We start from the raw sequence: 57296 nt of genomic DNA on the forward strand, positions 1-57296 counted from the left end.
GGCAACAACCACCAGGTCGGATGTCTGGAGTCCGAAAAGGCCACCGGTTCCGTTGCCGCCGGCGGTCAGGTCGGCGACAACTCCGGGCAGCGCGAGCACGAGAGCGATCCACGCGGCGTAACCGACGGCGCAGGCGCAGAAGGTGAGGGCGGGCGTGCCCCGGTCACTCGGTGACCGTGCCAGGTACAGTGCCAGCGCGGCAAGAAGGACCGCGGCGTGAGCCAGGACCCAGAACGACGCGTCGAGCCCATCGCCGACCAGAGCCAACGCCGCGACCCCCAGGGTCGCGCACGACCCCACCGCGCACGTTACTGCCTGCCAACGAGCAGTCGTGCGAAGCGCGAGTGCTGACGACAGCGCACGGGCCGGCCAGCCGTCGGGCGCGTGTTCTCTGGCAGCCGCGCTCGGTGTCGAATCCTCTAGCTGTGCAGCATCCGCGTTCTCTATGGCGCCGATGAGGCGTCGCCAGCGGTGGACGGCGACGCCGAGCCCGACCACTAGTCCAACGAAAACTGCCGCGAGGATGACCGCTCCTACGAGAACCGTCCCGGCACCGGGCGGCGCTGCGACCGGGGATGACGCTGACAGCACGATGGTTGCGTTGAGAACCAGCACGGCGATTCCTGCCCGGACCGGTGTGGCAAGGAGCGGGACAAAAACGAAGAGTGGGCGAAGGAGTGCGAGGATCAGGCGCCAGGGCGTCGATGTCGAGCCCGAGATTGCCCGGGACGTCACGCGGATGCTGCGCGACAGCACGGAGAGAAGGTACGCCGGCGAAAGATCCCCGAGCGTGTTTCCGCCACGGGTGAATGAGGAACGGAGCTGTCGGGATGGCGCTGTTTCGCCCGGGTCCGCTGAAAAAGGTCGGTCAGGACTCGCTGCCGCATCCGCCAGCACGCTGGACTGCACGGCATCGATCAGAGAGGGGTCGGTTTTCCTTCTGCCCGCCGGTTGGATCGGCGGATAGGAGTCGACGAAGCGGGTCATGCCTGCAGCGGCATCCAGTCGTCCCCACCACCAGTCGTTGGCGCGCCATCCTCTCGCGAGGAACCCGCCGAAGTTGACAGCGGTTGTGCCGGCGAGCTTGTCTCGCGAGGTGAGGGGTGTGCCGAACAGGCGGCCAAGAACGTCCCGGTCGATGTCACCGGCCGGGAGTGAGAGCGCTGCGCGTGTTGCCCTTCGCGTCTTGCGCTCGAGCAAGGCTGTGTAGTCGCCAGGCCTCGCGGCTGGTTCATCACCGGTGATCCGCCAGAACGCCAGCGCGGAGATGGGTTCGGGAATCCCCATCGCCGCGAGAAACGGGGCAAGGTCGACTGCCTCGAAGTCCTGTCGGCGCATCGGGATTCCGCTCCATGGCACGTGTTCCCACGCTCGGGCGGTGTTCGTATTCGTGTCGGAATCGGCGTTGGTGTCCCGCGCGGCCTTACCGTTGCCGGGCGAGGCGGCGCGGAGTGCGTCGAGGCACTCATCGAGAACGGCCCAATGGCGCGCAGCGGCGTCGACGGCGGCCGAATTCTCCCGAATCCACGTCGCAAGAACGGTGTCGGCCAGTCGGGCGGGCGACGATGCCGCGTCGAGCCGTTCGGCGTCGTCGAGTACGGCTCGAAGGCACAGGTCTCGCGCGTCGGTTGCCCGCGCGAGGACCTCGTAGACCCTCAGCCGGATGTCGGCGACCGAGATGTCGGTCGCCATGACGCTTTCGAGCGCACGCACCCAGTTGAGCAGCGACAGCGACGCATCGAGCAGCGCCTGTGGTCCGTCGACGACAGCGCGGAAGAACTCACCGGTCTCAGAATCGCCCGACAGGTCGGTGAAGACGCGGTCGAAGAGGTGATCCAGACCATGGCGTTCCTCGGCCGATCGCGCACGCCAGTCGGATCGCGTCGGCAGGTTGGTACCGAGCTGCCACCGCGAGGGATCGGCGAGCACAAGCGTGATCAGCTGCAGATCCGCCGCCGACCGGTACCGGATGTAGGCGCGTTGCGCCTCCACCCTGTCGTAGTCGTCGACGGCCGCCGTCGAGAAGACGGCGAAGGACTCGCTTCGTCCCTCCGACTGTTTCAGGGCGAGGCGAAACCGCTCGACCTCGTCTTCCTCGTCCGGCCCTGACTCCCTCATCACCTGCCGCCTCAACGCAGCGACAATGACGGGGAGAAACTCGGACTGCCGGTCGGAAAGTCGCTTGCGCACACGGTGGGGCCCGGCCGACGACGAGCCGGCATCCGCCCTCCCGTAGTGGGTCGGACGCACGGAGGCGAGCGACTCGGCCGGGGGACTCGGGTCGAGGTAGAGCAGCGCCCGGGTGGCGTTGACCGTCGAGGCCATTCCGCGAACCGCCCGGAAGGCCCGATCAATCGGAATGTTGTCGAGCACACCACCGTCGACGACGTGAAACGGATGTGACCAGTCGTTCCGGTGGGCGTGGAACGCGAAGGTCATATCGACGCTCTCCGCATCCGGGAGCCAGGGGCCGTTGAGGGGTACGCGCGTCGACTTCGAGAAGATGAGGGCAGGCTCGAATGCGCCCGGAAACGATGACGTCGTGCGCGCGGCGTACGCAAGTCGAGCCAGGTCGGCCGCCGGAACCGGCCCGTCGCCGGAGGGAATCGCGCGGCCGTACTCGGACGCCGAACCGTCATCACTGCCGACGAAGTGGAAATGACCGTTGCCGTCCTCAGCGTGCCGGTCGGTGGCATCCGCGGTGTCGATGAGCGTTGCCGAGAGATCAACGGCGATGCGGGAGGCGCGGTGGAACGGATGGTTTCCGGGGCCGGCATAGAGACGCCGGAGGACGTCCTTCAGCTCGGGCCAGAAGTATCCGTCACCGCGCAGGATGGAATCGACGCGCTCAAACCCGGGCGGACGCAGGAGCCGCCACACACTTCCGATGTCGCGCCAGACCGGCAGTAGCGCATCGACGTCGGCACCGGCGCGCTGCGCTGTGGCGTACATCACCGCGTTGAGGCCGCCGGCACTCGCACCGGCCAGGACGTCGAACTCGACAGCGTCGAACCCGCGAGAGTCCAGGAGTCGTGCGTACGTCACCGCGCGGTCGAGCCACACGGCGTCCGGCGCGACGCCGGACGGCGACCCCGCTCCGGATAGCGACGCGATCCCGGACAGTGACGGTGGCACGATCACTGCGTGTGTCGATCCGCCGGCATCAGTGCGAATGCGGATGCGACGCCACAGGTCCATTTCGGCTGTCGCGCCGCCGATCCAGACCGCGAGGCTCACGCCGCCGCGCATGGCCAGGGCGGCGCGGAGGATTCGGGAGTGACGGGGCTGGAGCGACTCGAACTCACTGACGCCGATCGGGCGGGGAGTCGGGCGCTCGCCGGGTTCGAGCGCGACGGCGATGAGCGTCGCCGGTTCCGCGCTGGTGCCCATCTGCCGTCCTCGTTGCGAGAGTGATGCGGGTCACCGCACCGTACTCCGGCGTCGCTGCAGTTCGGTAGTGGCTGGAGGGATGGCTCATCGCGCGTGGGGAGGCATCCGTCGTGCCGCAGCGTCGTGCGGCGTTCACCCAATGGACACGCGGCATGAGCAACTTCCCAGCGCAGAAATGGGGGCCTCTGCTAGGCTGAACACGGCTCGATAGCAATATCGGGTCCACATCAACGGAGCAGGCCGGCAGGAAGCTGGTCCTCGGTGGTGAATTTCTCTCGCGTCGGTCATCCCGACGCTCCTCCCTTCGGTGTATCGGCGGTAGAGCGAGAGCGGTTTTCTACTGGAGATCAGCCAGACCACACGGTCTGAGAATTTACTGCCTGTTCCTGCTCCTCGCAGAGCGTGCGCCCACACGGGGCAGCGCTAAACGTAAGGAGAGACCTATGGAAGGTCCAGAAATCAAGTTCGCCGAGGCAGTCCTCGACAACGGCAAGTTCGGAAAGCGCACAGTCCGCTTCGAAGCAGGACGCCTTGCACAGCAGGCACAGGGTGCCATCGCTGCATACCTCGATGAAGAAACCATGCTTCTCTCGGCCACCAGCGCCGGAAAGCACCCCAAAGACCAGTTCGACTTCTTCCCCCTCACGGTGGACGTTGAAGAGCGCAGCTACGCTGCAGGCAAGATCCCCGGTTCGTTCTTCCGCCGCGAAGGCCGTCCGTCCACCGAGGCCATCCTCGTTTGCCGCCTGATCGACCGTCCGCTCCGTCCGTCATTCGTGACCGGCCTGCGCAACGAAGTCCAGATCGTCATCACCGTCCTGAGCATCGCTCCCGACGAGTTCTACGACGCACTGGCGATCAACGCAGCATCGATGTCAACGCAGATCTCGGGACTTCCGTTCTCGGGCCCGATCGCCGGCATCCGTCTCGCCCTCATCAACGGCCAGTGGGTCGCATTCCCGAAGGCATCGCAGCTCGCTGACGCCGTCTTCGACCTCACTGTCGCCGGCCGCCTCGTCACAGACGAGAACGGCAACGAAGACATCGCCATCATGATGGTTGAAGCAGAAGCCACCGAAGGTGCATGGGGCCTCATCCAGGCCGGCGCCCGCAAGCCGAACGAAGAGGTCGTCGCAGAGGGCCTCGACGCCGCGAAGCCGTTCCTCCTCCAGCTGGTCAAGGCTCAGTCCGAGCTCGCCGCACAGGCTGCCAAGGAAGTTCGCGAATACCCGGTCTTCCTCCCGTACACCGACGAGACCCTCGCCGCTGTCTCCGAACTGGCCAGGACCGAGCTCGCCTCGATCTACCAGATCGCCGACAAGCAGGAGCGTCAGAACGCTGACGACGAGCTCAAGGACCGCGTCAAGGCTGCCATCGCCGCCAAGGTCGAAGCTGGCGAGCTGCCCGCAGACGCCAACAACCAGGTGTCGGCCGCGTACAAGTCCGTCACCAAGGACATCGTCCGCAGCCGCATCCTCACCGAGGGCGTCCGTATGGACGGCCGTGGTCTTGCAGACATCCGTCCGCTCGACGCCGAGGTTCAGGTCATTCCTCGCGTTCACGGTTCGGCGATCTTCCAGCGCGGAGAGACCCAGATCCTGGGTGTCACCACGCTGAACATGCTCAAGATGGAGCAGCAGATCGACTCACTGAGCCCGATCACGAAGAAGCGCTACCTGCACCACTACAACTTCCCGCCGTACTCCACCGGTGAGACCGGCCGCGTCGGTTCCCCGAAGCGTCGCGAGATCGGGCACGGCTTCCTCGCCGAGCGCGCACTCGTTCCGGTTCTGCCGAGCCGCGAGGAATTCCCCTACGCCATCCGTCAGGTGTCTGAGGCTCTCAGCTCCAACGGTTCGACGTCGATGGGTTCCGTTTGCGCCTCGACCCTGTCGCTGCTCAACGCCGGTGTGCCGCTGCGCGCCCCGGTTGCTGGCATCGCCATGGGCCTCGTCTCCGACGAGGTTGACGGCCAGACCCGCTACGCGGCTCTCACCGACATCCTCGGTGCAGAAGACGCACTCGGCGACATGGACTTCAAGGTTGCCGGTACTTCTGAGTTCGTCACGGCGATCCAGCTCGACACCAAGCTCGACGGCATCCCCGCCTCCGTGCTCAAGGCCGCGCTGACCCAGGCCAAGGAGGCTCGCACCACGATCCTCTCCGTCCTGAACGCCGCGATCGACGCTCCGGATGAAATGGCACCGACCGCGCCTCGCGTGATCAGCGTCAACATCCCCGTCGACAAGATCGGTGAGCTGATCGGCCCCAAGGGCAAGACGATCAACGCCATCCAGGACGAGACCGGCGCAGACATCTCGATCGAAGAAGACGGCACCGTGTACATCGGCGCTGTCGACGGACCGTCGGCTGAGGCAGCTCGTGCCCAGGTCAACGCCATCGCAAACCCGACCAACCCTGAGGTTGGCGAGCAGTTCCTCGGAACCGTCGTGAAGATCGCCACATTCGGCGCCTTCGTCTCGCTGCTCCCGGGCAAGGACGGCCTGCTGCACATCTCTGAGGTGCGCAAGCTCGCCGGTGGCAAGCGTGTTGAGAACGTCGAAGACGTCCTCGGCGTCGGCCAGAAGATCCTCGTTCAGATCACGAAGATCGACGACCGCGGCAAGCTCTCGCTTGAGCCGGTTGTCGCTGAAGAGTCTGAGCGTGTTCACTCCGAAGAGCCCGCCGAAGGTGGAGACACCACGCAGGCTCCTCGCGTTCACGCCGAGCAGCCCGCTGAAGGCTAAGCCGCTCTCTTCTGAATAACGGATGCCCCGCCTCGAGAAATCGAGGCGGGGCATCCGTTCGTTAACGTGGCATTGCTCGGCCACAAAAGGCCGTTCCGTCGCCGTGCTCGGCCACAAACGGCTGTTCGCCGCGGTGCTCGGCCAGAAAGGGTTGTGTTTGGGGCTCGGGAGCAGCCGAATGTGTCCGAGCAGCGATCGGACGGGCTGCGATCGGCAGCGACTGGGCGACGCGGCCGCCCGCGGTGACGTCTTAGCCGCGCAGTGTGCGCTCGAGCAGGGGAGCGGCCCGGAACGGGATCAGCTCGCCCATCGCAAGCGAGGTCTCGGCGCGATCGACCCCGTCGCACGCGAGGATGAGGCTCGACACCCGGAACAGGTCGTCGGCATCGGTGGCAACAACCCGCACGAGGAGGTCACTTGACCCACTCAGCCCGTGCGCCTGGATGATCTCCGGGATCTTCGAGAGCTGCTCGACGATCGGGCCAAGCTTCTGCTGCTGCAGATGGACCGAGATGAAGGCAGACAACGGGTAACCCAGCGCGGCCGGGTTGATCCGTCGCTCGAATGAACCGAGCACATCGGTTGAGTCGATGGCGCTCAACCGCGCCTGCACCGTGTTGCGCGACAACCCGAGTTTCTCGGCGAGGGCAACGATCGACGATCGCGGATCTTCAGCGAGCGCCAGGAGAAGGCGGGTGTCTGTGCGATCGAGCTTGTGCATAGTGCCAGAGACTAGCAGCCCCTGTTCCGATCCCACCGGGCAGAATGCGCAATCGGAACGATGACGGTTGTGCCCATTGACGGCCGGGCGTACCGTCGCACCTACATCTGGCAACGGCGCCGGATGCTGAATTGCTGCGATCCAGCGGTTCAGTACACGAAAGAAAGCGGCGTGTAACTGTGTCCACCACCCATGAAGGCACACGAATTCACAAGGCGCACGACGAGTACGGTGTGCACCTCGGTTCCCTCGAAGATGTTGTCCAGCTCGTTCGGTCCGACGGCACCCGCGTCAATAATCCCGGTTTCGATCCGTGGGTCGACGACGTCTCCACAGAACAGCTCATCGGCCTGTACGAAGACATGGTCGTCGTCCGGCGCATCGACACCGAAGCCACTGCCCTGCAGCGGCAGGGTGAGATCGGGCTCTGGCCACCGTTGCTCGGGCAGGAAGCCGCTCAAATTGGCTCGGCCCGTGCGCTGCGACGCGACGACTTCGTGTTCTCGAGCTATCGCGAGAACGGCGTCGCCTACTGCCGGGGCATCGACTTCACCGACCTGATGCGCGTCTGGCGCGGCAGCGCGGCATCCGGTTGGAATCCGTACGAGGTCGGCATGGCCACACCGGCCGTCATCATCGGCGCGCAGACCCTCCACGCCACCGGGTACGCGCTCGGCTGCAAACACGACGGCGTCGACTCGGCCACGATCGCCTACTTCGGCGACGGCGCGACGAGCCAGGGTGACGTCAACGAGGCTCTCGTCTTCGCGGCAAGTTTCTCGGCACCCGTCGTTTTCTTCTGTCAGAACAACCAGTGGGCGATCTCCGAACCCGTTGGGCTGCAGTCGCAGCGCCACATCTCGGACCGGGCACCGGGCTTCGGCATCCCGAGCATGCGTATTGACGGCAACGACGTGCTCGCGGTGATGGCAGCGACGCGCATCGCTCTCGACCGGGCGCGCTCCGGCGGGGGGCCGACCTTCATCGAGGCGGTCACCTACCGGATGGGTCCGCACACGACGAGCGACGACCCCACCCGCTACCGCCCTGCGGGCGAACTCGACGAGTGGCGCGCAAAAGATCCGATCGCCCGCATCGCCTCCCTGCTCGACGCGCGCGGAGCGTTCACAGAAGAGCTGCGGTCGAGAGTTGATGAGAAAGCGGATGCCGTGGCCAGCGAACTGCGGGCGGCGTGCCTCTCGATCCCCAAACCAGACCCGCTCACCGTTTTCGATCACGTCTTCGCGGAGCCGCACTCCGGGCTCGAGCGGCAGAAGAGCCAGTACGCCGCGTACCTCGCGTCGTTCGGAGATAACGACGCCGACGGGACCGCGGACAGCGACGCCGACAGCGACACTGACGGGAGTGAGTCATGAGCCAGATGACGATGGCCGGTGCGCTCAACGACGGACTCCGTCGCTCACTCGCCCGCGACGACAAGGTTGTGCTGATGGGGGAAGACATCGGCAAGCTCGGCGGAGTCTTCCGCATCACAGACAAGCTCCAGGCCGAGTTCGGTCCTCGTCGCGTGATCGACACTCCGCTCGCCGAGGCCGGCATCATCGGTACGGCGGTCGGCCTCGCCATCCGCGGGTATCGCCCGGTCTGTGAGATCCAGTTCGACGGCTTCATCTACCCAGGCTTCGACCAGATCGTCGCCCAGGTTGCCAAGCTGCACTACCGAACCAGGGGCAACGTGAGAATGCCCATCACGATCCGTGTGCCGTTCGGTGGCGGCATCGGCGCTGTCGAACACCACTCGGAGTCTCCCGAGGCGTACTTCGCCCACACAGCGGGGCTCCGGGTGGTGTCATGCTCCAACCCGCAGGACGCCCACACGATGATCCAGCAGGCCATCGCGAGCGACGACCCCGTGCTGTTCTTCGAACCCAAACGCCGGTACTGGCAGAAGGGCGACGTCGACACCGAACTCGGAGCAGAGGCAGCGCCGCTGGGCCAGGCCCGCGTCGTCCAGCCGGGCACCGACGTCACGGTGGTGGCCTATGGCCCGCTCGTCCGGACGGCGCTGGATGTCGCTGCTGCGGCGGCAGACGACGGTGTGGCTGTTGAAGTCATCGATCTTCGCTCGCTCTCGCCGGTGGACTTCGCGACGGTTGAGGCATCCGTTCGCAAAACCGGCCGGCTGGTGATCACGCACGAGGCCGCCCAGTCGGGCGGGATGGGCGCGGAGATCGCTGCGTCGATCACCGAGCGCTGCTTTGACTGGCTCGAGGCTGCGCCGGCGAGGGTCACCGGTTTCGATACGCCGTACCCGCCGGCCTCGCTCGAGGAGGCGTTTCTGCCCGACCTCGACCGGATCCTCGACGCCGTTGACCGTGTCCTGGGCCGTCGAAATTCCCTGACGGGCTGGAAGGCAACAGCATGAGCATCGTGAACTTCGCCCTGCCCGATCTGGGTGAGGGACTCACCGAGAGTGAGATCGTCTCGTGGCGGGTTGCCGTCGGTGACACGGTGACGCTCAACCAGGTCATCGCTGAGGTCGAGACAGCCAAGGCTCTCGTCGAGTTGCCGTCTCCCTTCGCGGGCACGGTGTCGCAACTGTTCGCTGACGAGGGCACGACGGTCAACGTCGGTGAGCCGATCGTGGCGTTCGAGGTCACGGTTGTTCTGGGGGCCGACGCGCCAACGGATGTGCCCACTGACGGAGCACCGAATGACATCGACGCCGAGACGGGAGCGCGCGAACCGGATGCCGGCAGCCAGCGGGTGCGGACGCCCGTTGGCGCTGTAACTGCCGGGAGTGCCGCACCTGCGGAAAGCTCGCGGGGGAGCGGAGAGCGGGAACCGGTGCTGGTCGGGTACGGGCCGCGGGTCGACCGGGGTGACCGCCCGCGGCGGCGTTCACGCGCGTGGGCAGCGGACGACGGCGGTGCCGGTGGAAGCGCCGTCGCCGACGACGTGGGCAGCGCGCTGGCGCCTGAGGAGGTAACAAATGCGGGGGCCAGGCGTCCCCGCTCGACACCGCCCGTGCGGAAGCTCGCTCGAGACCTCGGCATCGACCTCCGGGCGGTCACGGGCACGGGGGAGACTGGGCTCATCACGCGGGAGGACATTGAGCGGGCCGCCGGCCACGTGACGGCATCCGTTACGGCGCCGCACGAAAACACCCGCGAGGACGTCGCAGAGGGCGCTGACGTCGACGGCGGGGATCTCGCGCTGAGCGCGGCGCGTGGGCGTCGAGCGGATGTCAGGGTTCCGATTCGAGGCGTTCGAAAGGCGACGGCCCAGGCGATGGTGCGGTCCGCGTTTACGGCGCCGCACGTCACGGAGTTCCTCACGATCGACGTGACCGCCGGTATGGACCTCGTGCGGTCGCTCGCGGACACCCCGGAGTTTAGGGGCAAGCGCCTGTCGATCCTCACCCTCGCGGCAAAGGCGGTCATTCTGGCGGCAGCTCGGACTCCCGAAGTGAATTCGCGGTGGGACGAGAATGCGCAGGAGATCGTGCAGCTCGGCGCTGTGCATCTCGGTATCGCTGCCGCGACCGGGCGCGGGCTCATCGTGCCGAACATCAAGGACGCGGACACCCTGAGTCTCGCCGGGCTGCGTGACGCGCTCGACGCGCTCATCGAGAACGCTCGGGCCGGGTCGACCAGCCCGCAGAGCCTCGCCGGCGGAACCATCACCATCACCAATGTCGGCGTGTTCGGTGTCGACGCCGGCACGCCGATCCTCAACCCGGGTGAGGCGGCGATCCTCGCCATCGGGGCGGTGCGACGGATGCCATGGGAACACCGGGGCGAGATTGCGCTGCGCGAGGTCATGACGTTGAGCCTGTCGTTCGACCATCGCCTTGTGGATGGGGAGCAGGGGTCGAGGTTCCTCGTCGATGTCGGCAACATCCTCAGCAACCCGGGGCTGGTTCTGACGATGGTGTGAGGCGCCGTGAGAAACGCCTCAACCGCTATGCTCGGCGACGTGACCGATGCTGACGACGACCGTGACGAACTCGATCTCTGGACACCGGAGGCGCGCGAGCAGGTGCGGCGCACCGGTGAAGCGCTGCTGGATGCTGTTCGGGAGCAACTCGCCGCGCTCGACGCCATAGGTCCTGAATCTGATCTGGAGGAGCTTCACCGGATGGGCAACCGGGTTGATGACGCTGCGGTTGCGTTCTGTGATTCCCAGTACGCGCTGAGCGGGGAGTACTTTTCGTTCGCCGAGGTCACCGAATCGCACGACGAAGACGACGAGGACGTCGAGGATGATGACGAGGACGAGGGCGAACCGGAGGAGATCCCGGTGATCAGCGTCCTGCAGCGTGCAGAGTACAACGTCGTGGACTCCGCGGCCGTCCTCGCGGCGGGCCGCGAGGCGTACCTGCGGATGTGGCCATCCGACAGCGACGAGGAAGCCCGGTCACGGGTGGACTGGTTGGGAGCCGCACTCTACGAAATCGCGCACGCCGACGGCTGGCAGCACCTGGGGAAAACGCCCGGGCTGCAGCCCACCGGCGTCATCACCGACGTCATCGCTCCGACGGAGCTGATCGACCTTCATGCGGACGTCGAGGACGGTCCGGATCCAGCGTTTTCGGTGCAGGGGAACGTGCTGCACAGGACCGTCGACCAGTGGGGCCCGCCGCCGAAGTCGATCAGTTAGGCAGCAGGCCGGCTAGATGTACAAAGGCGATGACGCCAGCGCCGGTGCACAGCAGTCCGACCACGCCTACGATCGGTGCCCACCATGCCCGGGCCGAAAGAGCGTAGATACTCGTTGAGAGACCCGCGAGTACGACGGTCGGACAGCCAATGAGCCGCGCGACCCCCGCTGGGTCACCGAGCTCGGCCGTGACCAACACCGTCACTGCAATCGATCCGATGAGGAATGCGATTGTCGACACTGACCAGCCAATTGCGGCAATGCCGAAGAGCGTCTCGCGCCACCGGCCAGACGATGGCTCCATGTACTTTTTCACCGGGCCGGCCAGAAGGTCATGCAGGTCGGGGAACGTATGGGGCCCCGAAGGAAGGTTGAGGAACTTCACCAGATCATCCTCGCCTCGGTAAGCGATGTCCTTGACGAGTTCCTCTTTTTCCTTCGCTGTTGTCCAGCCATCGAGAACGATGCCCCACCGACCTGCCTGATCGGGGTAGCCCATCTCTCGGTACATCTCGGCCAGCGCACGACGAACGCGGAGGTCTCCCGGGTCCGCCCAGGCAGCGTTCTTCAGAACGTTGAGGGCAAGCCGTACGTTGCCATCTCGTCGGAGTTGCTGCGACAGGGTCAGTGGGTCGAGCATGCCGACTACCCCCCAGCCATGGCGTCGAAGCCCACGATGGTGCCGACCGTCACGAGGAGACCACAGAGGCAGAGCGACGCGGTCCGTCTCGTCCATCGGCGTTGAGCGACAGCCGCTGCCGTAAGCATCAGCGACGCGAACCCGGCCAGGGCAACACTCGCGAGCAGGACATAGCGGGCAATTTGTGGCGAGCCGGTGAATCCGAGAGCAGCCGCGACGAAGACGGCAAGGATGCCCAACAGCAAAGTCCCAATTGCTAAACCGAATCCGACGGACGCGGCGGTCGTGAACCCAGCGCCGCGGTTGTCCGTCGAAGCACTCACATCGCGATCGAACCGCTCAAGGTAGCGAGCAGCGAACCGCTCACGGTAACGAGCGGCCGGACCGTCGAGGAGCGCGACGATATCGGGTCGTGCCGCCACCATCCCGGGCGGCAGCACCAGAAACTCCTCGATGTCCTGAGCGGTGACGCCCGACGATGCGAGCAAACGCGCCAGCCGGTCCCGCTCGATCGATGTGGTCCAGCCCTCGACGGCAATTCCCCACCGGCCAGCCTGGTCGGAGTGCCCCATGCCTCGGTACAGCTCGGCGAGAGCTATCCGGAGTTCCATCGACTTCGGATTTTTGCGCACTTCAGTTTTGAGCAGCTGGAGCGATCCGCGCCGGTTCCCGGCAGTATGCAGCTGGCGCGAGCGGTTGATGCGGCGCGCGACGTAAAGTGCATGGGGCCCGGGCATTGTCTTATCAAATCAGCCGGGGAACTGTTTTGTCGCTACCCCATTCGGGCCGCGTTTCGTGCGCGGGCGGGCGGGCGGGTCTCGAGCTGAGTAATAACGTGAACTAGCCGGGGAACAAGTCCGCGACACGGGCGATGGCTGAGCCCGTGATGAGTAGCGAGACAACGCCGAGCGTCGCGGCCCACCGCAGTTCTCGCTGGGCCGCAGCTGCCGCAGCATGCATGAGGACTGCGAATCCGAGAAGCACTCCACCGGAGTTGGCGAGCATTCGTGTAAGACCGAGCAGTTCGTCGCGCCCCGGAAACCACTCGATTGCGGAGGTGATCAGGTGGATGCCGATGGCCACGAACGCGGCCACCCAGACGACTTTGGCGACGACGGTGAAGAAACGGCTTGGCGGGTTCGGCCGCTTGACGATCTTGTCGTCATAGCGTGGGCGGTAGCGGGCGACCGGGCCATCGAGCAAAGCCTCGATAGTGGCGTACTCACCGAGATTGCGGCTGGGAAGCGCGAGAAAAACGGGCACATCCTGTCGCGCAACGCCGGATGATGCGAGCAAGCGCGCGAGCCGGTCCTGCTCACGCGGTGTTGTCCAGCCATCGACAAGGATGCCCCAGCGGCCGGCCTGGTCTGGGCAGTCGATGTCCCGATACAGCTCGGCGAGGAGGATGCGGAGTGGACGGGAGTCCGGCTGTGCGCGGACCGCGGCCTTCAGCGCCTGTCGAGCCGCAGCCGACTTTCCGACGCGGATGAGCTGACGAGCGCGATTGATCTCATTCGCCTCCTCCTGCTGTTGCGATACGGGCATGTGATCATCGAACCGGTTAGTGCGCTCCGCGGCGAGACCCCAGATCGGGCATGCGCGACTGATTCCGCATCGCTTGCCATCCAAGCGATCCCGTGCGAAGATTTCTACTTCTGTTCCCTCACGATAGGTATTTGCTGTGGACATCTTCGGTTCCGCGCCGCTTCCCGCGCGCTGACGACCGTCGATTCGCCACATCAGGCTCCGGTATTCAGCGCGACCGCTGACTACCCCGGAGTCCCATGTTTTCGCACAGCAACGCAACAGTTACACTCACCGATCTCGGCTTTTCCTGGCCCAACGGTGACATCGCTCTCGCCCACATCTCAGGCACCTTCGGATCGGGACGCACCGGTCTCGTCGGCGCCAATGGATCGGGCAAATCCACACTCCTCCGCCTCGTGGCTGGAGAACTCACCCCGACCTCCGGCCGCATCGCCGTCGCCGGTGAGGTGGGCTACCTCCCCCAAAACCTGACCCTCCGCGTCGATGCGACGATTGCCGATCTCCTGGGCATCAGCGGAAAGCTCGCTGCACTCACAGCGATCGAGTCCGGTGACGTGTCGGCGCACCACTTCGACGTGCTCGGTGACGACTGGGACATCGAAGCGCGGGCACACGAAGCGCTCGCCGAAATTGGCCTGGCAGGCGCCGGCCTCGGCCGGAGGGTGGATCGGATCTCCGGCGGTGAGGCAATGCTCGTCGCGACCACGGGACTCAGACTTCGCCGGACCGCGATCACGCTGCTCGACGAGCCGACGAACAACCTCGATCGGGATGCCCGCAAACGCCTGGCCGGCCTGGTCGCGTCATGGCCCGGCGCCCTCATCGTCGTGAGTCACGATGTGTCGCTCCTCGAGGGCATGGACGAGACCGCCGAACTCTATGGCGGAAAGCTCTCGGTGTTCGGCGGGCCATACAGCGAGTGGCGCGCACATCGCGAACAGGAACAGTCCGCCGCCGTCCAGGCGGTGCGCTCAGCGGGACAGGCGGTGAAGGTCGAGAAGAAACAGCGCATCGAAGCCGAAACGAAGCTCGCGCGACGCGCGCAGATGGGCCAGAAGGCGTTCGAGAACAAGCGGATGCCGAAAATTGTCATGCACGGGCTGCGGTCTCAGGCCCAGGTTTCCGCCGCAAAGCTCCGTGCGGGAATGGACCGGGACATCAGGTCTGCACAGTCGGCGTTGGATGCCGCGGAGGCGCGTGTCCGCGAGGACGAACCCATCCTGCTCGACCTCCCGGATCCGGATGTGCCGGCGGCCCGGAAGATCGCCGAACTGCGCGCCGCGAACCGCACGGTCATCATCCAGGGTCCCGAGAGAATAGCGATTACCGGTCCGAACGGCGTGGGGAAGACCACGCTGCTCGACAGCCTGGTTTTCGGCAGTGTCGGCGCGGATGAACGGGAGGTGACCGGCGCGATCAGCGCGCGTCGACTCACCGACCGGGTGGGATACCTGCCGCAGCGACTCGATGGGCTCGACGAGAACGCCAGCATGCTCGACAACGTGCAGGCTGCCGCACCCGCTGTTGCCCCCGGCATCCTGCGCAATCGGCTCGCCCGGTTCCTGCTCCGGGGCGACAGTGTGCACCGCGAGGTGCGCACGCTCTCGGGTGGTGAACGGTTCCGGGTCTCACTCGCGCGACTGTTGTTTGCGGATCCGCCCGCGCAGCTCCTCGTGCTCGACGAGCCGACCAACAACCTGGACCTGCAGAGCATCGATCAGCTCGTCGACGCGCTGAGGACGTACCGCGGTGCGGTAGTCGTTGTGAGCCACGATGAGGCGTTCCTCGAAAGGCTCGACCTCGACGCGACCTGGGAACTCGGCGCCGATGGATCACTCACGGCGGGGGACTGATCGTCAGTGTTCGTCTGTGATCGTGGTGGTCGTGGAGCTTGTCGGGTTCGCCGGCCTGCCTCGTCTCGCCCGTCGAGCCCGCTGTTCATCCCGGCGAATGAGCACGAGGCCGACAACCCCGACCACGAGAGCCGCGACGAATGCGCCCACGAGCACGGTGTCCGGATTTGCAAAGACCAGGTCCCCGAAGATCACGAGCATGGTCGCCAGTGCTGCAATAGCAAGCAGCATTCCGAGAGCGATGTTCACTCGCCGCCGGCTGATCGACCCGCGTCGAAAAGTGGCAGACGAGACCCTGTTCAGGTTGGGCAGCAGGACCTGAATGGCCGGATAGACCGGTTCTGGCGACGGCGGGTTCGCCGGGAGTGCCGTCGGTGGGGGCTCATCGTCGTTGCTGGCCATGGGCCCATGGTAGGTCAGGTTGTCGTAAAGGTGGCTACTGCGAGCGTTGCGGCGATAATCCCGACGATCGTCAGGACGCCGGCACCCAGCCAGCGCTTCTCGACCGCACAAACCCCGGCCGATACCCAGGAGGAAACCGCCGCTGCAGCCAGGAAGCATCCGCCGCCGATGCGTGCGGCGGTGCGGGCATCCGCCAGATCGAAGAAGGCGACGATGAAGACGGCCATCACCGCGAGGATCCCGCCAACCACGGTGGTGACCCAGCAGATCACGGCGAGGGTGAAGAGCCGCTCGCCCCAGGGCGACTCGTCGGTTGCGGCGGCCGCTTTGCGTTGCGCCACGTGTGCGGCGAGCGGCCCGTCCACCACCTCCTCGAGATCCGGGTAACTCTCGACGGGCCCAGTGAGCGCGAGGAAGTCGACCAGGTCGTCGCGGGGGGTGCCGACCGGTGCCAGCATCCGCGCCAGCCGATCGCGTTCGACCGGGGTCGTCCATCCCTCGATGACGATGCCCCATCGGCCAGCCTGATCCGGGGAGTTCATCTCGCGGTAAAACTCCGCGAGTGCGAGGCGCAGCGGGAGGTCGTCAGGGTGCGCCCGAACCGCGGCCTTCAGCAGGGCGAGGGCGTCACGTCGTTTGCCGACGCTCCAGAGTCGACTGGCGTGGTCGAGGGTCTTCCGGTCGCCAGCGTGACTTGTGTGTGCGGGCTGCGCGTCGGGGGCAGACGTCTCGCGGAGGTTCGGTGCGCCGCCGAAGTAGAGGTGCGGGTTCCGAGAGGCGGGAACGGAGGCGTCGGGTCTCTCGGGCATGGCCCCATCAAAACAGAGAGGAGCGCGCGCGGTCGCTACCCCGTTCGGGATGCTGCTGGGTGTGGGCGAGCGCGTGGGTGTGGGTTGTGGCCGCGACCTGCTTCGGTGCGGGGACAGAAACGGCTGCGAATTTCGAGGAAGTGCGGCCGTTTCTGGCCGAGCAGCGGATGCGAACAGCCGTTTCTGGCCGAGCAAGCGGTGCCGAGCAGCCGACTCTGGCCGGGCAGCGGTGCCGAGCAGCCGGTTCTGCCGAGCAAGCGCGCACTCGGCATCACACGAGTGTCGGTGCGCGGCGACGGCTCAGCAGAGCGCGGCGAACGCCATCCGCTCGAGGATGTCACGGAGATCGTTCTGGGGGAGCTGGTCACCGCTGTACGGGGTCGAGTTCATCAGCCCGAACGCGGCGTGCGCCCTGATCCTCAGGGCCGCCGCGTTTGTCGTGGGCTGCATCCGCTGCAGGATTGCCACCCACAGCTCGACGTACCGGCGCTGGAGGGTTCTCACCGCGCGGCGGTCCTCCTCGGAGAGGCTGTCGAGATCGCGATCCTGGACCCGGATGACATCAGGATTGGAGAGCGCAAATCGCACGTGGAACTCCACGAGAGCGCGAAGCGCCAGTTCTCCGTCCGGGGCCCTCGCCACAACATCCGTACCACCGGACAGCAGCTCACGGCTCACATCGATGAGGAGCGCGGCGAGAAGAGCCTGCTTACTCTCGAAGTGCCGGTAGACCGCCGGGCCGCTCATGCCGACAGCGGCGCCCAGGTCTTCGATCGAGACCCCGTTGAAGCCGCGTTCGGCGAATCGTGAGGCAGCCGCGGCGAGCAGGGCCTGGCGTCGTTGTGCCTTTGCCGCGGTGCGGCCCAGCCTGATGGATCCAGACTCCGTCGTGACTGGATCATCACCGATGATGATGTCGTCGGCCATTGCGCCCTCCGTTGGAAGCGATGCTGGACATTTGAGTTAATCCATACTAACGTCGGGGTCAGTTAACGGGGACTAACCGAATAGCGGCGTCCTCTCCGGTACACATTCACTCCGGTACAAGGGAACTGTCAATGCAGACACTGATTTCCGCGGTTTCACCGTCGAGCGACTCCTTCCTCCGGAACGACGCCGAGCAGCGAACCTTGGTTTCCGACCTGAGGCAGAGGCTCGCCACCGCCGCTCTCGGAGGCACCGAAAAGTCCCGCGCACGACACGTCGGCCGGGGCAAACTGTTGCCGCGCGAACGCATCGACGAACTGCTTGACGACGGCAGTCCGTTCCTCGAGATCGCACCGCTCGCCGCAACCGGGATGTACGACGACCAGAGCCCGGGGGCCGGTGTCATCGCCGGCATCGGTCTGGTTCAGGGCCGCCACGTGCTGGTCATCTCCAACGACGCCACCGTGAAGGGTGGCACCTACTATCCGATGACCGTGAAGAAGCACCTCCGGGCGCAGGAGATCGCGCTCGAGAACCGGCTGCCCTGCGTCTACCTCGTCGACTCGGGCGGCGCGTTCCTGCCGATGCAGGACGAGGTCTTCCCCGACCGCGATCACTTCGGACGGATCTTTTACAACCAGGCCAGGCTATCCGCGTCGAAGATCGCGCAGATTTCCGCCGTACTCGGATCGTGCACCGCCGGTGGCGCCTATGTGCCAGCCATGAGCGACGAGACGGTCATCGTCCGGAACCAAGGGACCATCTTCCTCGGCGGTCCACCCCTCGTGAAGGCTGCCATCGGTGAGATCGTCACCGCCGAAGAACTCGGCGGGGGAGACCTCCACGCGAAAACCTCCGGCGTTGTCGACCACCTCGCCGAGGACGATTCCCACGCCCTCGAGATCGTGCGGGGTATCGTCTCAACGCTGCCGACGGCATCCGTGTCGCCCTCAGGGCCTCCGACGATAGAAAGCCGCGACCCGCTCTACCCGGTCGAGGAGTTGTACGGAGTCGTTCCCGCCGACGTCCAGGCGCCCTATGACGTGCGGGAGGTCATCGCCCGGCTGGTCGATGCCAGTGAATTCGCGGAGTTCAAGAAGGAGTTCGGCACGACGCTCGTCACCGGGTTCGCGCGACTGCACGGGCACTCGGTGGGCATCATCGCCAATAACGGTGTGCTGTTCTCGGAGAGCGCGCAGAAGGGTGCCCACTTCATCGAGCTGTGTGATCAGCGCGGCATCCCGCTGATCTTCCTGCAGAACATCTCAGGGTTCATGGTCGGCCGCGATTACGAGGCGGGTGGCATCGCCAAGCACGGCGCCAAGATGGTGACGGCCGTCGCGACCACGAGGGTGCCCAAACTCACGGTGATCATCGGCGGCTCATTCGGGGCCGGCAATTACTCGATGTGCGGCCGCGCGTACTCGCCGCGCTTCCTCTGGACCTGGCCGGCGAGCCGGATCTCGGTGATGGGCGGTGCCCAGGCCGCCGGTGTGCTCGCAACGGTCAAGCGCGACCAGCACGACGCGGCGGGCACCGAGTGGTCTGCCGATGACGAAGAGCTGTTCAAAGCCCCCATTCGTTCCCAGTTCGAGGAGCAGGGCAACCCCTATTACTCCACGGCCCGCCTGTGGGACGACGGGGTCATCGACCCCGCCGACACCCGCAGGGTTCTCGGCCTCGCGCTCGACGTGTGCGCCCTCGCACCGTTGCCAGACTCCGCCTTCGGGCTGTTCCGGATGTGACGCCGTGACCGCACTGTTCGACACAGTCCTCGTCGCCAACCGCGGCGAAATCGCCTGCCGCGTGATCCGCTCGCTCCGGCGCCTCGGCATCCGTTCTGTCGCCGTCTACAGTGACGCCGACCGGAGTGCGAAGCACGTGACGGATGCCGACACCGCCGTGCGCATCGGCCCGGCCCCGGCGAGGGAGAGCTACCTCAACATCGAGGCGGTGATCGCCGCGGCGATCGAGACGGGTGCGAATGCAATCCACCCGGGCTACGGCTTCCTCTCCGAGAACGCCGATTTCGCGAGGGCATGCGAGGAGGCTGGCATTGTCTTCATCGGACCGGGTATCGACGCCCTCGAGGTGATGGGCGACAAGATCCGGTCCAAGAACCATGTGGTCGCGAGCGGAGTGCCCGTGATCCCCGGTGATTCCCGTCCAGGGCTCAGCGACGCGGACCTCAGCGAGTCCGCCGAGGTCGTCGGCTATCCGTTGCTGATCAAGCCGAGCGCCGGCGGTGGCGGCAAAGGAATGGAGATCGTCACGGCGCCGAGCGAGCTTCGGGGCGCGCTTGCCACGGCTCGCCGTATCGCGGCCGCTGCCTTCGGTGACGACACGCTCTTTCTCGAGCGGCTCATCCCCGAGCCGCGACACATCGAGGTGCAGTTGCTCGCCGACACGCACGGCTCAACGATTCACCTCGGCGAGCGCGAGTGTTCGCTGCAGCGCCGCCACCAGAAGGTCATCGAGGAGGCGCCGTCTCCCTTGCTCGACGCTGACACCCGACGACGCATCGGCGAGGCCGCCTGCCGGGTGGCGGAGAGCGTCGGCTATGTCGGGGCCGGAACTGTGGAGTTCCTCGTCTCGGCCGAAGCTCCTGACGAGTTCTACTTCATGGAGATGAACACCCGCCTGCAGGTGGAGCACCCGGTCACCGAGGAAGTCACCGGCGTCGACCTCGTTGCCGAGCAGATCCGGATCGCGGCGGGTCACCGGCTGTCGCTTCGCCAGGATGATGCGACGCTCACGGGCCACGCCATCGAGGCCCGGGTTTACGCCGAGAACCCTGAGCGCGGATTCCTCCCCGCGACGGGACGGGTCATCGAACTTGGCGAACCGGTCGGCGAAGGCGTTCGCGTGGATTCGGGCATCGCCGTCGGCAGTGAGATCGGCTCCTTCTACGACCCCATGCTCGCCAAGGTGATCGCTCGCGGTTCCAACCGCGCCGAAGCGCTCGCCAGACTCGACCGAGCGCTCGCCGAAACGGCAATTCTCGGCGTGCGCACCAACATCGAGTACCTGCGGCTGCTCCTCGCCGAGCCGGAGGTGCAACGCGGCGACCTCGACACCTCGCTCATCGACCGCAGGCTGCCCTCGCTGAGCTTCGCCCGTCCCGATGCCGAACTTCTGGTTGCGGCAGCCCTTATGGTTCACGCCGAGCGCTCAGCGCCTTCCGCGGGCGCGGTGTGGGGCGCGCTCGACGGATGGCGGATGACCGGGGCCCGGCCGATCGAGTACACCTTCGCCGTTGAGGAAGGCGAGACGGTGACGGTGAGTGTCCTCGCTGCTGGTGACGCAGCATCCGTTCGCATCAACGGGGGCGAACCGCACACCGCGACCCTGCGACAGCTCGGAGACGGCAGGAGCGCGTTGAGTCTGGACTCAGGAGTGCGGATGCTGTCACTTGCGCGCACAGCGACCGGGGTGTGGGTCGGGCGCGACGGGTTCAGCTGGGAGCTGCCCCTTCTCTCGCGTGGGCAGCGGCTTGCGTTGCGACTCGCTGCGATTGCGCGGCCCGATGCGGCACGCGCTCCCGAGGTGCGTTCGCCGATGCCTGGCACGGTGATCAGTGTTCCCGTCGCGCACGGCTCAGCGGTCGACGCCGGGGCCACTGTCGTCGTCGTCGAGGCCATGAAGATGGAGCACAAGCTCACGGCGGCCGTCGCCGGGACCGTTTCGATCGCCGTGCAGCCCGGTGACCTCGTGAAGCTCGACCAGGTTGTCGCGACGCTGACTCCGCTGGTGCCCGACGCTGTGCCATCCGACGCTGAACCGAACCATCCGATTGTCGAAGGGGACACCGCATGAACACCGAACTCACTGAGGAGCACCAGCGAATCGTCGACGAGGTGCGCGATTTCGCGACCACCGTCGTCGCTCCGGCCGCGTACGAGTACGACACCGAGCGCCGGCTGCCTATGGAGATCATCGCGCAGATGGGGGAGATGGGGCTGTTCGGGCTGCCGTTTCCCACCGAGTACGGGGGTTCCGGCCGGGATTACCTCTCGCTCTGTCTTGCCGTTGAGCAGCTCGCGCGGGTGGACCAGTCCATCGCCGTCACGCTCGAGGCCGGGGTCGGGCTCGGCGCGATGCCGGTGTACCGGTTCGGTACCCAGGCGCAGAAAGACGAGTTCCTGCCGATGCTGGCGAAGGGGGAGGCGCTCGCCGGATTCGGCCTCACGGAAGCGGAGGCGGGGTCGGATGCCGGCGCAACACTCACGAACGCCCACATCGAGAGCGGGGAGTGGGTGATCAACGGCTCGAAACAGTTCATCACCAACTCGGGTACTCCAATCACCCGGCTCGTCACCATCACGGCGGTCACGGGCGAGAGCACCCGCGCTGATGGCAGCATCAAGAAGGAGCTGTCGACCATCCTGGTACCGACACCGATCGACGGGTTCACTGTTGAGCCCGCGTACGACAAGGTCGGCTGGCACACGTCAGACACCCACCCGCTCACCCTCGAGAACGTTCGTGTGCCGGAGGCAAACCTCCTCGGTGAACGCGGTCGCGGGTACGCCAACTTCCTCACCATCCTCGACGAGGGGCGCGTCGCGTTCGCCGCGCTCTGCACCGGTGCGGCACAGGGCTGCGTCGACGAGGCCGTCGCGTACGCGAAGAGCCGCAACGTCTTCGGGCGCAGCATCGGCTCGAACCAGTACATCGCGTTCAAGATCGCGCGGATGGAGGCACGGGCGATGAGCGCACGGATGGCGTACTACGCAGCGGCATCGAAACTCCTCGCGGGCAAGCCGTTCAAGAAGGAAGCATCGATCGCGAAACTCCTCGGCAGCGAAGCGGCAATGGAGAACGCGAGGGACGCCACCCAGATCTGGGGCGGCTACGGGTTCCTCAACCAGAATGCCGTCGCCAGGCACTACCGCGACTCGAAAATCCTCGAGGTAGGTGAGGGCACCAGCGAGGTGCAGCTCATGATCATCGCCCGCGAGCTCGGCTTTGAAGCGTAGGGAACCCGATGAACGAGAATGCGCACGAGAGCGAGCGAACACCCGTGGAGCAGCGCGGGCTGTACTTCGAGGAGTTCGACCCGTCGGCCAGGTACCTCCACCGGCCCGGCCGCACGGTCACCGAGGCTGACAACGTGTTCTTCACCACGATGACGATGAACACCCAGGCGCTCCACCTCGACAGTGCGTGGTCAGAGACGCAGGAGTTCGGGCAGCGGCTCGTCAATTCAATGTTCACCCTCGCGACAATGGTGGGCAGCTCCGTCGCGCAGCTGACCCAGGGCACGCTCGTCGCCAACCTCGGGTTCGATTCCGTCGTCTTCCCGCACCCGCTCTATCACGGCGACACGCTGTACTCCGAGACCGTCGTCACACAGAAGCGGCTGTCGAAGTCGCGACAGGGCCAGGGCATCGTCGCCCTCGAGCACACCGGCCGCAACCAGAATGGCGTGATCGTCGCGACGGCCGTGCGCAACGTGCTCGTGCGCTGCCGGGAGGGCGCCGCGTGACCGGCTTCGAGCTCGGACCGGCCCTGCTGTTTTGCCCGGCAGACCGGCCAGACCGGTTCGAGAAGGCGAGTGAGCGGGCGGATGCCGTGATCCTCGACCTTGAGGACGCCGTTGCACCCACGGGCAAACCGGGCGCGCGCGAGGCGATCGCGCAGCATCCGCTCGATCCGAACCGCACGATAGTCCGGGTGAACCCTGCCTCGACCGCGGAACTGGCGGCGGATCTCTCCGCGCTCGCCGACACCGATTACCGCTGGCTGATGCTGCCGAAGGCCGAGAGTCTCGCCGACGTTGCGATGCTTGGCGACCGATACCGGGTGATTGCGTTGTGCGAGACCGCCGCAGGTGTGCTCGCGGCGCCCGAGATCGCACGGCACGATTCGGTCGAGGCGCTCATGTGGGGAGCGGAGGACCTCGTCGCCTCCCTCGGCGGAACATCCAGCAGGCGGACCGACGGTTCTTATCGCGACGTCGCCGCGCATGCCCGGTCGCGGGTCCTGCTCGCCGCAGGAGCAGTCGGAAAGGCTGCGATCGACACGGTGCACCTCGACATCGCCGACCTCGATGGCCTGCTCGATGAGGCGACGGATGCCGCTGCGAGCGGCTTCAGCGCGACCGCCTGTATCCATCCGGGCCAGGTCGGCACGATCCGCGCCGGATACCGCCCGGGGAATGACGCACTGGAAGCCGCTCTGGCGCTTCTGGAGGCCGCGGAAAACGAGGCGGGCGTGTTCATATTCCGGGGTCAGATGGTGGACGAACCGGCGCTTCGGCATGCCAGAAAGACCGTCGGTTTAGCCCGTAAAAATCGCTGATTTTGACCGTTGTCAGATCGTTATGAAGTATTCATGCAAATGACCGTGGAATGGTCGGTTTGCGTCGGTGGGCTGACATAGTCTCGGAGGCAGGGATGAGGGCTGGGGAGCTCCATTTTTTCCCTGCTTAAACCGAAGGAATGGGGTGGCGAGATGGCTCGGATGACGCCTCGCCTGCTGACCGCAGAACCGGGTACAGACCCGGTCGATGACCTGACCACTGACACGACCCGGATTTCGGGTTCGGCGGGCCGGCCATGGGCCGCTGCCGACGAGTCAGCAGCGTCGAATCCCGCGGTCGTTGCCCCGCTCGAGGTGCACCCATCCGCCCCGATTCAGATCCTCGGGTCGAGCGGCAGTATCGGCGCTTCGATGCGTCGTGCCCTCGGCGAGACCGACCTCGAGGTGTTCCCGGTCGCCCTCGGAACAAGCGTGTTCGGGTGGACCGCGCAGTCCGACGCCAGCACGGGCATCCTCAACCGCTACGCCGACTGCGGCGGAAACTTCATCGACACGGCAGACAGCTACTCCGCCGGCCGGAGCGAGCACATCATCGGCACGTGGATGGCGCGCCGGGGCAACCGCGACGACATGGTCGTCGCGACCAAGGTGGGCAACCACCCCGACAACCCCGGCCTCGGTCCGGTGAGCATGGTGCGCGCGGTCGAAGCGTCGCTCCAGCGACTGCAGACCGACCACATCGACCTGCTCTACTTCCACCTCGACGACCGCTCGGTTCCCCTCGAAGACAGCCTGGGCACCGCGCAGTGGCTCATCGAGTCCGGCAAGGTGCGGTACCTCGGTGCGTCGAACTTCACGGCCGAGCGCCTCGTCGAGGCGAGAATCCTCAGTGCCGCCGGTTACCCGCGATTCGAAGCGCTCGAGACGCACTACAGCCTCCTGCACCGCGGCCCGTTTGAAGGCGACCTCGGGCTCGTCAGTCGTGGCCAGGGCCTTGGCGTCATGCCGTACTTCGGTCTCGAGAACGGGTTCCTCACCGGCAAGTACCGCAGCCGAGCAGATCTCGATGATTCGGCCCGCAGTGCACGGGTCAGCCGTCACCTCAACCGGAACGGCCTGCGGGTGCTGCACGCGCTCGATCTCGTCGCGAAGGAGCAAGACGCTCCGATCGCGTCGATCGCCCTCGCCTGGCTTCTCAACCGCCCGGGTGTTGTGGCGCCGGTTGCGAGCGCGTCGCGGCCAGAGCAGGTCGACGCGCTCGTGCAGGCAGCGGCCATCAGGCTCACCCGCACGCAGATGGTCGAGCTCGAGCGGGCAACCAGAGTCTGAGTCCCGCCAGAGCCTGAGTCATCCAGAGCCTGAGCCTCACCAGAGTCGGAGTCATCCAGAGTCTGAGCCTCACCAGAGTCGGAGTCCCATCAGAGTCTGAGTACCTCCCGGCTCGCGCGTTGTCCTCAGCGTGTCCTGCCGTAGTGTTGAGGGTGATGAACGGGTCGATTGAACTTCCGCTCGATGTTGCCGAGCTGTCCTTTGCGGCTTCCGGTGATTCGCTCGTTCGGCGCACCATCCTGCCGAGCGGGGTGCGCATCCTCTCGGAGAATGTGCTCGGCTCACGCAGCGCGACCCTGGGCTACTGGGTGGCCGTTGGTTCCCGTGACGAACTTCCCGGCGACGATGGGGATGGCGACGTCCCCGCTCGTGAGTCCGGGTTCGGTTCCACGCACTTCCTGGAGCACCTCCTGTTCAAGGGAACAGCGAAACGCACAGCTTTCGATATCGCCATAGCGTTCGACTCGGTCGGCGGGGAGAGCAACGCGCTCACCGCCAAGGAATACACCTGCTATTACGCCAGGGTGCGTGACATCGACCTCGACATGGCCGTCGAAACGCTCACCGACATGCTCACATCGTCGCTGCTCGACCCGACCGAGTTCGAAAACGAACGCGGAGTGATCCTCGAAGAACTCGCCATGGCCGAGGACGACCCGGCGGATGTGGCGACCGAGAATCTGTTCGCCGCCGTGTTCGGCGACCACGCCCTCGGCCGGCCGATCGGCGGAACCCCGCAGGCCATCCGTGAGGCGACCCGCGATGCGGTGCTCAGGCACTACCGCGCCAACTACCGGCCGCAGGACCTCGTCGTCACCGCCGCCGGTGCTGTCGACCACGACGAACTCGTTGCAGGGGTCACCCGTGCCCTCGTCGACGCGGGCTGGGACCTCTCCACGCCGGCCCGGCCGGTCGAGCGTCGCATGCTTCCCGCGGCTTCGGTCACGCGGCAGACCGCGCTCGTCGTTGCGTCACGCCCGATCGAACAGGTGCACCTGCTGGTCGGAATGCCGGGGCTGATGGCATCCGACGATCGCCGGATGACGATGAGCGTCCTCAACTCGATCCTGGGGGGCGGGATGTCGTCGCGCCTGTTCCAGGAGATCCGGGAGCGCAGGGGGCTTGCCTACTCCGTGTACTCGTTCGCGGCGTCATACTCGGATGCCGGAGTGTTCGGCATGTACGGCGCCTGCTCACCGGCGAAAGCCCGGCAGGTCGCCGACCTCATGCTCGATGAACTTCGATCCATTGCGGCCGATGGCGTCACCGAAGACGAGTTGCGACGCGCGCACGGTCAGCTGTCCGGAGCGAGCGCCCTCGCCCTCGAGGAGTCCGAGACCCGCATGTCTCGGCTCGGCCGGGCGGAAATCACCCTCGGCGAATTCACCGATCTCGACGAGAGCCTGCGCCGTCTCTACCTGGTCACCGCCGCCGACGTCCAGGATCTCGCGCGTGAACTTTTGAACCAACCGCTGTCCCTCTCCGCCGTCGGAGCCGTCGATGATGACGTGTTCGCTGGCTTCGGAGAGTCCGTGAAGGAGCTGTCATGACCCAGTACATTTACCTCGTCCGCCACGGCGAGCAGCAGGATGCCCAGCACGGCATGCCCGACGGGCCGCTGTCGGCGCGGGGTCGCAGGCAGGCGGAGCACCTCGCTGAGCGGATCGGCGGGCTGCCGATCACGGCGACACTGCACTCGCCGCTGCAGCGCGCTGCCGAGACCGCCCGCATCATCCACGAGCGGCTCCCGGCCATCGATCCCGAGCCGAGCGCACTGCTCTTTGACTGCGTACCGACCGGCAAGCTGCCCGAGATGCCCAACGCGTACGAGCCGTTCTTCGGTGCGGTGACCGAGGCGGAGATCGAAGCTGGTGCTGCGCAGATGTCGGATGCCGTCGCCGAATTCCTGGCGCCGCGCAAAGGCGACCGTCATGACGTGTTGATCACGCACAATTTTGTCATTGCCTGGTTCGTGCGCGAGGTGCTTGGCGCTCCTGACTGGCGCTGGATGACACTCGACCAGGCGCACTGCGGGCTCACGATCATCCAGCGGAAGCCGGGCCGACCGTGGACGCTGCTGACGCACAACGACCTCGGGCATCTGCCCGTCGAGTTGCGCACCGGCCTGCCGGAACCGCTCCCGGTCTGACCGGACGGCCGGGGTCCCCGTCTCGCCGCTATGGCGGAGGCAGGGGAGTGGCCCGCTAGGAGGCGAGCGCCTTGAAGTACCAGTCGGTCGCGTTCGGGTTGTCGTTGTACGGCTCGATCGACGCGTACCCCGACCGGCGGTACAGGCCGCCGGCTGCCTCGAGAGACGCATTGGTGTCGAGCACGACCTCGGTCGCACCGAGCGCGGCGGCACGACTCTCGAGCTCTGCGAGGAGTTGCTTGCCCCACCCACGACCGCGGGACTCCGGCCGCAGGTAGAGGTGCTTGACCTCGAAGCGTGACGGTGTCAGCGAACGGACGCCGCCGCATCCGACCGCGCGTCCGTCCTCGAAGGCAATAACGAAATCGCCCACGGGGGGCACGAAGCGCTCCGGGCTCGGAAAGTTGACGACGTAGTCGCCGCCGACGAAGCCCATTTCACGGGCTGTGAAGTACTCCGTGAGAAGTTCGGTGGCGAGGGGATCGGTCACGGGGACGCTGTCAAACGTAAGCACAGCACCAGTTTAGGGACGGATTCGCCTCGTGAGGCGCGGCCGCTCGTGCCGGTTCCCCGCGGCGACCTTGTAGATTGGCAGCATGGTAACGAGAGTGGCTGTCGTCGGAGCAAGCGGCACAATGGGTCAGCTTTTCACCCGGCTCATCGATGAATCCGAGGACTTCGCCGTCTACGCGAAGCTCGGTTCTGCCAGTTCTCTCAACGAGATGAACGGTGCCGACCTCGTGGTGGATGTCACGACCCCCGCGGTCAGTACGACCGTCGTTACCCACGCCATCCGTGAGGGCATCAACGTTCTCGTCGGCACGTCCGGGTGGTCCTCCGATCGCCTCGCGGCGCTTGGCACCCAGCTGGCCGACACCGAGACGGGTGTTGTGGTCATTCCGAACTTCTCGCTCGGTTCCGTGCTCGGAACGACTCTCGCGACGATCGCCAGCCGATTCTTCGACTCGATCGAGATCGTCGAGGCGCACCGTGCCACCAAGGTCGACTCACCGAGCGGCACGGCCGTGCGTACCGCCGAGCTCATCGGCGAGGCGCGCACCGGTCTCGGGCCGGTCGTTGCCCCGCACGTCGATCAGCGTGCGCGCGGCCAGCAGGTATCGAGCATCCCGATCCACAGCCTCCGGCTCAACGGCCTTATCGCCCGCCAGGAGGTCATTTTCGGCGGGGCGGGGGAGACTCTCACAATCTCGCACAGCACCATCGACCCCAGCTCGTACGAGCAGGGAATCCTCCTCGCGCTCGGCGCTGCCCGAACGGCGACGGGACTCACCGTCGGACTCGAGCGCATCATGGACCTCGGGATCACCCGCTCGTGACCACCCGAATCGGCGTCGTCGTCATGGCAGCGCTGCTCGCGCTGTATCTCGTGCTCGTTGGCCAGCGTGCCGTGCTCTTTATCGCGACAGGGGAACCCGTTGCGATCGCGATCGGCGTTGCACTGTTCGTGCTCCCGGTGGTCGGGGTGTGGGCATTGACCCGCGAGATTTTGTTCGGGGTGCGTGCCGAGCGACTCGGCCGTCTACTGGAGTCGAACGGCGAACTGCCGGATGACGAACTGCCCGTGCGTCCAAGCGGGCGGGTCGAGCGCGACGCCGCCGACGAGGTGTTCCCTCGCTACCAGGCCGCGGTTGAGGCCGCACCGACCGACTGGAAGGCGCGGTACCGGCTGGGACTGGCGTACGACGGGGCTGGCGACCGGCGTCGGGCGCGGTCCGCGATCCGCGAGGCGATTCACCTCTACTCGCGCTGAGCGGTCGGGCGTTCGGACGATAACGGTTGCTTACACCCGTGCTCGGACGAAAAGGGTTGCTCACGCCCTCGCTCGGACGGAAAGGGTTGCTGAATCTCTCGGGGAGCAGCCGTTTCTGGCCGAGCAGGGCACTAACGACCGTTTGTGGCCGAGCAAAGGGCGTGCGGGCGGATGCCTGCGCGTGACGCGTCCCTGCGGCGACCGTTGCTCGCGCGGACGAAAAGGGTTGCTCACTCTCTTGCTCGGTCGAAAAGGGTCGCTCACGCCCGTGCTCGGGCGAAAAGGGTTGCTGAATCTCTCGGGGAGCAGCCGTTTCTGGCCGAGCAGCGCACGAACGACCGTTTGTGACCGAGCGGGGCCGTGTGGGGCGGATGCCTGCGCCTGGCGCGTCCCGGCGGCGACCGGTTGCTCGCGCGGTCGAAGAGGGTTGCGCACTCCCTTGCTCGGACGGAAAGGGTTGCTCACGCCTCGCCCGGGCGAAAAGGGTTACTCCCACCCTTGCGCGGACGGAAAGGGTCGCTGAATCTCTCGGGGAGCAGCCGTTTCTGGCCGAGCAGCGCACGAACGACCGTTTGTGACCGAGCGGGGCAGCCCGCGTGGGCGGATGCTTGGGACCGGCGGCGCAGGACGGCGATTCAACCGACCAGCTTTGGAGGCATGGCTTTCTGACAGACTGCTTCGATGAGCGACCGCGTGCTTCCCTCGGCTGACCCCGAGATCGAATCGACGATTGACGACTTTGAGCGATTCTTCTCGGAACTCATCGGGGACGTCGCCGATATCGCGCGAAGTGCACCCAACGACATCGTCAGGACCCTGACGGTTGCGCCTCACAACACACTCGCATGTCGAGTGGGAGTCACCGCCGAGCAGTTCCTCCATATTTCAATGGACGACAACGGCTGGGAACTGGACGGTTACGCAGCAGACGATGTAGCGCTGGCCAAACGGATTCTCACAGCCGCGATCGACGGAAGGGTCAGCAAGCGGACGTCGCCCGCTCGATCTGAGATGACAGTCCGCTTCACCGACGGAACGACCATGTCAACGTCGAGTGTCGACGGGTGTGCCGCGCTTCTTATCCCTCAGCCGGGCTGGCGCCGATGGGGCAGCCTCACGACGTACGAGCCGTACCGAAGCGCGTAATCCAGGAAAAGCCGGGGCCGCGGGGTGCGGGGAGCGCCCGCAGCTCAGCGGCCGCGCTCCAGCGCCGCATCCACGGCCTGCTCCATGATGCCGTGCCGGAAGACGAACCCGTCGTTGAACAGTCGCTCCGGCTTCGTCCGCTGGTCGACCAGCAGCAGATCTTTGGCCGCATCCCCGAGCAGTAACCGAACTGCAAAGGCGGGAACGGGCAGCCAGAACGGTCGTCGCATCCGCTTCGCCAGATATTGCATGAGGGCCGTCGCGGTCGCGGGGGTCGGGCCCGTGATGTTTACCGGGCCCGCGAGGTCCGAGTCGAGCAGGTGCACGATAGCGGCGACCTCGTCGTCGAGGCTCACCCACGGCCAGTGCTGCGCGCCGCCGCCGAGGGGGCCGGACACACCGAGCCGGGTGAGGCGCAACAGCGGCTTGAGCACACCGTCGACGGCGAGGACGATGCCACTGCGCAGCGTCACAACACGGGTGATGTCGCTCACGCGCAGTGCGGCGGTCTCCCATTGCTCGGCAACATCACTGAGGAATCCCGTTCCGCGCGGGCTGTCCTCGGTGAGAACCTCGCCGGGTCGCGAACCGTAGTAGCCCGCAGCCGAGGCGCTGAGGAACACCTTGGGCGTCACATCCGCGCCGCGGATCGCGGTGACGAGCGTGGACGTCGCGTCGATGCGCGACGACATAATCGTGCGTTTGTATTGCCGGGTCCAGGGCAACCGACCGATGGATGCACCGGACAGGTTGATGACGGCATCCGCCCCACTGATCACCCCGGGGTCAAGGCGCCGTGATGCGGGATCCCAGGTCACTTCCTCGGATGAGCGCGACGGACGACGGACGAGACGCACGACCTGGTGGCCGCGCGTGCTCAGTTCGGCTGTCAGGGCCTGCCCGACCAGGCCAGAGGCCCCCGCAATAACGATGCGCATGTCGCGGGGATCAGGCGAGGCTTGCTTCGATGGTCAGCGGGATGCCGGCGAGCGCCTGAGAGACAGGGCACGTCGCCTTCGCCTCGTTGGCGATGCGCTCGAAGTCATCCTCCGAGATACCGGGCACAGTGGCGCTGACGAGAAGGTGGCTGCCCGTAATGCCCGTCCCGGGCTGGAACGTCACAGCGGCCGTGGTCTGGATGCTCTCCGGCGGTGACCCTGCCTCCGTGAGCATGTTGGAGAACTGCATGGTGAAGCAGGAGGCGTGCGCCGCGCCGAGGAGTTCCTCGGGTGTCGTCACGCTGTCGGATCCCTCCGAGCGCGCCTTCCAGTTGACGGGCAGGCTTGCTGCCGTCGAGGTGTCGAGTGACACGGTTCCCGAGCCTTCGAAAAGCGTTCCGTTCCACACAGTCGTTGCTTCGCTGGTCACAGTCATGGTGTCCTCCAGGAGTCGGTGCGACGCAGGTCGCCGCTGCCCCGAGCCTAACTGTTTGCCCAATTTGGGTCACCCCCGTTGCGTCACCCCTCTGCCTCGATGTACCGCGTCCGTCCGGCGAGAATCTGTGCACGCCCCGCGGCTGGTGTACGGGCTTTCGACGGCCAGCGTGCATTAGCGTTGAATCATGGCAGCGACTCTCCCCACCCCGTACGAGGACCTCCTCCGCGACACTCTCGAGAACGGCACACGCAAGGGCGATCGAACGGGCACAGGTACCAGGAGTATGTTCGGGCGCCAGTTGCGTTTCGACCTCTCCGAGGGCTTCCCGCTCATCACGACCAAGCGCGTGCACTTCAAATCGATCGCGTACGAACTGCTCTGGTTCCTTCGCGGAGAGAGCAACGTCAGCTGGCTGCGCGAGAACGGTGTCACGATCTGGGATGAGTGGGCGGATGCCGACGGCGAGCTCGGTCCTGTCTACGGCGTGCAGTGGCGATCGTGGCCTACCCCCGGTGGTGAAACCATCGACCAGATCTCCGAGGTCATCGAGGCGATCCGCACCAACCCCGATTCTCGGCGGCTGATCGTGTCCGCGTGGAATCCCGCAGACATCCCCAATATGGCACTTGCCCCGTGCCACGCCCTGTTCCAGTTCTATGTCGCAGACGGCAAACTGTCCTGCCAGCTCTACCAGCGAAGCGCCGACCTGTTCCTCGGTGTGCCGTTCAACATCGCAAGCTACGCACTCCTGACGCACCTGGTCGCTGCACAGACCGGCCTCGAAGTGGGCGACTTCGTCTGGACCGGCGGAGACTGCCACATCTACGAGAACCACATCGACCAGGTCACCGAGCAGCTCACCCGCGACCCGTTCCCCCTGCCGACCCTCAGGATCACCGCGGACCGCGACAGCATCTTCGATTACGAGTACGAGGACCTCGCCATCGAGAACTACTCACACCACCCCGCGATCCGGGGAGCTGTCGCCGTATGACCCGCGCACGCATCGGGCTGATCTGGGCGCAGGCGCAGAACGGCGTCATCGGCCGCGACGGCGTCATGCCCTGGCACATCCCCGAAGACCTCGCGCACTTCAAGGCCACCACACTCGGCAGCGCCGTGGTCATGGGCAGGAAGACCTGGGACTCGCTTCCCGAGCAGTTCCGCCCGCTCGAGGGGCGTCGCAACATCGTCGTGACCCGCCAGGCCGACTGGCACGCCGACGGTGTTGAGGTCGCGCACTCGCTCGAGGAGGCGCTCGAACTCGCTGACGCGGCCGCGGGTGCCGACGACGCAGCCGAGGCCGCCGAGACAGCCGACGCCGATGGTGCCGAACCGCACTGGATCTGGGTGATCGGCGGCGCAGAAATTTACAACGCCGCCCTCGCGATGGCCGAGCGGATCGAGGTGACCGAGATTCGCACAGAGATTCCTGGGGACGCCTTCGCCCCGGCCATTCCGGAATCCTGGCGGGTTGCCGACCGCGACCCGCTTGAAGGCTGGCGTACGTCACGCACGGGCGTCGTCTACCGGTTCATCCGGTACACGCCCGCGCCGTAGCATCAGCCCGCATCCCGGCAGCCGTGCTGGCACCGGCGTGCCGGCATCCGCGTGACCACAGAGCCCGAGCCATCCCGCGCCGGGATCGGTGGGACCGCTCAGGGCTTTGACCCGGTAGCCTTGAACCTGTGTCTAACGTCGTGAACCCCTTCGGTCAGGTCCTCGTAGCGCTCATCACCCCGTTCACCGCCGATGGCGAGGTGGACTGGCCCGGCGTCGAGAAGCACATCGACGATGTCATCACCGCCGGGGCAGACGGCGTCGTCGTCACCGGAACAACGGGGGAGACCTCCACGCTCACCGACCCGGAGAAGCTCCGGCTCGTCGAGGTCGGCAAGAATGTCTCCGCCGGCCGCGCGAAGATCATCACCGGCGGCGGCTCGAACGAGACGGCGCACGCCATCGACCTTTACCGCAAGAGCGAGAAGGCCGGCGCAGACGGTGTCATGATCGTCACGCCGTACTACAACAAGCCAACGCAGGCCGGCATCCTCACCCACTTCCGGATGATTGCGGATGCCACGGACCTCCCGGTCATCCTGTACGACATCCCCGGCCGCACCGGCGTCCCGATCAAGTACGAGACGATCCTCCGGGCAGCAAAGCACCCGAACATCCTCGCGGTGAAAGACGCCAAGGGCGACTTCTCCGAGGTCAGCCGGGTGCTCAACCAGACCGACCTGCTCTACTTCTCCGGCGACGACGCCAACGCTCTGCCGCACCTCTCCATCGGTGCCGCCGGCCTCATCGGGGTCACGGCGAACATCGCCGCGACGCCGTACCGCCAGATGATCGACGCCGTCAACGCGGGCGACCTGGCGACGGCGACCGCAGCCCACATGCAGCTCGAGCCGCTCGTCCGCGCCGTCATGACCCACGTTCCCGGCACCGTCGCCGCGAAGTACATCCTCCACGGCCTCGGCCGTATCGGGAGCCCCCGCGTCCGCCTGCCCCTCGTCGGGCCGGAGGAGTGGGAAGCAGCACAGATCGAGGACGAAATCGACCTCGTCACCAACATTCCGGGAGTGGACTTCTCCAACTTCCGACCAGACCGCAACGCGGCAGCCGGTGGCGCACTGCCACAGGTGCACGGCACCACGCGCTGACGCAAATATCGCAAGGAGGGCATATGCCCACAACTATTTACGATCCGCCTGCCCTCGACAAGGGAACCCTCCGGATCATTCCCATCGGAGGACTCGGCGAAATCGGTCGCAACATGACCTATTTCGAGATCAACGGCAAGATCCTCATCGTCGACTGCGGCGTCCTCTTCCCTGAAGAGCACCAGCCGGGCGTCGACCTGATCCTGCCCGACTTCATCCCGATCAAGGACCGCCTCGATGACGTCGTCGGCGTGATGCTCACGCACGGTCACGAGGACCACATCGGCGGAGTGCCGTACCTCCTTCGCCTGCGTAACGACATCCCGCTGATCGGTTCAGGCCTGACCCTCGCGCTCGTCGAGGCGAAGCTCAAGGAACACCGGATCAAGCCGTACAGCCTCACCGTCTCGGAGGGTCAGAAAGAACAGCTCGGCCCATTCGACCTCGAGTTCGTGGCCGTCAACCACTCGATCCCCGACGCGCTTGCCGTCGCCATCAAGACCGAGGCGGGAACTGTCCTCGCCACCGGTGACTTCAAGATGGACCAGCTCCCTCTCGACGGCCGCCTGACCGACCTCCGCGAGTTCGCCAGGCTCGGTGAAGAGGGTGTCGACCTCTTCCTCGTCGACTCCACCAACGCCGACGTCCCCGGATTCACCGCTCTCGAGCGCTCAATTGGCCCGGTCCTCGACCAGGTCATCGGCCGTGCATCGCGCCGCGTAATCGTCGCGAGCTTCTCCAGCCACGTTCACCGCGTGCAGCAGGTGCTCGACGCTGCGCACGCGAATGGTCGTCGCGTCGCGTTCCTCGGCCGCTCGATGGTGCGCAACATGACCATCGCCGCCGACCTCGGCTACCTCAAGGTGCCGGAGGGTGTGCTCGTCGAGTACAAGAAGGCCAAGGACATCCCCGACAACAAGATCGTCTACATGTCGACGGGGTCGCAGGGTGAGCCGATGGCCGTCCTCAGCCGCATGGCCAACATGGACCACGCGATCGAGGTCGGTGAGGGCGACACCGTCATCCTCGCGTCGAGCCAGATCCCCGGCAACGAGAACGCGATTTATCGCGTCATCGACGGCCTCACCAAGCTTGGTGCCAACGTCGTGCACAAGGGCAACGCCAAGGTGCACGTCTCCGGCCACGCCGCCGCCGGTGAATTGCTGTACTGCTACAACATCATCCAGCCGAAGAACGTGCTCCCCGTGCACGGCGAATACCGTCACCTCGTCGCCAACGCGAAGCTCGCCATCGACACCGGCATCCCGGAGGAGAACACCTTCCTCGCCGAAGACGGAACCGTCATGGACATGCGCGATGGCAACGTCGAGGTCGTCGGTCAGCTCGACCTCGGCTTCGTCTACGTCGACGGTTCGAGTGTCGGCGAGATCACGGATGCCGACCTCAAGGACCGCAGGATCCTCGGCGAAGAAGGCTTCATCTCGATCATCGTCGTTGTCGAGGCCCAGACCGGAAAGGTCATCGTCGGCCCGGAGATCCACGCCAAGGGCTTCGCCGAAGACGACAGGGTCTTCGATGGCGTCAAGCCGAAGATCGAGCAGGCACTCGCGGATGCCGCACGCAACGGCGTGCGCGACACCCACGCGCTCTCGCAGATCGTTCGTCGCACCGTCGGCCGCTGGGTGAACACCTCGTACCGCCGTCGCCCGATGATCGTCCCGCTCGTCATCGAGGCGTAAGTACCCTCGTGAACTGCCCGGTTCGGGCCTGTCCTGATGTTTCAGGCGGGCCAGGGCCGGGCTTTTCGCATGTTCGGGCGGTAGACGTGGGATACCGTTGATCAGGATATGACGAATACTGACATCCCCATCGACTCACCCCTCGGCGAACGCATCGACCTGGCGGTCGCCCGCTACGGCGAAGACGCCTTCGTGACCAAGGTCCTTGGCCTCCTCGACGGGCGTAACGAAGGCGATGACGTTCTTCTCTACGTCGGTGGCCGCCACGCCCAGGGGGTTCTCGACGGAGCTCCGGCGCTGTACTGGCCCGAACTTTGGGGCGCCCGTGCCCTCCTGCACGTCTGGAACGACGCTGCCGCTCCCGCCGTTCTGGGCGGAACGACCAACAGGGCCTGGCGTGTGCGCGAAATGTGCCTCAAGGTCTGCGCAGAGCGCCGGATCGGCACCGAGACGCAGCTCGCGAAACTCACCACAGACGAGAACCCGCGGGTGCGCGCCGCAGCCGCCAGGGCACTTGCCGTGGTCGGCGGCCCGGCGAGTGAAGAGATCATCGGCCGGCTCCTCCGGGATTCCCAGAAGGATGTTCGTCGCGCAGCCGGGGAGTCCCTTGGCGTGCTCAAGGAGCGCGTTTCCCCTCAGTCCGACTGAGCCGCAGACCTCATCCCGGAGGATGACGCGCCGGAAGTAACCCCATCCCTAGACTCGAGCCATTCGAGACGATCGGGGATTTCATGGGTGTCTGGCGCAAGTGGATCTTTCCGATCCTCCGAATAACGATCTTCGCGGTGATCGCCATCGCGCTCGTGAAGGTGGCGTTCTTTCCGGATGCCTCGGCCGAAGCCGACCCGGCGATGGCCACCGGTTCGATCACCGAGCCGGTCACAACGGTCGCGCTTGGCTCCATTGTGACGACCGTTGTGGTCGACGGCTCGGTGAGCGCTGACCCGGCGTCGCCCGGCAAGGCGACGCTCGCCGGCGAAGTGAGTGCCATTCCCGTCAGCCAGGGCCAGGCCGTCACCGCAGGCGACTCGCTCGCCACGATCCGGCAGGAGATCGTTCAGGATCCTGTCGCTACGACGGATGCCGACGGCAACGTCACGATGACGCAGCCGAAACCCCGCTACAAGACCGCGACGGTGACGGCTCCCGTCACCGGGGTCGTGTCCAACGTCCCGGTGCTTGTCGGCCAGATCGTCGCGGTCGGTGACGTCATCGCCAGTGTGGCACCGCCCACCTTCAGCGTGACCGGGCCGATGCTGCCCGAGGACCAGTTCAAACTCGTGACCCAGCCGGCAGACGCGCAGGTGGAGGTGATCGGAGGACCCGGTGCATTCACCTGCACGGGACTGACGATCACCAGCCCACTCGCCGGAGCGGAAGCATCCGTCCCTGACGACACCGGGTCAGCATCGGCACCATCGACGGGAGCGACGGTGCGTTGCGCCGTGCCGCCGGAAGTGCGGGTTTTTGCGGGCCTCACGGCCAAGCTGACGATCGCAGGCGGGAGCGTCGATGACGCAATGACGCTTCCGGTGACGGCGGTCAAGGGCAACGCTGCGAGTGGAACGGTCTGGGTCCTCGGCGACGACGGCACCTCAGAGGAACGCCAGGTGACCCTCGGCCTCAACGACGGCACCGTCGTGCAGATCGTCGATGGTCTCGCAGAGGGTGACGAGGTGCTCGAGTTCGTTCCCGTCGTTGACGCCACAGACCCGGAGGTCAATGGCTGCATCGAACAGCCGGACGGATCAGTGTTCTGCGACGAGGGTGTCGTCAGTTGAGCCTCATCGAACTGACGGATGCCACGCGAACCGTCCTCATTCCCGACGCGGAGCCGCTCACGATTCTCGACGGCGTGAACCTCAGGGTCGAGCCGGGGGAGCGGGTCAGCATCGTCGGACGATCCGGATCCGGAAAATCGACACTGCTCAACCTGTTGGGGATGCTCGACCTCCCGACCACGGGGGAGCTCACTTTCGAGGGCGAATCGGTGACCGCCATGAAATCCGGGCGCCGTGACCGGGTCCGAGGAAGCAACGTCGGCTTCGTTTTCCAGCAGTTCAACCTGCTCGACGGGCGGACCGCCCTCGAGAATGTCACGATGCCCCTGCTCTATGCGCGGGGTCCGCGGTTTTGGGCGAGGGAGCGACTTGCGGCGGACATGCTCGACCGGGTCGGGCTCGGACACCGGCTCTCCGCGTTGCCCGCGAGCCTCTCCGGAGGGGAGCAGCAGCGCGTGGCCATCGCACGGGCACTCGTCCGCCAGCCGAAGCTCATCCTCGCCGATGAGCCGACGGGCGCGCTCGACGTTGAAACCGGCCAGAGCGTGATGACGCTCATCGACGACATCGTGCGCGAGGAGAACGCCGCACTCGTCACCATCACCCACGACCCGGCGATCGCCGCGCGAAGCGATACCCACTTCCGCCTCGACCGCGGCGTACTCTCGGTCACCGACGCACGCGCCGGCGTGGGCGGGGGTGCCAGCGCCGAAGGCACAACCGCGGTGGTTCTCTGATGGGTGGCTTTCTCTCCGGCATCGTTGGCGCGTGCGCTGAAGCGTGGCAGGAGGTCCGCATCCATAAGGGACGCGTGCTGCTCTCGCTCGTCGGTGTCGCCGTCGCGGTGTGTGCGCTCAGCGGTGCCATGGCGCTCTCAGCCATCGCGCAGCAGGCGACCATCGAACAAGCGGACAGTTCGGGCGGGCGTGCGGCGACGTTGACGATGACGATGGAAACCACGGGAGCGACCGCAGGGACCGAAGCCGGCACTCAAGCATGGTTCGACGTGATGGAGCGCTACGAGATCTCGTACGCAACGCGGGTGTTGTGGAGCCAGGCACGCGTCCAGTTCCCCGAAAGCACCCAGGATGTCAGCATGCAGGTCGTTGACCAGCCGTACGGCGAGATGCATCGAACCCGGATCACCGACGGCAACTGGTTCCAGGTCGGCGACAGTTCGCGGCTTGCACCGGTCATCGTCGTGAACACCCCGTTCTGGGAGATGCTGGGTTCGCCGGATCTTGCAAGCCATCCTGTCGTATCGATCGACAGTCTCGGCGGAATGCGGGCCATCATCGTCGGTGTCTACGGCACGAGTGCGTGGGACACGTGGCCGTCGATGTACATGCTGACGAGCCACTTCAACGCTGCCGGGCAACCGGCCAGTGAGGGCGGCGTGCTGCCCGCGTACGAGATGTGGGTGCCGACCGACCTGTCGAGGGATCTCGCGAATCGGATCGAGGCGGAAATGAATGCGGCTCTCGGCGATGGCGGGTCAGTAATTGTCGACCGCACCGACTGGGGCACGCAAATGGATGACCCGACAGTGATTCTTAGGATCATAACCATGGCCATCGGTGGGATCATCCTGCTGCTCGGAGCGCTCAGCCTGCTCAACATCGCCCTCGTGACAGTGCGGCAACGGATCCGCGAGATCGGTATCAGGCGCAGTTTTGGAGCGACGAGCGGGAGGGTCTTCTTCGCGGTGATGATGGAGAGCGTCGTTGCGACCTTCGTCGCCGGCATTGTCGGCGTGATCATGGCGATCCTGCTGGTCCAGAGTCCGATCGTGTCAGGCCTGGTGAGCTTTGGCGGCGTCAGCGACGTCCCCCCGTTCCCCGCGTCAGCCGCGATCTTCGGCCTCGTCGTCGCTACAGCGGTCGGCGCACTCGCCGGTCTCATCCCCGCGATCATCGCCGTGCGGGTCAAGGTGATCGATGCCATTCGCTACTGATCGGTGCGGAGCCGCGCAGGAGCTGCCGGATCCATGCCCGGACCCGGGCGGATTGAGGAACCGTCATCTTTTCGAAACATGGATGCCATAGCATCCGTACATGGCCAATTTCCGGCTCCGCAAAGCGACTCGGAGTGACGCGCGGTTTCTCGGCGACATGCTCGTCGAGGCGCGCAACTGGGCGCCATCGCGCTCTGTGGTCAGGGTGGACGCGATAGCGGATCCCGAGGTCGCCCGTTACATCGAAGGGTGGAAACGGCCGGGGGATGCCGGGACCGTCGCCGTCGACGGCGCGGGGAGCCCGATCGGTGCGTGCTGGTACCGGATCTTTCCCGAGCACAGCCCTGGTTCTGGATTCCTGGAGCGTGGAGTGCCCGAGCTGACGCTCGGTGTGGTGAGTGTCTGGCGAGCGCAGGGCGTCGGGCGCCAGTTACTCCACGCTGTGCTCGTTCAGGCCCGCCAGCAGGGTCATAACCGGCTGAGTCTTCACGTCGACAGGGCCAACTTCGCGTCGAGGCTGTACCTCGCTGAGGGCTTCGTCCCCGTGATCCGGCGCGAAACCTCGCTGGTCATGGTCCGCACGCTTCGCTGATCGAGCGCGAAACCGGGAACTCCCGCGTCAATACCGGGCAACGTCGGTGCGGCCAAGTACCGTTGAGTCCATGGCTACGACGAGTAAATCCTCCAGCGGCGGCCGGAGTACGTCGGCGCGCTCAGGAACAACAGGCACCTCCAAGACCCCGGCGAAGACACCGGCCAAAGCGCCGGCGAAGAATTCGCGCACCAAGGCGGTGCCGACAACGACCGCCAAAACCGTTGCATACCCCGCCGCGGCATCCGACGGCGACAACGCACTCGTCAGGATGTGGATGGGTCTTGCACACCTGGTCGGAGGGGCCGCGAGGGCCTTCGGGGCCGAACGGTTTGAGAAAGACCAGCGCAGGGACGGTGTCCCGTTTCTCATCTTCCTGCTCGCCATCGTCGGCATGGTGGTCGAGTGGTTCGGCGTTAACGACGCCGTGGCCCAGAACCTCACGGCGTTCACGTTTGGTGGGATCTTCGGACGCCTCGCCTTCGCGCTGCCCGTCATCATGGTGCTGCTCGCGATCTGGCTCTTCCGGCATCCGTCGAGCGTCGACGATAACGGACGTATCGGAATCGGTCTCATCATCGCCCTCGTCGCGGTCTCCGGGCTCTGCCATGCCTTCGGAGGACAGCCGAACCCGAGCCAGGGAATGCCGGCACTCGCGCAGGCCGGAGGGCTCGTCGGCTGGATCGTGGGCGCGCCCCTCGTCGCACTGATCACGCCGATCGGGGCCGGCATTGTTCTTGGCCTGCTCGCTCTCCTCAGCATCTTCATCATCACGAAGACCCCGCCGAACAAGATCGGTGAGCGCTTCAGGCAGCTGTACGCGTGGACCTTCGGCACCGAAGTTGTGACCCCCGAAGAGCGCGAGCTGGCGAAGACAGAGAAGACCAGGCAGGTCGAACTCGAGGGTATCGACGGCGTTGAAGACGGCACAGACGATGACTCCCTCCCGTGGTGGCGCCGCAACAAGAGCCAGCGTGAGGTCGATCCGGCCTTCGACTCAGAGTCGGCGGACGTCACCGAGCTGCTCGGGCTCAAGCCGAAGCGCGGCAGGGGCGAATTCGATTCGGCCATCGAAAGCCCGCCGCCCGTTGTCGAGAACGTCGACATGTTCGGCAACCCGCTCGACGCCGATGATTCCATGACAGAGGTCATCGGCGACCTTTCGCGCGCCGAGGCGGCACTCGCCGGAGCGGGTCCGGCGAAGCCATCGTTGTCTGGTCTCCACGACGACGGCCCAGACAACCAGACCGAGGTGCTTCCCGGCATGGAAGGCCTCGGGCTTCTGGACGGCACTACGGATGCCACGCAGATGGCGCGCCCGGTTCAGCCGACCGCTCCGTACCGGCTTCCTGCGGCATCCACCCTCGGTGCCGGCGATCCCGCGAAGACACGATCGGCCGCGAACGACGAGGTTGTCGCTGCCGTGACGAGTGTGCTCGACCAGTTCAAGGTCGACGCGAAAGTGACCGGTTTCTCCCGTGGCCCGACAGTCACCCAGTACGAGATCGAGGTCGGCCCCGGCGTCAAGGTCGAGCGCATCACAGCCCTGACCAATAACATCGCGTACGCCGTCGCATCCAACGAGGTCCGCATCCTCGCCCCGATCCCCGGCAAGAGCGCCATCGGCGTCGAGATCCCCAACACCGACCGTGAGATCGTCACCCTCGGTGACGTCCTTCGTTCCGCCAACGCCACCAAGAGCGTTCACCCGATGACCATCGGCGTCGGCAAGGATGTCGGAGGCGGGTTCGTTGTGGCGAACCTCGCCAAGATGCCCCACCTCCTCGTCGCGGGTTCGACCGGTTCGGGTAAGTCGAGCTTCATCAACTCGATGATCACGAGCCTCCTGATGCGCGCAAAGCCGAGTGACGTGCGCATGGTGCTCATCGACCCGAAGCGCGTCGAACTCACCTCGTACGCGGGAGTTCCCCACCTCATCACGCCCATCATCACCAACCCCAAGAAGGCAGCCGAGGCGCTGCAGTGGGTGGTGAAGGAGATGGACATGCGGTACGACGACCTCGCGAGCTTCGGCTTCAGGCACATCGACGACTTCAACAAGGCCGTCGTGAACGAGGAGATCGTGCTCCCCGTCGGAAGCGAGCGGGTGCTCAAGCCGTACCCGTACCTGCTGGTCGTCGTCGACGAGCTCGCCGACCTCATGATGGTCGCCCCGCGTGACGTCGAAGACTCGATCGTGCGGATCACGCAGCTGGCACGAGCATCCGGAATCCACCTCGTTCTCGCGACCCAGCGTCCGTCCGTCGACGTCGTCACCGGCCTCATCAAGGCCAACGTGCCGTCGAGGCTCGCGTTCGCCGTGACGAGCGTCACCGACTCCCGGGTCATTCTCGACCAGCCGGGAGCAGACAAGCTCATCGGCCAGGGAGACGGGCTGTTCCTGCCGATGGGCACGAACAAGGCAATCCGTGTCCAGGGTGCCTGGGTGTCGGAAGACGAGATCGAGAAGGTCGTCAAGCACGTCACCCAGCAGGCACGACCCGAGTACCGCAAGGACGTCGCCGCCGTCGTCGAGAAGAAAGAGGTCGACGCAGACATCGGTGACGACCTCGATCTCCTCCTCGCCGCGGCGGAACTCGTCGTCGGCACACAGTTTGGGTCGACGTCGATGCTTCAGCGCAAACTCCGCGTTGGCTTCGCCAAGGCAGGCCGCCTGATGGACCTGATGGAATCGCGGGAGATCGTCGGGCCATCCGAGGGTTCCAAGGCACGAGACGTCCTCGTCACCGCCGAGCAACTGCCTGGTCTTCTGGCCAAACTCCGTGGGGAGGACGCCCCGATGCCGGCACCGTCGCCGGCGCCTGCCGACAGCGACCAGTACCAGGGCGACCCGGTCGAGAAGCAGTTCGATGGGTACGATGTGGTTGACGGCGATTCCGACGAAGACGCCTGGGGACTCACAGGCAAGGAGTAGTACATGGCCATTCCGGCCACACCACCGAACGGATCAGCGAGGCCGACCCGATCGGCGAATCTCAACGTTCCGAACGCGATCACCATCGTCCGAATCCTGGCCGCTCCGGTCTTCATCTGGATGCTGCTCGCCGACAACGGCGAAGACGGCGGCCTGCGCTGGGCGGCTGCGATCCTGTTCATCGTTGCGATCGCGACCGACTGGGTCGATGGCGCCATCGCACGAAAGCACGGTCTGATCACCGACCTTGGTAAGCTCCTCGACCCGATCGCCGACAAGGTCCTCACGGGCGGCGCGCTCGTCGCTCTCTCCATCCTCGGTGAACTGCCCTGGTGGGTCACCATCCTCGTGCTCGTCCGTGAAATCGGCATCACCGTGCACCGGATGATCGTGGCGACAGACCACGTCGTCGCTGCGGCGTGGATGGGAAAGCTCAAGACCGTCGCGCAGTCCATCGCGATTTCGTTTGCCCTGGTTCCGCTCAACACGATCTTCGGTGACTGGATCTTCTGGGTGAACGGGGTCCTCATGACCATCGCCGTGCTGCTCACTGTCGCGAGTGGCATCGACTATGTGATCACCGAGCTCAAGGCGCGGCGGGCGCGATGACGTCCGAAGCTCCGGCGACCGCTGACGCGACCGCGGCGCTCATCGCCCGGCTCGCTGAGCGCGGCCTCACGGTGGCTGTTGCCGAGTCGCTGACCGGCGGACTTCTCGTCGCCGAACTCATCAGGCCGCCCGGTGCGTCCGCCGTCGTGTTCGGCGGAGTTGTCGCATACGCCACGGAGCTGAAACGCACCGTTCTCGGGGTGGACGGCGAGATGCTCGCCCAGTTCGGGCCGGTGGATCCGGAGGTAGCCCGCCAGATGGCATCCGGTGTGCGAACCGCGCTCGCGGTCGACGGACGAGTCGCCGACATCGGAATTTCCACCACGGGCGTAGCCGGGCCTGACCCTCAGGGCGGGAAGGCACCTGGAACGGTTTACGTCGGCCTGTCGACGAAGGACGGCGCGCGGGCGCTCGAACTGCAGCTCGACGGTGACAGGACCACGATCCGGAATGCGACGGTTGCTGCCGCAATCGCACTGATCGGAGACGCAGAGAAGAGTACAACGTCACCTGTCGCGGACCTGTGAGATAGTCGCGCGTCATCGCCCGGGTTTCCGCGGGAATACGTGGTGTTACAACCCAGTTACACACTAGGTATTCACAAGAAAAAATCAGTGAGCGACAGTAAGGTTTTTCACACGGATGGGTGTAGTAATGTTATCCAACCACGGGCTTACCAGTGGTCAGGCTGATCGGCAGAGAAGGAGGGGTCCCATGATTCTCGTACGTCAGGAAATCGGTGACGTGTTGCGCGACTTTCGGCTGCAAAAGGGGCGGACTCTTCGCCAGGTTGCAAGCAAGGCAAGCGTTGCACTCGGTTACCTCAGTGAGGTGGAGCGCGGCCAGAAGGAAGCATCGAGCGAGATCCTCGCTTCGGTCGCAGACGCACTGGACACTCCGATCTCAGTCATCATGCGCGAAGTCGGTGACCGGCTCGCCGTCATCGAGGGGATCGCGCCGATCCCAGACACGGTTCCCGACGAGTTCGTTGCAGAACTCGACGCGGATCTGGTTGCCCGCTGACGCTGGCACACATAATTTCCGGATGCCCCGGCCCGCGACAGCGAGCCGGGGCATTCCTCGTCCGCTCGCGACCGCGAGCCCTCTACCTACAGTGAGCCCAAACAAGTGAAACTCAGCGAGTTCAGACTGGCCGTCACCACCGAATTCGGCGGCGCATACGGGCGTGTCCTCACCAGTGACCTGGTGCTGCGCGAACTCGGCGGACGTACAGCGGATGAAGCGCTGGCCGCGGGGGAGTCGCCGCGCGCCGTCTGGATGGCGCTCTGCAAGGAATCGGATGTTCCCCGCGACCGCTGGCACGGCGTCGGGGTTCGACCGCCTGTGCAGTAGCGGCGCAGTCGCACCCGGATCTTCATTCGACACGCCGAAGAATATTTCTCGAACACTCGTTCGGTCTGCGATAGGCTCCTACACAAGGGCCCATCTGGGGCAGTACGTCCACTGTTTTCCTCCCTCTGACTCAATGTCAGAGGTGCCTCATACAGTCGACACTGTTCACGAAAACGCTCCCAGCCTTGTTGAAGCCGAGTTACGGCCCGACAGCCTATAGGCGCACCGCTATCGCACAGGAAGAGGCAGACATGCCATCAGTAGCAGACCGCGAGAAGTCCCTTGAAACGGCACTCGCCCAGATCGACCGTCAGTTCGGCAAGGGTTCAGTCATGCGCCTCGGCAGCGATGAGCGGGCTCCAGTAGCTATCATCCCCACCGGCTCCATCGCACTTGACGTCGCGCTCGGCATAGGCGGGCTCCCGCGCGGTCGCATCGTCGAGATCTACGGACCTGAGTCGTCGGGTAAGACCACCCTCACGCTCCACGCGATCGCGAACGCACAGAAGGCCGGCGGTATCGCAGCCTTCATCGACGCCGAGCACGCACTCGACCCCGAATACGCGAAGAAGCTCGGCGTCGACATCGACGCGCTGCTCGTCTCGCAGCCAGACACCGGTGAGCAGGCGCTCGAAATCGCCGACATGCTCGTGCGCTCTGGTTCTATCGACCTGATCGTGATCGACTCCGTTGCGGCACTGGTGCCGCGCGCCGAGATCGAGGGCGAGATGGGTGACTCCCACGTGGGCCTCCAGGCCCGACTGATGTCACAGGCGCTCCGGAAGCTCACCGGTGGGCTCAGCCAGACCAACACCACAATGATCTTCATCAACCAGCTGCGCGAGAAGATCGGTGTGTTCTTCGGAAGCCCCGAGACCACCGCCGGTGGTAAGGCGCTCAAGTTCTACGCCTCGGTGCGTCTCGATATCCGTCGCATTGAGACCCTCAAAGACGGAACGGATGCCGTCGGAAACCGCACGCGCGTGAAGGTTGTCAAGAACAAGATGGCGCCGCCGTTTAAGCAGGCTGAGTTCGACATTCTCTACGGCATCGGAATCTCTCGCGAGGGCAGTTTGATTGACTTTGGGGTCGAGCACCTGATCGTCAAAAAGTCGGGTTCCTGGTACACCTACGACGGTGAACAGCTGGGTCAGGGTAAGGAAAACTCGCGTAACTTCCTGATCACCAATCCCGACATCGCCAACGAGATCGAGTCGAAGATCAAGGCCAAGCTCGGAGTCGGTGTTGCCAAGGCCGAGGCAGAGGCACCAGCCGCCGCCACAGGTGCCAAGGTCAAGACCACGGCCGACCAGCTCGCTGCCAAGCGCGGCGCCTAGGACTCCGTCATGGTTTCGTTTCGCGACCCGGGTCGGCCGGATACCCCGGCCGCCCCGGCGGGCGAGAACCCCGCGGTCGAACCCGGCGAGAAGATCGCGCCGGTGACCTACCTGCGCGGCGCCGGACACACGCCCGAGCCCGCGCGCACAGGTGCCAGGTCAGGCGCCGATTCCTGGTTCGGGTCTGACCCGGAGCCGGCTGCCGAATCAACGACCTCCGGGTCGAATTCGGAGTCCGAACGTGCTCCCGGAGCGCGGTCCGCGCCGCGCAAGCGGGCGGCCGGGCATCTCCGAGCTGTCGGTCGCGACGGCGCTGTGAAGGGCGCCACCGCCGGGATCAATCACGTCGAGCAGGATGACGACGAACCCGCCGAGCAGATTGCCGACCCTGAAGCGGTCGAGTCCCTTCTCGTTCGAAAGCTGGCGCGGCGGTCGCTCAGTGAGGCTGAGGTCCTCGCGTTTGCCGTGCAGGAAGGCCTGACGGCCGCACAGGCGAATACGATCCTCGACCGGCTTCGCGACCTGGGCTATGTCGACGACCGCGCCCTCGCCGAGCAGCTCAAGCACTCGCTGTCTGAGCGCAAAGGACAGAGCAAGGCTGTTGTCGCGCGCGCCATGTCCGGTCGCTCGATCGACCGCGACATCATCACCGAGGTGCTCGATGACATCGAGCAGGATGATGAGCTCGGCGTAGCAACCGAACTCGCCCGCAAGCGTGCCTCGCAGATGTCGGGACTCGACAAGCAGACACTGGAGCGCAGGCTCACCGGTTTCCTCGCCCGACGCGGCTACCCGGGCAACATCGTGCGAGAGGCCATCGCGCCGGTGCTTACCGGCCGCTCGTCATCGCCGAGCTCAACGGTGCGGTTCCGCTAGGTCGTTCGCTGTCAGTCGGCGCCCGTCCACATCGGGCGGGTGCGACTCGCGCTCCTGCGGCACCGCGCTTTCTTCGGGTTGGCTCCACGCCGCGATGCGTTGCCGCCGGTCTGGCTCCACGCCACAAGGTGCGGGCACGGGGCTGCCACCACGTGCCCGCGTGCGAACGTAGACTGGGACAACCATGAGTAGCCTGCTTGAAACGCCCACAGTCATCACGCCGTCGACAGCGGCAGTAGACGCGACCGGGCGTGCTCGCACGTATGAAGTGCGCACCTACGGCTGCCAGATGAACGTGCACGACTCCGAGCGGTTGAGTGGCTCGCTCGACGCCGCCGGCTACGTGCCCGCAGAGAGCGGGGCCGAGGCAGATGTGGTGGTCATCAACACCTGCGCCGTCCGTGAGAACGCCGACAACAAGCTCTACGGCAACCTTGGCTACCTCGCGAGCGTCAAGCGCCGCCACGAGGGCATGCAGATCGCCGTTGGCGGCTGTCTCGCACAAAAAGACAAGAACGTCATCCTCGAGAAGGCACCGTGGGTGGACGTCGTCTTCGGAACGCACAACATGGGCGCCCTCCCGAACCTCCTCGAACGCGCGCGTCACAACGAAGAGGCGCAGATCGAGATCCTCGAAGCGCTCGAGACCTTCCCATCGACTCTCCCGACCAAGCGGGAATCCAGCTACAGCGGCTGGGTGTCCATCTCCGTCGGATGCAACAACACCTGCACCTTCTGCATTGTGCCGTCCCTGCGCGGAAAAGAAAAAGACCGGCGACCGGGCGAGATCCTCGCCGAGATCCAGGCGCTGGTCGATGATGGTGCGATTGAGGTGACGCTGCTCGGTCAGAACGTGAACTCCTACGGCGTGGAGTTCGGCGACCGCCAGGCGTTCAGCAAGCTGCTGCGCGCCGCCGGCGCCATCGACGGGCTCGAGAGGATTCGGTTCACCAGCCCGCACCCCGCTGCGTTCACTGACGACGTCATCGACGCGATGGCCGAGACACCGAGCGTCATGCCGCAGCTGCATATGCCACTGCAGTCCGGATCCGACCGGATCCTCAAGGCGATGCGCCGGTCTTACCGCAGCGAGAAGTTCCTCGGCATTCTCGACCGGGTCCGCGCCCGCATGCCGCACGCGGCGATCTCGACGGACATCATCGTTGGCTTCCCCGGCGAAACCGAGGAGGACTTCCTCGAAACCCTCCGGGTGGTTGAAGCGGCGAGGTTCGCTACGGCGTTCACCTTCCAGTACTCAATCCGCGAGGGAACGCCGGCCGCAACCATGCCGGACCAGGTTCCCAAGGAGATCGTCCAGGAGCGCTTCGAGCGGTTGACCGCGCTTCAGGACCGCATCTGCCTCGAGGAGAACCAGAAGGTCGTCGGCCGCGAGATCGAGATCCTCGTCGCGGTCGGTGAAGGCCGCAAGGATTCCGCCAGCCACCGGCTGTCCGGCAGGGCCGAGGACTCCCGCCTCGTGCACTTCGAGGTTCCTGAGGGCTCCGCGATCCCGCGTCCGGGAGACATCGTCACCGCCACGGTGACCCAGGCCGCGCCCTTCTACCTCATCGCTGACGCTCCCGCCGGAGGCGAACTCGTGGTGCGACGGACCTCCGCCGGAGACGCATGGGACCGCGCACAGGCAGAGTCGTGCGGCGTTCCCGCCCCCGGCGCTTCACCGAGCACCCCCGGGCGCGTGTCACTGGGGCTGCCTACCCTGCGTGTCGGGCCGCCCGCTCGCGTCCACGAGGCGCCAGCCGAAGTCCAGGGCGGAATGACACCGATTTACGATGCACTGGACGGCGAACGCTGAACCCGCACAGCATCCCGCAGCTCATCGCGGTAGTTGGCCCGACCGGGACCGGAAAGAGCGAGCTCTCGCTCAATATTGCAGAGGGCCTCGCGCGCGCGGACGGTGGCGCTGAGATCGTCAACGCGGATGCCATGCAGCTGTACCGCGGCATGGACATCGGCACCGCCAAGCTGCCCGAACGGGAGCGCAGGGGCATCCCGCACCACATGCTCGACATCCTCAATGTCGACGAAGAAGCCACTGTCGCCAGATATCAGCCCCTCGCCAGGGCCGCTGTCACCGACATCCTCTCGCGGGGGAAGTCTGCGATCCTCGTCGGTGGGTCCGGCCTGTATGTCTCGAGCGTCCTTTACGACTTCCAGTTCCCCGGCTCTGACCCCGAGATTCGTGCTCGGCTCGAGCAGGAAGCCACCACGCTTGGACCCGGCATCCTGTACCAGCGACTGGCTGCGCTTGACGCCGACGTTGCGTCGCGGATCGGGCCGCACAACGCGCGGCGCATCGTGCGAGCACTCGAGGTGGCCGAGATCACCGGTTCGCCCGTGGCAGGGATGCTGCCGGACGAGCCCGTGTACTGGCGCCAGGCGCACATCATCGGGCTGGCAGCGCCGAGGCCTGAACTGACCGCACGGCTCGACCAGCGGGTGCACGGGATGTGGGCTGCCGGGCTGCTGGACGAGGTGGCGGCGTTGAGAAACGCGGGGCTCGAGCGCGGTGTCACCGCGTCGCGGGCGATCGGATATGCGCAGGCGCTCAAGCAACTCGAGGGCGCGGCGACCGAGGCCGAAGCCATTGAAGAAACACAGCAGCTGACCCGGCGGTATGCCAGGCGGCAGATGAGCTGGTTCAAGCGCTATGCGGACATCGTCTGGCTGGATTACGACGCGCCTGACCTCGTCGAGAGGGCCATGGCATCCGTCACCGAACCGACGTCCCAGGCTCCGCGCTGACCCTAGACTTGGGCGCATGGGATTCACTCTGCAGTTCACCAAGGGCCACGGCACAGGCAACGATTTCGTGCTCTACACGGACCCTGAGGGCGACCACCCACTGACCACCGCGCAGATCGTCGCGGTGTGCGACCGCCACTTCGGTGTCGGCGCCGACGGCGTCATCCGCGCGGTCAGGTCACGCAATATCGACGAGGGCGCGGCAGCCCTCGCCGAAGACGACGGTGCCGAGTGGTTCATGGACTACCACAACGCCGACGGATCCATCGCGGAGATGTGCGGCAACGGCATCCGTGTCTACGCGCGATACCTCATCGAGCAGGGTCTCGTTCAGCTGGAGTCCGGTGACACTCTCCCGATCGGAACCCGCGCCGGCGTCCGTGACGTCCAGCGTGCCACGAACGGTTTCCAGGTCGATCTCGGACGCTGGAAGCTCGAGGGCGGAGAGCCGCTCGTGCGGGCGAAAGAACTCAAGGTGGCTCGGCCGGGGCTCGGCATCAACGTCGGAAACCCGCACGTCGTCGTGGCTCTCGCTGATGAGGCAGAGCTCGAGTCGGCTGACCTGCACTACATTCCACTGATCGAACCGGAGCCCATGGATGGCGCCAACGTGGAGTTCGTCGTGCCTTATGACCCGCTCATCAAGGACGGGGTTGCCCGCATCTCGATGAGAGTTCACGAGCGGGGCAGCGGTGAGACCCTCTCGTGCGGCACCGGCGTCGCAGCCGCGGCTCTCGCGACGCGGCACTGGGCCGGGTCAGCCGCGCCAAACGCGTGGCGCGTCGACGTTCCAGGAGGAACGCTCGGGGTGCGGATGTTTGCGACGCAGGACGGCGAGCACGTCGGGCTGTCCGGCCCGGCAGACCTCGTCTACACCGGCACTCTCGAGCTCGGCTAGCGTCCGTCCGTCCGTCAGTTCATCCGTCAGTTCGTTTCGGCGCGGAGTGCCCGCAGCACGCGGTACCCCTTGCTGATCGTCTCTTTGGTGAACTCGAAATCGTCGCCCATGGTCTCCTGCAGCCACCGGTGCAGGCTGTCTGAGCCGAGGTTGCGCTGCACGACGAGCCAGGCATCCGAACCCGGTTCCAGGCGCGGCAGCCAGCGCTCGAGCATGGCGTGAAGCTCGGTCTTGCCGACGCGGATCGGCGGGTTCGACCAGATGGTCTGGAACCGGACGTCGTCGGGAACCTGATCGGGCTGCGCTGCGGTGATATTGGTGAGGCCGAGCTTCTCCGTGTTCATTCGCAACAGATCAAGCGCGCGCTCGTTGACATCGACCGCCCAGACATGAGCGTCTGGCGCCTCGAGGGCGAGTGTCAGGGAGATCGGTCCCCAGCCGCAGCCCAGATCGAGAAGGTTGCCGGTTTGGGGAGGAGTCGGGGCGTTCGCTAAGAGCACCTGCGTGCCCGGGTCGATCCGGTCCGGGCTGAAAATCCCGTTCGAGGTGGTGAGTTCGTAGTCCTGGCCTGAGAGCCGAACGGAAACCGTGCGGAGCTTGAGTTCGGTTCCGGGTACGCCCGTAAAATAATGATCGCTGGCCATAGGGGAACGTTACCGCAAAGCAACTAGGCTTAACTGATGAGCAAGTCCACCGAATCAACCCCAGAGAACACCGAAACACCCATCGACGACGATGCAGTATCGCGGGTGTTGCGCAACGCTGAGTCCCGCGCGGGCGGCTATTCGCTCTTCGGTTCGAGTCAGGCCGATGCTCTGCAGGACAGGTCGACAACCGGTGAGTCCGGGCACGATGGATTTGACGGAGAGCAGCAGGACCGAGAGGACCGACAGGCGCTCCGCCGCGTCGCCAACCTGTCGACAGAGCTCGAGGACGTCACCGAGGTCGAGTACCGACAGCTGCGCATCGAGAACGTCGTCCTCATCGGCGTGTACCCGCAGGGCGCGCAGGAGGACGCGGAGAACTCGATCCGCGAGCTCGCCGCCCTCGCTGAAACCGCTGGCGCCGTCGTCCTCGACGGCATGCTGCAGCGCCGCCCGAATCCCGACCCCAGCACCTACCTCGGCAAGGGAAAGGCCGAGGAACTGCGCGGCATCGTTGCAGCGCTCGGCGCAGACACCGTGATCGCCGATACCGAACTCGCGCCAAGCCAGCGGCGTGCGCTCGAGGATGTCGTGAAGGTCAAGGTCATCGACCGCACCGCGGTCATCCTCGACATCTTCAGCCAGCACGCCAAGAGCCGCGAGGGCAAGGCCCAGGTCGAGCTCGCCCAGCTTGAGTACCTGCTGCCGCGACTCCGCGGTTGGGGCGACTCGATGTCCCGCCAGGCCGGTGGCCAGGTGGGTGGCGCCGGCGCAGGTATGGGTTCACGTGGCCCGGGTGAAACCAAGATCGAACTCGACCGACGCCGCATCCACACCCGGATGGCGAAGCTGCGCAAGCAGATCAAGGGCTTCGGGCCGGCCCGCGAGGCCAAGCGCGCGAACCGCAACCGCTTCGAAGTGCCGTCCGTTGCGATCGCCGGCTACACCAACGCCGGCAAGTCGAGCCTGCTCAACCGCATCACTAAGGCGGGGGTTCTCGTCGAGAACTCCCTTTTTGCCACTCTCGACGCAACGGTTCGAAAGACCCAGACCGAAGACGGCCGGCTCTACACGCTCTCTGACACGGTTGGGTTTGTCCGCAACCTGCCGCACCAGCTGGTTGAGGCCTTCCGGTCGACGCTCGAAGAGGTCGCCGAGTCGGATGTCATCGTGCACGTCGTCGACGCCTCGCACCCTGACCCTGCATCCCAGATCAGCACGGTGCGCGACGTCATCGGTGATGTCGGTGCCCGCGACATTCCGGAGATCGTGGTCTTCAACAAGAGTGACCTCGTCAGCGAGGACGACCGGCTCGTGCTCCGCGGACTGGAACCCAAGGGAATCTTCGCATCGGCGCGGACCGGCGAGGGAATCGATGAGATCCTCGCCCGCATCGCCGAACTGCTGCCGAGCCCGACGGTTCCGCTTCACCTTCTCGTCCCGTACGACAGGGGAGACATCATTTCGATGCTCCACCGCCGCGGAAAGGTCGAGAAGCTGGACTACGAGGAAGACGGCACCGAGGTGCGCGCACTCGCGTCGGAGGAACTCGCCGCACAGGTGGCCGAGTTCGCGATCGCCGAATAGCGGCGTCTTCACGCGTTTGGTCGCTTAACGAACGGATGCCCCGGGTCTGTACCCGGGGCATCCGTTCGTTAAGCGGGCGTCAGGCGCCACACCTTGGGTAGCTACACCGCGCGGAGCACCGCGACGATCTTGCCGAGCACGTCGGCTTCGTCGCCGAGGATCGGTTCGAAGTTCGTGTTGCGGGGGAGCAGCCAGGTGTGGCCATCGCGCTGACGGAACACCTTGACCGTGGCTTCACCATCGAGCATGGCGGCGACGATATCGCCGTTCTCAGCGGTCGGCTGCTGGCGGACGACGACCCAGTCGCCGTCGCAGATCGCCGCGTCGATCATCGACTCACCCGAGACCTTGAGCATGAACAGCTCTCCCTTGCCCACGAGCTGACGGGGGAGGGGGAACACTTCTTCAACCTGCTGGTCAGCCGTGATCGGCACTCCGGCTGCGATGCGTCCGACGAGGGGCACCATTGCCGCGTCGCCGACCGGTGTCGAGCTTTCGAAGTCGGCAACGTTTGAGGGGGAGGGCAGGTCGATCAGGATCTCGAGCGCACGGGGCCGATTGGGGTCCCTGCGCAGGTAGCCGCTCAGCTCAAGCTGGTTGAGCTGGTGCGTAACGCTGGAGAGCGATGCCAGCCCGACCGCGTCACCGATTTCGCGCATGCTCGGCGGGTAACCGCGGCTCTGCACTGAGCGCTGAATCACGTCGAGGATTGCCAGCTGCTTCTCGCTCAGGCTCTTGCGGCGGCGCGTGGTCGGCTTCTCTGCCGGCACCCGCTTGGCCTTCCGTGGCGATGGAGCAGCAGATGAAACAGCGGCATCCGGCCCGTTCTCAGCCGTGATATTCGCGTTGTCGAGCGTCATGTCACTCCCGTCTGGCGGGCAGCCCCGGCCAATGTCAGTGGTCACTGGTTGAGTCTCAACCATCAATCGAAACTCTATCCGTCCCAAGGGGCCGCAGCAAAGATTTGTTCGAGTGTGTCGGGCAAATTTCGCAAAAAAGTCCGAAGAAGGACTTGAATGTTCGAACAATCGAATATAGATTCGGAATACAGGTTCGTATTCGGCCCTCCCGGCCGAGGGCCGGATACGAATTCTTCGAATCGCCACACAACAGTTCACAGCACGAACCGGAGGCGCACCATGAGCACCGCAGTCATCACCCCCATTCACTCTCTCTCACGTCCAACCGCACGGCGGCCCGAGGCGCCGCGCCCATCGAACCCGGGCGCACAGGCCATCGTGGGCGACGTGTCAGCGACGATTGCACGCCCCACCGGGCGCATCCGACTCACCCGGCGTGGTCGCGTCGTCCTGACCTCGCTCGCCGCCGCCCCGCTCATCGCTCTCGCGGCCTGGCTCGGACTCAACGCCGGCGCCGCAACAGCGTCGTCGACTCCCAGCTCAGCGTCGTTCGAGTACGTCACTGTCGAACACGGTGACTCCCTGTGGTCGCTCGCGGGCACGCTGGCTCCTGAAGCCGACCCGCGCGACGTGATCGCCGATGTCATGGCCCTCAACCAGCTCGAAACATCGACTGTCGTTCCCGGGCAGAACATCGCCATTCCCGAGCGATACACAACTCCGTAACGCACACCGGAGCGCAAGGCGCGGCGGGTAAACTTCCGGGGTGAGTTCTCTCGATGCCCTGCCCATCCGCGATGATCTTCGTGGCAAGTCCCCGTACGGCGCACCCCAGAAGGTCGTGCCCGTCGCCCTGAACGTCAACGAGAACACGCATCCGATTCCCGAAGACGTGGCCCGCGACATCGTGACCGCCCTCGCCCGCGCTGTTCTCGGGGTGAATCGATACCCCGACCGTGAGTTCACCGAACTACGGATCAGTCTCGCCGGGTATCTCGGGCACGGACTCAGTGCCGATCACATCTGGGCCGCGAACGGTTCGAACGAGGTTCTGCAGCAGGTCCTCCAGGCCTTCGGTGGACCTGGCCGCTCGGTCCTCGGGTTCAGCCCGACTTACTCCATGTACCCGCTGCTGGCCGCAGGCACCGGAACCCGGTGGATTTCCGCCGAGCGAGACGCCGACTATGAAATCTCACCAGAGACCGCCAGCGCCGCCGTTCGCCGCGAAAACCCCGACGTCGTGATTCTCTGTTCGCCGAACAACCCCACGGGAACCCCACTTGGGCTCGACACCATCGAGGCCGTGTATGACGCGACCGATGGCATCGTCGTCGTGGACGAGGCGTACTTCGAGTTCGCCCCGGAAGGAACCCCCAGCGCGCTGTCCCTTCTCGAAGGCCGCGACCGGTTGCTCGTGTCACGAACCATGAGCAAAGCCTTCGCGTTCGCAGGCGCCCGGGTGGGCTACCTCGCTGCAGCCCCGGCCGTCACTGACGCGCTTCGGCTGGTGCGTCTCCCGTACCACCTCTCTGCACTTACCCAGGCCGCGGCGATAGCCGCGCTTGCCCACAGCGGCGAGATGCTCGCCATGGTCGATGACATCAAGCACCAGCGCGACCGCATCAGCACAGGCCTCGCCGACCTGGGCTTCCGCCCGTACCGGAGCCACAGCAACTTCGTGCTGTTCGGTGGCGTCGACGACCCGGCGGCCCTGTTCGATGCGCTGCTCGAGCGAGGCGTGCTCATCCGGGATATCGGCCTCCCCAACCAGATGCGGGTTTCGGCCGGTACCGAGGCAGAGACGACAGCGTTTCTCGATGCCATCGCGGCGGTAAGCTCGAACTCATGAGCCAGCCGCAGCGCATCGCCCGGATCCAGCGTGAGACGAGCGAATCCACCATCGATCTCACCATCAATCTCGATGGAACCGGTGTCAGCGACATCCACACCACTGTGCCTTTCTATGACCACCTCCTGACCGCGTTCGCCAAGCACGCCCTGGTCGACCTCACGGTTCGGGCCACGGGCGATATCGAGATCGATGTGCACCACACGGTGGAAGACATCGGCATCGCACTCGGACAGGCGATCAAGCAGGCACTCGGCACCAAGGAGGGCATCTCGCGCTTTGGAGACGCTCTCGTTCCCCTCGACGAGGCGCTCGTGCAGGCCGTCGTCGACATTTCGGGTCGGCCGTACCTCGTGCACTCCGGCGAGCCCGCCGGGTTCGAGTTCCACCTCATCGGCGGTCACTTCACCGGCTCGATGGTGAGGCACGTGTTCGAAGCCATCGCGTTCAACGCCGCACTCACCGTTCACGTCACCGTGATCGGCGGGCGCGACCCGCACCACATCGCCGAGGCTGAGTTCAAGGCGTTCGCGCGCGCGTTCCGGCAGGCGAAGGCTCTCGATCCTCTCGTGACCGGCATCCCATCGACGAAGGGCGCACTGTGACGGGATCGTCACGGCCAAGCGTTGTTGTCCTTGACTACGGGAGCGGCAACGTCCACTCCGCGGTCAAGGCACTTGAAGCCGCGGGCGCCGACGTCGAGCTGACCGGTGACCGACGCAAGGCACTCGAGGCCGACGGTCTTCTCGTGCCCGGCGTCGGAGCGTTCAGCGCCGTCATGGAACAGCTCTCCACCTCGCGCGGTGGTGAAGTGATCGACCGCCGGCTGGCCGGCGGTCGCAAGGTCATGGGCATCTGTGTCGGGATGCAGATTTTGTTCGAGCGCGGTGTCGAACGCGGCGTCGACACAGAAGGCCTCGGGGAGTGGCCCGGCGTGGTGACGGAACTCGATGCGCCCGTCCTCCCGCACATCGGCTGGAACACCGTCGACGCGCCCGAAGACTCCGTCCTCTTCCGCGGCATCCGCAACGAACGCTTCTATTTCGTGCACTCCTACGCCGCGCAGGACTGGGAGCTCGAGGTGATGCCGCCGTTCCACGAGCCGGCTCTGACCTGGGCTGAACACGGAACACGGTTCCTGGCCGCTGTCGAAAACGGTCCGCTGAGCGCGACGCAGTTCCACCCGGAGAAGTCCG

At 65.6% G+C, this 57296-nt stretch carries 54 protein-coding genes (2 of these 54 only partly in view); 41 read left to right on the plus strand and 13 right to left on the minus strand.

Features of this window, described 5'->3' with window-relative positions:
• Nucleotides 1–3390 carry the 5' portion of a DUF3376 domain-containing protein gene (locus C3E77_RS04785; RefSeq protein ID WP_198412192.1) on the minus strand. The gene continues 312 nt to the left of window position 1, outside the view, so 3390 of the gene's 3702 nt are visible here — the first part of the coding sequence; it begins with the start codon at nucleotides 3388–3390; its stop codon lies off the left edge, out of view.
• A gap of 443 nt (nucleotides 3391–3833) precedes the next feature.
• Here C3E77_RS04785 and C3E77_RS04790 point away from each other — a divergent pair, with 443 nt between their 5' ends.
• Complete coding sequence (locus C3E77_RS04790; protein WP_108390582.1) at nucleotides 3834–6137, plus strand: polyribonucleotide nucleotidyltransferase; 2304 nt, start codon at nucleotides 3834–3836, stop codon at nucleotides 6135–6137.
• Between the two features lie 250 nt (nucleotides 6138–6387).
• Here the strand turns inward: C3E77_RS04790 and C3E77_RS04795 are convergent, their stop codons facing one another.
• Nucleotides 6388–6858: an Lrp/AsnC family transcriptional regulator gene (locus tag C3E77_RS04795; protein ID WP_108390583.1), complete on the minus strand. Its 471-nt coding sequence runs from the start codon at nucleotides 6856–6858 to the stop codon at nucleotides 6388–6390.
• A 206-nt stretch (nucleotides 6859–7064) separates the two neighbouring features.
• On the opposite strand from C3E77_RS04795, the gene pdhA reads away from it, so the two are divergent.
• From pdhA to C3E77_RS04815, 4 genes are read left to right on the plus strand one after another with little or no spacing between them, the layout of a single operon-like run.
• Complete coding sequence (pdhA, locus tag C3E77_RS04800) at nucleotides 7065–8234, plus strand: pyruvate dehydrogenase (acetyl-transferring) E1 component subunit alpha (RefSeq protein WP_234031346.1); 1170 nt, start codon at nucleotides 7065–7067, stop codon at nucleotides 8232–8234.
• Entirely contained in the window at nucleotides 8231–9244 is a 1014-nt protein-coding gene (locus C3E77_RS04805; RefSeq protein WP_108390585.1) for an alpha-ketoacid dehydrogenase subunit beta, read from the plus strand. Before pdhA ends, C3E77_RS04805 begins: the two co-directional genes overlap by 4 nt.
• Nucleotides 9241–10758 (plus strand): dihydrolipoamide acetyltransferase family protein, encoded by a 1518-nt coding sequence (locus tag C3E77_RS04810; protein WP_108390586.1) that lies wholly within the window; start codon nucleotides 9241–9243, stop codon nucleotides 10756–10758. The genes C3E77_RS04805 and C3E77_RS04810 overlap by 4 nt, the downstream gene beginning before the upstream one ends.
• 39 nt (nucleotides 10759–10797) lie before the next feature.
• Nucleotides 10798–11481, plus strand: coding sequence for a hypothetical protein (locus C3E77_RS04815; protein ID WP_162924912.1), 684 nt, complete (start codon nucleotides 10798–10800; stop codon nucleotides 11479–11481).
• Here C3E77_RS04815 and C3E77_RS04820 read toward each other — a convergent pair.
• The 3 genes from C3E77_RS04820 to C3E77_RS04830 form a co-directional block, all read right to left on the minus strand.
• Complete coding sequence (locus C3E77_RS04820; protein WP_108390588.1) at nucleotides 11474–12121, minus strand: DUF6584 family protein; 648 nt, start codon at nucleotides 12119–12121, stop codon at nucleotides 11474–11476. The two genes, C3E77_RS04815 and C3E77_RS04820, sit on opposite strands and share 8 nt — an antisense overlap.
• Before the next feature lie 5 nt (nucleotides 12122–12126).
• On the minus strand, nucleotides 12127–12858 hold the full coding sequence (locus C3E77_RS04825; RefSeq protein WP_108390589.1) for a DUF6584 family protein: 732 nt from the start codon (nucleotides 12856–12858) through the stop codon (nucleotides 12127–12129).
• Between the two features lie 103 nt (nucleotides 12859–12961).
• On the minus strand, nucleotides 12962–13666 hold the full coding sequence (locus tag C3E77_RS04830) for a DUF6584 family protein (RefSeq protein WP_108390590.1): 705 nt from the start codon (nucleotides 13664–13666) through the stop codon (nucleotides 12962–12964).
• A gap of 239 nt (nucleotides 13667–13905) precedes the next feature.
• On the opposite strand from C3E77_RS04830, the gene C3E77_RS04835 reads away from it, so the two are divergent.
• On the plus strand, nucleotides 13906–15522 hold the full coding sequence (locus C3E77_RS04835) for an ABC-F family ATP-binding cassette domain-containing protein (RefSeq protein WP_108390591.1): 1617 nt from the start codon (nucleotides 13906–13908) through the stop codon (nucleotides 15520–15522).
• A gap of 3 nt (nucleotides 15523–15525) precedes the next feature.
• Here C3E77_RS04835 and C3E77_RS04840 read toward each other — a convergent pair whose 3' ends face one another.
• The 3 genes from C3E77_RS04840 to C3E77_RS04850 form a co-directional block, all read right to left on the minus strand.
• Complete coding sequence (locus C3E77_RS04840; protein ID WP_108390592.1) at nucleotides 15526–15924, minus strand: hypothetical protein; 399 nt, start codon at nucleotides 15922–15924, stop codon at nucleotides 15526–15528.
• A 14-nt stretch (nucleotides 15925–15938) separates the two neighbouring features.
• Nucleotides 15939–16733, minus strand: a complete 795-nt coding sequence (locus tag C3E77_RS15515; RefSeq protein ID WP_108390593.1) for a tetratricopeptide repeat protein — start codon at nucleotides 16731–16733, stop codon at nucleotides 15939–15941.
• Nucleotides 16734–17033: 300 nt separating this feature from the next.
• Nucleotides 17034–17660, minus strand: coding sequence for an SACE_7040 family transcriptional regulator (locus C3E77_RS04850; RefSeq protein WP_108390594.1), 627 nt, complete (start codon nucleotides 17658–17660; stop codon nucleotides 17034–17036).
• A gap of 131 nt (nucleotides 17661–17791) precedes the next feature.
• On the opposite strand from C3E77_RS04850, the gene C3E77_RS04855 reads away from it, so the two are divergent.
• The 8 genes from C3E77_RS04855 (at nucleotide 17792) to C3E77_RS04890 (ending at nucleotide 27402) form a co-directional block, all read left to right on the plus strand.
• The gene (locus C3E77_RS04855; RefSeq protein WP_108390595.1) at nucleotides 17792–19405 is read left to right on the plus strand and encodes a carboxyl transferase domain-containing protein; all 1614 of its coding nucleotides are present in this window, start codon (nucleotides 17792–17794) and stop codon (nucleotides 19403–19405) included.
• 4 nt (nucleotides 19406–19409) lie between these two features.
• A complete protein-coding gene (locus tag C3E77_RS04860) occupies nucleotides 19410–21476 on the plus strand; it encodes an acetyl/propionyl/methylcrotonyl-CoA carboxylase subunit alpha (RefSeq protein ID WP_198412193.1) in 2067 nt (688 codons plus the stop codon).
• Entirely contained in the window at nucleotides 21473–22639 is a 1167-nt protein-coding gene (locus C3E77_RS04865) for an acyl-CoA dehydrogenase family protein (RefSeq protein ID WP_108390596.1), read from the plus strand. Before C3E77_RS04860 ends, C3E77_RS04865 begins: the two co-directional genes overlap by 4 nt.
• An 8-nt stretch (nucleotides 22640–22647) precedes the next feature.
• Entirely contained in the window at nucleotides 22648–23148 is a 501-nt protein-coding gene (locus C3E77_RS04870; RefSeq protein WP_108390597.1) for a MaoC family dehydratase, read from the plus strand.
• A complete protein-coding gene (locus tag C3E77_RS04875) occupies nucleotides 23145–23963 on the plus strand; it encodes an HpcH/HpaI aldolase/citrate lyase family protein (protein WP_108390598.1) in 819 nt (272 codons plus the stop codon). Before C3E77_RS04870 ends, C3E77_RS04875 begins: the two co-directional genes overlap by 4 nt.
• A gap of 162 nt (nucleotides 23964–24125) precedes the next feature.
• Nucleotides 24126–25253 carry an aldo/keto reductase gene (locus tag C3E77_RS04880; RefSeq protein ID WP_108393076.1) on the plus strand — a complete coding sequence of 376 codons (1128 nt, stop codon included), beginning with the start codon at nucleotides 24126–24128 and terminating at the stop codon, nucleotides 25251–25253.
• Between the two features lie 155 nt (nucleotides 25254–25408).
• Nucleotides 25409–26803 carry a M16 family metallopeptidase gene (locus C3E77_RS04885; protein ID WP_108390599.1) on the plus strand — a complete coding sequence of 465 codons (1395 nt, stop codon included), beginning with the start codon at nucleotides 25409–25411 and terminating at the stop codon, nucleotides 26801–26803.
• Complete coding sequence (locus C3E77_RS04890) at nucleotides 26800–27402, plus strand: histidine phosphatase family protein (RefSeq protein ID WP_108390600.1); 603 nt, start codon at nucleotides 26800–26802, stop codon at nucleotides 27400–27402. The genes C3E77_RS04885 and C3E77_RS04890 overlap by 4 nt, the downstream gene beginning before the upstream one ends.
• 55 nt (nucleotides 27403–27457) lie before the next feature.
• Here the strand turns inward: C3E77_RS04890 and C3E77_RS04895 are convergent, their stop codons facing one another.
• Nucleotides 27458–27916, minus strand: a complete 459-nt coding sequence (locus tag C3E77_RS04895) for a GNAT family N-acetyltransferase (RefSeq protein WP_108390601.1) — start codon at nucleotides 27914–27916, stop codon at nucleotides 27458–27460.
• Nucleotides 27917–27998: 82 nt separating this feature from the next.
• Between C3E77_RS04895 and dapB the strand changes: the two genes are divergently transcribed.
• The 3 genes from dapB (at nucleotide 27999) to C3E77_RS04910 (ending at nucleotide 30319) form a co-directional block, all read left to right on the plus strand.
• Nucleotides 27999–28739 (plus strand): 4-hydroxy-tetrahydrodipicolinate reductase, encoded by a 741-nt coding sequence (gene dapB / locus C3E77_RS04900; protein WP_108390602.1) that lies wholly within the window; start codon nucleotides 27999–28001, stop codon nucleotides 28737–28739.
• Nucleotides 28736–29173 carry a tetratricopeptide repeat protein gene (locus C3E77_RS04905; RefSeq protein WP_108390603.1) on the plus strand — a complete coding sequence of 146 codons (438 nt, stop codon included), beginning with the start codon at nucleotides 28736–28738 and terminating at the stop codon, nucleotides 29171–29173. The genes dapB and C3E77_RS04905 overlap by 4 nt, the downstream gene beginning before the upstream one ends.
• Nucleotides 29174–29854: 681 nt before the next feature.
• Nucleotides 29855–30319: a hypothetical protein gene (locus C3E77_RS04910; protein ID WP_108390604.1), complete on the plus strand. Its 465-nt coding sequence runs from the start codon at nucleotides 29855–29857 to the stop codon at nucleotides 30317–30319.
• 44 nt (nucleotides 30320–30363) lie between these two features.
• On the opposite strand, the gene C3E77_RS04915 is transcribed toward C3E77_RS04910, so the two are convergent.
• Together C3E77_RS04915 and C3E77_RS04920 are read right to left on the minus strand one after the other, a co-directional pair.
• Nucleotides 30364–31257 (minus strand): TIGR01777 family oxidoreductase, encoded by an 894-nt coding sequence (locus C3E77_RS04915; RefSeq protein WP_108390605.1) that lies wholly within the window; start codon nucleotides 31255–31257, stop codon nucleotides 30364–30366.
• 10 nt (nucleotides 31258–31267) lie between these two features.
• Entirely contained in the window at nucleotides 31268–31693 is a 426-nt protein-coding gene (locus tag C3E77_RS04920) for an OsmC family peroxiredoxin (protein ID WP_108390606.1), read from the minus strand.
• 187 nt (nucleotides 31694–31880) lie between these two features.
• Here C3E77_RS04920 and C3E77_RS04925 point away from each other — a divergent pair, with 187 nt between their 5' ends.
• The 19 genes from C3E77_RS04925 to dapF all read left to right on the plus strand — a co-directional run bounded on the left by C3E77_RS04925 (nucleotide 31881) and on the right by dapF (nucleotide 51160).
• Nucleotides 31881–32690, plus strand: a complete 810-nt coding sequence (locus tag C3E77_RS04925; RefSeq protein ID WP_108390607.1) for a thymidylate synthase — start codon at nucleotides 31881–31883, stop codon at nucleotides 32688–32690.
• Nucleotides 32687–33256, plus strand: a complete 570-nt coding sequence (locus tag C3E77_RS04930; RefSeq protein WP_108390608.1) for a dihydrofolate reductase — start codon at nucleotides 32687–32689, stop codon at nucleotides 33254–33256. The genes C3E77_RS04925 and C3E77_RS04930 overlap by 4 nt, the downstream gene beginning before the upstream one ends.
• 128 nt (nucleotides 33257–33384) lie before the next feature.
• Nucleotides 33385–34362 carry a 4-hydroxy-tetrahydrodipicolinate synthase gene (gene dapA, locus C3E77_RS04935; RefSeq protein WP_108390609.1) on the plus strand — a complete coding sequence of 326 codons (978 nt, stop codon included), beginning with the start codon at nucleotides 33385–33387 and terminating at the stop codon, nucleotides 34360–34362.
• A gap of 23 nt (nucleotides 34363–34385) precedes the next feature.
• The gene (locus C3E77_RS04940; RefSeq protein ID WP_108390610.1) at nucleotides 34386–36062 is read left to right on the plus strand and encodes a ribonuclease J; all 1677 of its coding nucleotides are present in this window, start codon (nucleotides 34386–34388) and stop codon (nucleotides 36060–36062) included.
• Between the two features lie 108 nt (nucleotides 36063–36170).
• Nucleotides 36171–36710, plus strand: coding sequence for a HEAT repeat domain-containing protein (locus C3E77_RS04945; protein ID WP_108390611.1), 540 nt, complete (start codon nucleotides 36171–36173; stop codon nucleotides 36708–36710).
• Between the two features lie 83 nt (nucleotides 36711–36793).
• A complete protein-coding gene (locus tag C3E77_RS04950; RefSeq protein ID WP_108390612.1) occupies nucleotides 36794–37843 on the plus strand; it encodes an efflux RND transporter periplasmic adaptor subunit in 1050 nt (349 codons plus the stop codon).
• Complete coding sequence (locus tag C3E77_RS04955; protein WP_108390613.1) at nucleotides 37840–38580, plus strand: ABC transporter ATP-binding protein; 741 nt, start codon at nucleotides 37840–37842, stop codon at nucleotides 38578–38580. Before C3E77_RS04950 ends, C3E77_RS04955 begins: the two co-directional genes overlap by 4 nt.
• On the plus strand, nucleotides 38580–39797 hold the full coding sequence (locus C3E77_RS04960; RefSeq protein WP_108390614.1) for an ABC transporter permease: 1218 nt from the start codon (nucleotides 38580–38582) through the stop codon (nucleotides 39795–39797). Before C3E77_RS04955 ends, C3E77_RS04960 begins: the two co-directional genes overlap by 1 nt.
• A 100-nt stretch (nucleotides 39798–39897) precedes the next feature.
• Nucleotides 39898–40389, plus strand: a complete 492-nt coding sequence (locus C3E77_RS04965) for a GNAT family N-acetyltransferase (protein ID WP_108390615.1) — start codon at nucleotides 39898–39900, stop codon at nucleotides 40387–40389.
• 70 nt (nucleotides 40390–40459) lie between these two features.
• Complete coding sequence (locus tag C3E77_RS04970) at nucleotides 40460–43324, plus strand: FtsK/SpoIIIE family DNA translocase (RefSeq protein WP_108390616.1); 2865 nt, start codon at nucleotides 40460–40462, stop codon at nucleotides 43322–43324.
• Between the two features lie 3 nt (nucleotides 43325–43327).
• A complete protein-coding gene (pgsA, locus tag C3E77_RS04975; protein WP_108390617.1) occupies nucleotides 43328–43933 on the plus strand; it encodes a CDP-diacylglycerol--glycerol-3-phosphate 3-phosphatidyltransferase in 606 nt (201 codons plus the stop codon).
• Nucleotides 43930–44460 (plus strand): CinA family protein, encoded by a 531-nt coding sequence (locus C3E77_RS04980; protein WP_108390618.1) that lies wholly within the window; start codon nucleotides 43930–43932, stop codon nucleotides 44458–44460. Before pgsA ends, C3E77_RS04980 begins: the two co-directional genes overlap by 4 nt.
• Before the next feature lie 187 nt (nucleotides 44461–44647).
• Nucleotides 44648–44956: a helix-turn-helix domain-containing protein gene (locus C3E77_RS04985; RefSeq protein ID WP_108390619.1), complete on the plus strand. Its 309-nt coding sequence runs from the start codon at nucleotides 44648–44650 to the stop codon at nucleotides 44954–44956.
• Between the two features lie 105 nt (nucleotides 44957–45061).
• Nucleotides 45062–45286, plus strand: coding sequence for a DUF3046 domain-containing protein (locus C3E77_RS04990; protein ID WP_108390620.1), 225 nt, complete (start codon nucleotides 45062–45064; stop codon nucleotides 45284–45286).
• A 251-nt stretch (nucleotides 45287–45537) separates the two neighbouring features.
• On the plus strand, nucleotides 45538–46623 hold the full coding sequence (recA, locus tag C3E77_RS04995) for a recombinase RecA (protein WP_108390621.1): 1086 nt from the start codon (nucleotides 45538–45540) through the stop codon (nucleotides 46621–46623).
• Nucleotides 46624–46632: 9 nt separating this feature from the next.
• On the plus strand, nucleotides 46633–47499 hold the full coding sequence (locus C3E77_RS05000; protein WP_108390622.1) for a regulatory protein RecX: 867 nt from the start codon (nucleotides 46633–46635) through the stop codon (nucleotides 47497–47499).
• A gap of 184 nt (nucleotides 47500–47683) precedes the next feature.
• Nucleotides 47684–49312, plus strand: coding sequence for a tRNA (N6-isopentenyl adenosine(37)-C2)-methylthiotransferase MiaB (miaB, locus tag C3E77_RS05005; protein WP_108390623.1), 1629 nt, complete (start codon nucleotides 47684–47686; stop codon nucleotides 49310–49312).
• A gap of 11 nt (nucleotides 49313–49323) precedes the next feature.
• Complete coding sequence (gene miaA, locus C3E77_RS05010; RefSeq protein ID WP_108393078.1) at nucleotides 49324–50262, plus strand: tRNA (adenosine(37)-N6)-dimethylallyltransferase MiaA; 939 nt, start codon at nucleotides 49324–49326, stop codon at nucleotides 50260–50262.
• A 16-nt stretch (nucleotides 50263–50278) separates the two neighbouring features.
• Nucleotides 50279–51160, plus strand: a complete 882-nt coding sequence (gene dapF, locus C3E77_RS05015) for a diaminopimelate epimerase (protein ID WP_108390624.1) — start codon at nucleotides 50279–50281, stop codon at nucleotides 51158–51160.
• A 26-nt stretch (nucleotides 51161–51186) separates the two neighbouring features.
• Here the strand turns inward: dapF and C3E77_RS05020 are convergent, their stop codons facing one another.
• On the minus strand, nucleotides 51187–51804 hold the full coding sequence (locus C3E77_RS05020) for a class I SAM-dependent methyltransferase (protein WP_108390625.1): 618 nt from the start codon (nucleotides 51802–51804) through the stop codon (nucleotides 51187–51189).
• Between the two features lie 36 nt (nucleotides 51805–51840).
• Here C3E77_RS05020 and hflX point away from each other — a divergent pair, with 36 nt between their 5' ends.
• Nucleotides 51841–53391: a GTPase HflX gene (gene hflX / locus C3E77_RS05025; protein WP_108390626.1), complete on the plus strand. Its 1551-nt coding sequence runs from the start codon at nucleotides 51841–51843 to the stop codon at nucleotides 53389–53391.
• 101 nt (nucleotides 53392–53492) lie between these two features.
• Here the strand turns inward: hflX and lexA are convergent, their stop codons facing one another.
• Nucleotides 53493–54251 (minus strand): transcriptional repressor LexA, encoded by a 759-nt coding sequence (lexA, locus tag C3E77_RS05030; protein WP_416046391.1) that lies wholly within the window; start codon nucleotides 54249–54251, stop codon nucleotides 53493–53495.
• A gap of 279 nt (nucleotides 54252–54530) precedes the next feature.
• Here lexA and C3E77_RS05035 point away from each other — a divergent pair, with 279 nt between their 5' ends.
• The 4 genes in view from C3E77_RS05035 to hisH are tightly spaced (at most 40 nt apart) and all read left to right on the plus strand, a layout consistent with a single transcriptional unit that may run on beyond the window.
• Nucleotides 54531–54977 (plus strand): LysM peptidoglycan-binding domain-containing protein, encoded by a 447-nt coding sequence (locus tag C3E77_RS05035; RefSeq protein WP_162924913.1) that lies wholly within the window; start codon nucleotides 54531–54533, stop codon nucleotides 54975–54977.
• A gap of 40 nt (nucleotides 54978–55017) precedes the next feature.
• The gene (locus C3E77_RS05040; protein WP_108390627.1) at nucleotides 55018–56100 is read left to right on the plus strand and encodes a histidinol-phosphate transaminase; all 1083 of its coding nucleotides are present in this window, start codon (nucleotides 55018–55020) and stop codon (nucleotides 56098–56100) included.
• On the plus strand, nucleotides 56097–56705 hold the full coding sequence (gene hisB, locus C3E77_RS05045; protein ID WP_108390628.1) for an imidazoleglycerol-phosphate dehydratase HisB: 609 nt from the start codon (nucleotides 56097–56099) through the stop codon (nucleotides 56703–56705). Before C3E77_RS05040 ends, hisB begins: the two co-directional genes overlap by 4 nt.
• Nucleotides 56702–57296 carry the 5' portion of an imidazole glycerol phosphate synthase subunit HisH gene (gene hisH / locus C3E77_RS05050; RefSeq protein WP_108390629.1) on the plus strand. Its footprint extends 56 nt past the window's final position, so only the first 595 of its 651 coding nucleotides appear in the window; its start codon is at nucleotides 56702–56704; the stop codon falls past the right edge of the window. Before hisB ends, hisH begins: the two co-directional genes overlap by 4 nt.

Origin of the sequence: Mycetocola zhujimingii, assembly GCF_003065425.1 — a bacterium.
Classification (GTDB): Bacteria; Actinomycetota; Actinomycetes; order Actinomycetales; family Microbacteriaceae; genus Mycetocola_A; species Mycetocola_A zhujimingii.

Coding starts and splice junctions, on each gene's coding strand:
- C3E77_RS04835 (WP_108390591.1), top strand. CDS start 13,906: ATGTTTTCGCACAGCAACGCAACAGTTACACTCACCGATCTCGGCTTT.
- C3E77_RS04810 (WP_108390586.1), top strand. CDS start 9,241: ATGAGCATCGTGAACTTCGCCCTGCCCGATCTGGGTGAGGGACTCACC.
- C3E77_RS04795 (WP_108390583.1), bottom strand. CDS start 6,858: ATGCACAAGCTCGATCGCACAGACACCCGCCTTCTCCTGGCGCTCGCT.
- C3E77_RS04985 (WP_108390619.1), top strand. CDS start 44,648: ATGATTCTCGTACGTCAGGAAATCGGTGACGTGTTGCGCGACTTTCGG.
- C3E77_RS04950 (WP_108390612.1), top strand. CDS start 36,794: ATGGGTGTCTGGCGCAAGTGGATCTTTCCGATCCTCCGAATAACGATC.
- C3E77_RS04930 (WP_108390608.1), top strand. CDS start 32,687: ATGACCCGCGCACGCATCGGGCTGATCTGGGCGCAGGCGCAGAACGGC.
- C3E77_RS04850 (WP_108390594.1), bottom strand. CDS start 17,660: ATGGCCGACGACATCATCATCGGTGATGATCCAGTCACGACGGAGTCT.
- C3E77_RS05000 (WP_108390622.1), top strand. CDS start 46,633: ATGGTTTCGTTTCGCGACCCGGGTCGGCCGGATACCCCGGCCGCCCCG.
- dapF (WP_108390624.1), top strand. CDS start 50,279: ATGGGATTCACTCTGCAGTTCACCAAGGGCCACGGCACAGGCAACGAT.
- C3E77_RS04840 (WP_108390592.1), bottom strand. CDS start 15,924: ATGGCCAGCAACGACGATGAGCCCCCACCGACGGCACTCCCGGCGAAC.
- C3E77_RS04910 (WP_108390604.1), top strand. CDS start 29,855: ATGAGCGACCGCGTGCTTCCCTCGGCTGACCCCGAGATCGAATCGACG.
- C3E77_RS04970 (WP_108390616.1), top strand. CDS start 40,460: ATGGCTACGACGAGTAAATCCTCCAGCGGCGGCCGGAGTACGTCGGCG.
- C3E77_RS04805 (WP_108390585.1), top strand. CDS start 8,231: ATGAGCCAGATGACGATGGCCGGTGCGCTCAACGACGGACTCCGTCGC.
- C3E77_RS04915 (WP_108390605.1), bottom strand. CDS start 31,257: ATGCGCATCGTTATTGCGGGGGCCTCTGGCCTGGTCGGGCAGGCCCTG.
- C3E77_RS04945 (WP_108390611.1), top strand. CDS start 36,171: ATGACGAATACTGACATCCCCATCGACTCACCCCTCGGCGAACGCATC.
- miaB (WP_108390623.1), top strand. CDS start 47,684: ATGAGTAGCCTGCTTGAAACGCCCACAGTCATCACGCCGTCGACAGCG.
- C3E77_RS04820 (WP_108390588.1), bottom strand. CDS start 12,121: ATGCTCGACCCACTGACCCTGTCGCAGCAACTCCGACGAGATGGCAAC.
- C3E77_RS04825 (WP_108390589.1), bottom strand. CDS start 12,858: ATGCCCGGGCCCCATGCACTTTACGTCGCGCGCCGCATCAACCGCTCG.
- C3E77_RS04890 (WP_108390600.1), top strand. CDS start 26,800: ATGACCCAGTACATTTACCTCGTCCGCCACGGCGAGCAGCAGGATGCC.
- hisB (WP_108390628.1), top strand. CDS start 56,097: ATGAGCCAGCCGCAGCGCATCGCCCGGATCCAGCGTGAGACGAGCGAA.
- lexA (WP_416046391.1), bottom strand. CDS start 54,251: ATGACGCTCGACAACGCGAATATCACGGCTGAGAACGGGCCGGATGCC.
- recA (WP_108390621.1), top strand. CDS start 45,538: ATGCCATCAGTAGCAGACCGCGAGAAGTCCCTTGAAACGGCACTCGCC.
- C3E77_RS04885 (WP_108390599.1), top strand. CDS start 25,409: ATGAACGGGTCGATTGAACTTCCGCTCGATGTTGCCGAGCTGTCCTTT.
- C3E77_RS05020 (WP_108390625.1), bottom strand. CDS start 51,804: ATGGCCAGCGATCATTATTTTACGGGCGTACCCGGAACCGAACTCAAG.
- C3E77_RS04925 (WP_108390607.1), top strand. CDS start 31,881: ATGGCAGCGACTCTCCCCACCCCGTACGAGGACCTCCTCCGCGACACT.
- C3E77_RS04855 (WP_108390595.1), top strand. CDS start 17,792: ATGCAGACACTGATTTCCGCGGTTTCACCGTCGAGCGACTCCTTCCTC.
- C3E77_RS04940 (WP_108390610.1), top strand. CDS start 34,386: ATGCCCACAACTATTTACGATCCGCCTGCCCTCGACAAGGGAACCCTC.
- C3E77_RS04830 (WP_108390590.1), bottom strand. CDS start 13,666: ATGCCCGTATCGCAACAGCAGGAGGAGGCGAATGAGATCAATCGCGCT.
- C3E77_RS05035 (WP_162924913.1), top strand. CDS start 54,531: ATGAGCACCGCAGTCATCACCCCCATTCACTCTCTCTCACGTCCAACC.
- C3E77_RS04865 (WP_108390596.1), top strand. CDS start 21,473: ATGAACACCGAACTCACTGAGGAGCACCAGCGAATCGTCGACGAGGTG.
- dapB (WP_108390602.1), top strand. CDS start 27,999: ATGGTAACGAGAGTGGCTGTCGTCGGAGCAAGCGGCACAATGGGTCAG.
- C3E77_RS04880 (WP_108393076.1), top strand. CDS start 24,126: ATGACGCCTCGCCTGCTGACCGCAGAACCGGGTACAGACCCGGTCGAT.
- C3E77_RS04920 (WP_108390606.1), bottom strand. CDS start 31,693: ATGACTGTGACCAGCGAAGCAACGACTGTGTGGAACGGAACGCTTTTC.
- pgsA (WP_108390617.1), top strand. CDS start 43,328: ATGGCCATTCCGGCCACACCACCGAACGGATCAGCGAGGCCGACCCGA.
- hflX (WP_108390626.1), top strand. CDS start 51,841: ATGAGCAAGTCCACCGAATCAACCCCAGAGAACACCGAAACACCCATC.
- C3E77_RS04960 (WP_108390614.1), top strand. CDS start 38,580: ATGGGTGGCTTTCTCTCCGGCATCGTTGGCGCGTGCGCTGAAGCGTGG.
- C3E77_RS04980 (WP_108390618.1), top strand. CDS start 43,930: ATGACGTCCGAAGCTCCGGCGACCGCTGACGCGACCGCGGCGCTCATC.
- C3E77_RS15515 (WP_108390593.1), bottom strand. CDS start 16,733: ATGCCCGAGAGACCCGACGCCTCCGTTCCCGCCTCTCGGAACCCGCAC.
- C3E77_RS04965 (WP_108390615.1), top strand. CDS start 39,898: ATGGCCAATTTCCGGCTCCGCAAAGCGACTCGGAGTGACGCGCGGTTT.
- C3E77_RS04870 (WP_108390597.1), top strand. CDS start 22,648: ATGAACGAGAATGCGCACGAGAGCGAGCGAACACCCGTGGAGCAGCGC.
- C3E77_RS04790 (WP_108390582.1), top strand. CDS start 3,834: ATGGAAGGTCCAGAAATCAAGTTCGCCGAGGCAGTCCTCGACAACGGC.